This is a genomic window from Streptomyces sp. NPDC054842 (assembly GCF_053611025.1).
In genome coordinates, this window is record NZ_JBSGZN010000062.1 from 1 (window position 1) to 42687 (window position 42687).

General features: G+C 72.3%; 31 protein-coding genes. 18 read left to right on the top strand and 13 right to left on the bottom strand.

Annotated features, from left to right (window positions below; translation table 11 throughout):
- Nucleotides 1–104 precede the first annotated feature (104 nt).
- The 4 genes from ACWGIS_RS32635 to ACWGIS_RS32650 form a co-directional block, all read right to left on the bottom strand.
- Nucleotides 105–1553: a S28 family serine protease gene (locus tag ACWGIS_RS32635; RefSeq protein ID WP_453366114.1), complete on the bottom strand. Its 1449-nt coding sequence runs from the start codon at nt 1551–1553 to the stop codon at nt 105–107.
- Between the two features lie 166 nt (nt 1554–1719).
- Nucleotides 1720–2106, bottom strand: coding sequence for a hypothetical protein (locus ACWGIS_RS32640; protein WP_453366115.1), 387 nt, complete (start codon nt 2104–2106; stop codon nt 1720–1722).
- An 85-nt stretch (nt 2107–2191) separates the two neighbouring features.
- Nucleotides 2192–5929 (bottom strand): ABC transporter ATP-binding protein, encoded by a 3738-nt coding sequence (locus ACWGIS_RS32645; protein ID WP_453366116.1) that lies wholly within the window; start codon nt 5927–5929, stop codon nt 2192–2194.
- A gap of 143 nt (nt 5930–6072) precedes the next feature.
- A complete protein-coding gene (locus tag ACWGIS_RS32650) occupies nt 6073–6996 on the bottom strand; it encodes a serine hydrolase (RefSeq protein ID WP_453366117.1) in 924 nt (307 codons plus the stop codon).
- A gap of 289 nt (nt 6997–7285) precedes the next feature.
- On the opposite strand from ACWGIS_RS32650, the gene ACWGIS_RS32655 reads away from it, so the two are divergent.
- Together ACWGIS_RS32655 and ACWGIS_RS32660 are read left to right on the top strand one after the other, a co-directional pair.
- Nucleotides 7286–8089 carry an endonuclease I family protein gene (locus ACWGIS_RS32655; RefSeq protein WP_453366118.1) on the top strand — a complete coding sequence of 268 codons (804 nt, stop codon included), beginning with the start codon at nt 7286–7288 and terminating at the stop codon, nt 8087–8089.
- Nucleotides 8090–8271: 182 nt separating this feature from the next.
- Nucleotides 8272–9762, top strand: a complete 1491-nt coding sequence (locus ACWGIS_RS32660) for an FG-GAP-like repeat-containing protein (protein ID WP_453366119.1) — start codon at nt 8272–8274, stop codon at nt 9760–9762.
- Between the two features lie 85 nt (nt 9763–9847).
- Here the strand turns inward: ACWGIS_RS32660 and ACWGIS_RS32665 are convergent, their stop codons facing one another.
- From ACWGIS_RS32665 to ACWGIS_RS32675, 3 genes are read right to left on the bottom strand one after another with little or no spacing between them, the layout of a single operon-like run.
- Nucleotides 9848–11533 (bottom strand): thiamine pyrophosphate-binding protein, encoded by a 1686-nt coding sequence (locus tag ACWGIS_RS32665; RefSeq protein WP_453366120.1) that lies wholly within the window; start codon nt 11531–11533, stop codon nt 9848–9850.
- The gene (gene speB / locus ACWGIS_RS32670) at nt 11530–12501 is read right to left on the bottom strand and encodes an agmatinase (protein WP_355780768.1); all 972 of its coding nucleotides are present in this window, start codon (nt 12499–12501) and stop codon (nt 11530–11532) included. The genes ACWGIS_RS32665 and speB overlap by 4 nt, the downstream gene beginning before the upstream one ends.
- A 53-nt stretch (nt 12502–12554) precedes the next feature.
- The gene (locus ACWGIS_RS32675; RefSeq protein WP_453366121.1) at nt 12555–14018 is read right to left on the bottom strand and encodes a sodium:solute symporter; all 1464 of its coding nucleotides are present in this window, start codon (nt 14016–14018) and stop codon (nt 12555–12557) included.
- A gap of 191 nt (nt 14019–14209) precedes the next feature.
- Between ACWGIS_RS32675 and ACWGIS_RS32680 the strand changes: the two genes are divergently transcribed.
- Both ACWGIS_RS32680 and ACWGIS_RS32685 read left to right on the top strand, forming a co-directional pair.
- Nucleotides 14210–16123 carry a PucR family transcriptional regulator ligand-binding domain-containing protein gene (locus tag ACWGIS_RS32680; protein ID WP_453366122.1) on the top strand — a complete coding sequence of 638 codons (1914 nt, stop codon included), beginning with the start codon at nt 14210–14212 and terminating at the stop codon, nt 16121–16123.
- 97 nt (nt 16124–16220) lie between these two features.
- The gene (locus ACWGIS_RS32685; protein WP_453366123.1) at nt 16221–17009 is read left to right on the top strand and encodes a phosphatase; all 789 of its coding nucleotides are present in this window, start codon (nt 16221–16223) and stop codon (nt 17007–17009) included.
- 152 nt (nt 17010–17161) lie between these two features.
- On the opposite strand, the gene ACWGIS_RS32690 is transcribed toward ACWGIS_RS32685, so the two are convergent.
- The 3 genes from ACWGIS_RS32690 to ACWGIS_RS32700 form a co-directional block, all read right to left on the bottom strand.
- Nucleotides 17162–18043 carry an acyl-CoA thioesterase gene (locus ACWGIS_RS32690; RefSeq protein ID WP_453366124.1) on the bottom strand — a complete coding sequence of 294 codons (882 nt, stop codon included), beginning with the start codon at nt 18041–18043 and terminating at the stop codon, nt 17162–17164.
- 35 nt (nt 18044–18078) lie between these two features.
- A complete protein-coding gene (locus ACWGIS_RS32695; protein ID WP_453366125.1) occupies nt 18079–19236 on the bottom strand; it encodes an acyl-CoA dehydrogenase family protein in 1158 nt (385 codons plus the stop codon).
- Nucleotides 19237–19338: 102 nt separating this feature from the next.
- Nucleotides 19339–19941, bottom strand: a complete 603-nt coding sequence (locus ACWGIS_RS32700; RefSeq protein ID WP_355788934.1) for an SACE_7040 family transcriptional regulator — start codon at nt 19939–19941, stop codon at nt 19339–19341.
- Between the two features lie 86 nt (nt 19942–20027).
- Here ACWGIS_RS32700 and ACWGIS_RS32705 point away from each other — a divergent pair, with 86 nt between their 5' ends.
- The 10 genes from ACWGIS_RS32705 to ACWGIS_RS32750 all read left to right on the top strand — a co-directional run bounded on the left by ACWGIS_RS32705 (nt 20028) and on the right by ACWGIS_RS32750 (nt 33104).
- Nucleotides 20028–21644, top strand: coding sequence for a carboxyl transferase domain-containing protein (locus ACWGIS_RS32705; protein WP_453366126.1), 1617 nt, complete (start codon nt 20028–20030; stop codon nt 21642–21644).
- A gap of 14 nt (nt 21645–21658) precedes the next feature.
- A complete protein-coding gene (locus ACWGIS_RS32710; RefSeq protein ID WP_453366127.1) occupies nt 21659–23647 on the top strand; it encodes an acetyl-CoA carboxylase biotin carboxylase subunit in 1989 nt (662 codons plus the stop codon).
- Nucleotides 23644–24591: a hydroxymethylglutaryl-CoA lyase gene (locus ACWGIS_RS32715; RefSeq protein ID WP_453366128.1), complete on the top strand. Its 948-nt coding sequence runs from the start codon at nt 23644–23646 to the stop codon at nt 24589–24591. The genes ACWGIS_RS32710 and ACWGIS_RS32715 overlap by 4 nt, the downstream gene beginning before the upstream one ends.
- Nucleotides 24592–24595: 4 nt before the next feature.
- Nucleotides 24596–25756, top strand: coding sequence for an acyl-CoA dehydrogenase family protein (locus ACWGIS_RS32720; protein WP_453366129.1), 1161 nt, complete (start codon nt 24596–24598; stop codon nt 25754–25756).
- A 139-nt stretch (nt 25757–25895) separates the two neighbouring features.
- Entirely contained in the window at nt 25896–26945 is a 1050-nt protein-coding gene (locus ACWGIS_RS32725) for an ABC transporter substrate-binding protein (RefSeq protein WP_453366130.1), read from the top strand.
- A gap of 77 nt (nt 26946–27022) precedes the next feature.
- Entirely contained in the window at nt 27023–27901 is an 879-nt protein-coding gene (locus tag ACWGIS_RS32730; RefSeq protein ID WP_453366131.1) for a siderophore-interacting protein, read from the top strand.
- Nucleotides 27902–28068: 167 nt separating this feature from the next.
- Nucleotides 28069–29511: a lysine decarboxylase DesA gene (gene desA, locus ACWGIS_RS32735; RefSeq protein WP_453366132.1), complete on the top strand. Its 1443-nt coding sequence runs from the start codon at nt 28069–28071 to the stop codon at nt 29509–29511.
- Nucleotides 29495–30775, top strand: a complete 1281-nt coding sequence (locus tag ACWGIS_RS32740) for a lysine N(6)-hydroxylase/L-ornithine N(5)-oxygenase family protein (RefSeq protein ID WP_453366133.1) — start codon at nt 29495–29497, stop codon at nt 30773–30775. The genes desA and ACWGIS_RS32740 overlap by 17 nt, the downstream gene beginning before the upstream one ends.
- The gene (locus ACWGIS_RS32745; protein WP_453366134.1) at nt 30772–31335 is read left to right on the top strand and encodes a GNAT family N-acetyltransferase; all 564 of its coding nucleotides are present in this window, start codon (nt 30772–30774) and stop codon (nt 31333–31335) included. The genes ACWGIS_RS32740 and ACWGIS_RS32745 overlap by 4 nt, the downstream gene beginning before the upstream one ends.
- Nucleotides 31332–33104, top strand: coding sequence for an IucA/IucC family protein (locus ACWGIS_RS32750; RefSeq protein WP_453366135.1), 1773 nt, complete (start codon nt 31332–31334; stop codon nt 33102–33104). The genes ACWGIS_RS32745 and ACWGIS_RS32750 overlap by 4 nt, the downstream gene beginning before the upstream one ends.
- Before the next feature lie 246 nt (nt 33105–33350).
- Here the strand turns inward: ACWGIS_RS32750 and ACWGIS_RS32755 are convergent, their stop codons facing one another.
- Nucleotides 33351–34949 (bottom strand): beta-N-acetylhexosaminidase, encoded by a 1599-nt coding sequence (locus tag ACWGIS_RS32755; protein WP_453366136.1) that lies wholly within the window; start codon nt 34947–34949, stop codon nt 33351–33353.
- Nucleotides 34950–35297: 348 nt separating this feature from the next.
- On the bottom strand, nt 35298–36872 hold the full coding sequence (locus ACWGIS_RS32760; RefSeq protein ID WP_453366142.1) for a purple acid phosphatase family protein: 1575 nt from the start codon (nt 36870–36872) through the stop codon (nt 35298–35300).
- Nucleotides 36873–37036: 164 nt separating this feature from the next.
- Between ACWGIS_RS32760 and ACWGIS_RS32765 the strand changes: the two genes are divergently transcribed.
- A complete protein-coding gene (locus ACWGIS_RS32765) occupies nt 37037–37294 on the top strand; it encodes a hypothetical protein (RefSeq protein WP_453366137.1) in 258 nt (85 codons plus the stop codon).
- Between the two features lie 62 nt (nt 37295–37356).
- The gene (gene glmS / locus ACWGIS_RS32770) at nt 37357–39174 is read left to right on the top strand and encodes a glutamine--fructose-6-phosphate transaminase (isomerizing) (RefSeq protein ID WP_453366138.1); all 1818 of its coding nucleotides are present in this window, start codon (nt 37357–37359) and stop codon (nt 39172–39174) included.
- Nucleotides 39175–39536: 362 nt separating this feature from the next.
- Here the strand turns inward: glmS and ACWGIS_RS32775 are convergent, their stop codons facing one another.
- A complete protein-coding gene (locus ACWGIS_RS32775; RefSeq protein WP_453366139.1) occupies nt 39537–40064 on the bottom strand; it encodes a universal stress protein in 528 nt (175 codons plus the stop codon).
- A 305-nt stretch (nt 40065–40369) separates the two neighbouring features.
- Here ACWGIS_RS32775 and ACWGIS_RS32780 point away from each other — a divergent pair, with 305 nt between their 5' ends.
- Nucleotides 40370–40882 (top strand): hypothetical protein, encoded by a 513-nt coding sequence (locus ACWGIS_RS32780; protein WP_453366140.1) that lies wholly within the window; start codon nt 40370–40372, stop codon nt 40880–40882.
- A gap of 387 nt (nt 40883–41269) precedes the next feature.
- A complete protein-coding gene (locus ACWGIS_RS32785; RefSeq protein WP_453366141.1) occupies nt 41270–42505 on the top strand; it encodes a helix-turn-helix domain-containing protein in 1236 nt (411 codons plus the stop codon).
- The last annotated feature ends 182 nt before the right edge of the window (nt 42506–42687 follow it).

Genomic DNA, 42687 nt, shown 5'->3' on the forward strand with positions numbered 1-42687 from the left:
GAGTGACCCCCCCGGGGGGGGGGCGGTTTTTGTTTCACCCCCCCCCCCCCCCCCCCCGCGCCCCGCCCCCCCGGGGGCCCGCGGGGGCGGGCGCGGCGCGGTGGTTACGGACGCAGCGCGGGCTCGCGCTCGACGTCCCGCTTGTCCAGCCTGGCGTCGAACTTCGCCAGCGGCTTCGCGGCCGCCGGGTCCGCCTGGACGGCCGCCGAGGCGACTCCCGCCCATTCCAGGATGCGGGCGGTGGCGAACGCCTTCTCGTCGGCGACGAGTCCGGCGACGTTGGCGCCGTGGTTCAGACCGGGCGCCGTCATCACGTACGAGTCCTTCGCGCCCTTGCCGAGCCGGAAGCGCTCGGCGCCCCACGGGTCGTTCTGGCCGTAGACGAACAGCATGTGGCGCGCGTTGTGGCGCACCCAGGTGTCGACGTCGCGCATCGCCCACGGCTGGAACTTCATGGAGATGTCGCGCGGCACGAAGTTCCGCGGCGGCTGGTACCCGTAGCGGATGTACTGCTTCTCGATGTACGGGAACTCGATGGTGGGCGCTCCGAGCTGCGTACCGGCCTGGTAGTAGTACGGCGTGTACGTGGTCAGGCCCTGGTCCGTGTAGGCGGAGAAGCCGGAGATCGTGTCGACGGAGGTCCAGATCTCGTCGTCCGTGGCGTGCGCCGCGTCGGCCGGGATGTCCTCGCAGTCGGAGAGCAGGCTGTACTGCCAGAAGCCCCAGACGTAGTCCAGGACGACCGCCTCGTAGGCCCGGTCCAGGCTGCCGATGGTGGTGAAGGTGTAGCCCTGGGCGGCCGCCAGCTGCTCGTACCTCTTCTCCAGCGGCTCGCGGCGGACGAGCGCCTCGCGCTGCACCGCGTTCAGCCGGTCGCGGCACTCCTTGGTGCCGACGTTGGCGAAGAAGCGGTCGTAGGCGGAGTCCTCGTTGTTCACCACGTCGTTCGGGGCGACGTAGGCGACGACGCCGTCCATGTCACGCGGGTAGAAGCGCTCGTAGTACGTGGCGGTCATGCCGCCCTTGGAGCCGCCCGTGGAGATCCACTTCTTGCCGTAGACCGGCTTGAGCGCCGTGAAGATGCGGTGCTGGTCGCTGGCCGCCTGCCAGATGTCCAGCTTGCTCCAGTCGGCCGGGGCCGGACGGGACGGCGTGAAGTAGCGGTACTCCATGGAGACCTGGTTGCCGTCGACGATCTGGGTCGGCTCGCGGCGGCCGGGGTTGGTGGAGACGTTGTAGCCGCCGGTGTAGAAGACCGTCGGGCGCGCGGTGTCCTTGTGCAGCACGGTGACGCGCTGCTGGAACGTGCCCTTGGACGGGTTCCGGTGGTCGACGGGCTGGGTGTAGTTGAGGACGAAGAAGCGGTACCCGGTGTACGGCTTCTCCTCGATCAGACTCATGCCCGGTATCGCGAGCAGCTGGTCCTTGATGTCCGTACCGGTGGTGCCGGTGGTGCCGGTGGCCTCCGGCTGGGCGGCGGTGGCCGCCCCGGCCGTGCTCAACGTGCCGATGAGCACCGTGAGCGCCAGCAGCCATCTGAGCGCCTTGCGCATGCACCCTCCCCTGGGAAATACGCGGATGTCCGCCGGAACCTAGCGGAGCAACACCCGGTGCACCAGGGGATGTTGAGGCTACCTGCCGGAATTGTGCCCGATCGGGCGCTATCGGCCCGGCTTCGGAGCGGAAGCGGGCCGGTACGCGCACCGGTCCGGGCCCCGTTCAGCAGAGGATCCAGCCCGAACTGACCGAGCCGGAGCCGACGGACCCCTCGACGCGCACGCAGCGGCCTCCGGCGTGCACGGTCACCGGGCCGGCGTGGTGCGTGTAGCGCCCCCTGTCGACGACGGGCCGGCTGCCGCGCGCCTGCACGCTCACCGACATCGACTTGCGCGCGCCCTGCCTCTTGGGGAACGTCACCGCGCACACGTAGCCGCTGCGCTTGTAGACCTGGACGGAGCCGGTGGTGAAGGACAGGGTGCGGACCTTGCGTCCCGAGCAGTAGGAGGCGGCCTCCGCGCTGCCGGGCCCGGCGAGGGCGAGCAGCCCGGACGCGGTCAGCACGGCCGTGCCGAGGGCCAGCCTCCGGCGTATCGCACCACTGTCCACAGTCGTCCCTCCCGCGCAGCCATCAGCGTACTGGTGTACGGACGCAGGACGTACGTCGGATGGTTGCGCGGGAGGAGACGCGCCGTCAGGCGGTGGAGGGGACCGGCTCCCCGGGCTCGGGCGCGCCCACGAAGGTGCGCCACAGCTCGGCGTACCGGCCGCCGAGCCGCAGCAGTTCCTCGTGGGTGCCGTCCTCGGCGACGCGGCCGTGGTCCATGACCACCACCCGGTCGGCGCGGGCGGCCGTGGTCAGCCGGTGGGCCACCACCAGCGTCGTACGGCGGCCCGCGATCCGGTCGGTGGCCTGGTTGACCAGTGCCTCGGTGGCGAGGTCCAGGGCGGCGGTGGCCTCGTCGAGCAGCAGGATGTCCGGGTCGACGAGCTCGGCGCGGGCGAGCGCGATCAGCTGGCGCTGGCCCGCCGACAGGTTCCGGCCGCGCTCGGCGACCTCGTGCAGATAGCCGCCGTCGAGGGTGGCGATCATGTCGTGGGCGCCGACCGCGCGGGCCGCCGCCTCGACCTCGGCGTCGGTGGCGTCGGGGCGGCCGTAGGCGATGGCGTCGCGGACCGTGCCCTGGAAGAGGTACGCCTCCTGCGGGACGACGCCGAGCCGGTGGCGGTAGGAGGTGAGGTCGAGGTCGCGCAGGTCGGTGCCGTCCACGGTGACCCGCCCGCCGCTCGGGTCGTAGAACCGGGCCACCAGCTTCACCAGGGTCGACTTCCCCGCCCCGGTCTCGCCGACGAACGCGACGGTCTGCCCGGCGGGGACGGTCAACGTGACCCCGCTGAGGGCCTCCTCGTCGTCGCCGTAGGCGAAGTCGACGTCCTCGAAGGCGATCTCGCCGCGCAGGGAGAGCACGTCGAGCGGTTCGGCCGCGGACCGGGTCGACGTCGGCTCGCGCAGCAGCTCCTGGATGCGGCCCAGCGAGACGGTCGCCTGCTGGTAGCCGTCGAAGACCTGGGAGAGCTGCTGCACGGGCGCGAAGAACAGGTCGATGTAGAGGAGGTAGGCGACCAGGGCGCCGGTGGTGAGCGTGCCGGCGTCCACCCGGTGGGCGCCCACGATCAGGACGGCGGCCGCGGCCACCGAGGACAGCAGCTGCACGAAGGGGAAGTACACGGAGATCAGGCGCTGGCCGCGGATGCGGGCCTGCCGGTAGCTGTCGCTGCCCTCCGCGAAGCGCTCGCGGCCCGCCTCCTCGCGCCGGAAGGCCTGGAGGATGCGCAGCCCGGAGACGGACTCCTGGAGGTCGGCGTTGACCACCGACACGCGCTCGCGGGCCAGCTCGTACGCCTTCACGCTCGCCCGGCGGAAGAAGAAGGTGCCGACGATCAGCGGGGGCAGCGTCGCGAAGACCACCAGCGCCAGCTGCACGTCGATCACCAGCAGCGCGCCCATGATGCCGAAGAAGGTGACGACCGAGACGAACGCGGTGACCAGGCCGGTCTGGAGGAAGGTGGACAGCGCGTCCACGTCCGTCGTCATCCGGGTCATGATCCGGCCGGTCAGCTCGCGCTCGTAGTAGTCGAGTCCGAGCCGCTGGAGCTGCGCGAAGATCTTCAGCCGGAGCGAGTAGAGGACCCGCTCACCGGTGCGCCCGGTCATCCGGGTCTCGCCGATCTGCGCCGCCCACTGGACGAGCACGGTGAGCAGGGCGAGGACGGCGGCCGTCCAGACCGCGGCGCGCGAGAGCTGCGAGACGCCCTCGTCGATGCCGTGCCGGATCATCACCGGCAGCAGCAGGCCCATGCCGGCGTCGACGGCGACCAGCCCGAGGCTCACCAGCAGCGGCAGCCCGAAGCCGCGCAGCAGCCGGCGCAGCCCGTAGGACTCCTCCGGCATGACCGCGCGCGCCTCGTCGATGCCGGGGGTCTCGGTCGCCGGGGGCAGCGCCTCGACCTGCGAGAGGAGTTCCGGGGTGGCGGGCATCCCGGCGATCGCGTTGTCCTTCGGCTCGCGGTCGCCGGTCCACAGGTGCGGGGTGACACCGCGCTCGGCGTCGAACTCGGCGTCGAGTTCGTCGCGTACGGAGGTGTCCTCCCGCTCCGCGGCGGGCGCGGCGCGGCCGGGCGAGACGCCGCCCAGCTCGTCCGGGTCGGTGAGCAGCCGCCGGTACAGGGCGGAGCGTTCCTGCAGCTCCTCGTGCGTGCCGAGGTCGGCGAGCCGCCCGCCGTCGAGCACGGCGATGCGGTCGGCGAGGTTCAAGGTGGAACGGCGGTGCGCGATGAGGAGGGTCGTGCGGCCCCGCATGACCTGGGCGAGGGCCTCGTGGATCTCGTGCTCGACCCGGGCGTCCACGGCGGAGGTGGCGTCGTCCAGGACGAGCAGCCGCGGGTCGGTGAGGAGGGCGCGGGCGAGGGCCATCCGCTGGCGCTGGCCGCCGGAGAGGGTCAGTCCGTGCTCGCCGACGGCCGTGTCGTAGCCGTCGGGCAGCTCGGCGATGAAGCGGTGGGCCTGGGCGGCGCGGGCGGCGGTCTCGATCTCCTCCTGCGTGGCGTCCGGGCGGCCGTAGGCGATGTTGGCGCGGACGGTGTCGGAGAAGAGGAAGGAGTCCTCGGGGACCAGTCCGATCGCGGCGCGCAGCGACTCCTGGGTCAGTTCGCGGACGTCGTGGCCGCCGACCAGGACGGCGCCGTGGGTGACGTCGTAGAAGCGCGGCAGCAGCAGCGAGACGGTGGACTTGCCGGAGCCGGAGGAGCCGACGACCGCGAGGGTCTCGCCGGGGCGGATCTCGAAGGAGAGGCCGTCGAGGACGGGGCGGCCCTCCTCGTAGCCGAAGGAGACGTCGTCGAACTCGACGGTGGCGGGCGCGTCGGCGGGCAGCGCCTTGGTGCCGTCCTCGATGGACGGCTCGGTGTCGATCAGCTCCAGGACGCGCTCGGCGCCCGCGCGGGCCTGCTGGCCGACGGTGAGCACCACGGCGAGCATCCGCACCGGCCCGACGAGCTGGGCGAGGTAGGACGAGAAGGCGACGAAGGTGCCGAGGGTGATCTGTCCGCGCACCGCGAGCCAGCCGCCGAGGGCGAGCATCGCGACCTGGCCGAGGGCGGGCACGGCCTGGAGCGCCGGGGTGTACTTGGCGTTGAGCCTGATGGTGCGCAGCCGGCCGGCGAACAGCCTGCGCCCCACCTCCCGGAGCTTCCCGGTCTCCTGGTCCTCCTGGCCGAAGCCCTTCACGACCCGGACGCCGCTGACGGCGCCGTCGACGACCCCGGCCACGGCGGCGGCCTGCGCCTGCGCGTACCAGGTGGCGGGGTGCAGCCTGGTGCGGCTGCGCTTGGCGATGAACCAGAGGGCGGGGGCGACGGCGAGCGCGACCCCGGTGAGCGGCAGGGACAGCGAGGCCATGATCCCGAGCGAGATCAGGAAGAGCAGGACGTTGCCGATGGTCATCGGCAGCATGAAGAGCAGGCCCTGGATCAGCTGGAGGTCGCTGGTGGCCCGGCCCACGACCTGGCCGGTGGACAGCTCGTCCTGGCGGCGGCCGTCGAGGCGCGTGATCGTCGCGTACATGTCCGTGCGCAGGTCGTGCTGGACGTGCAGGGCGAGCCGTCCGCCGTAGTAGCGCCGGATGTAGGTCATGACGTAGACGAGGACGGCGGCGCCTATGAGGGCGCCGGCCCAGGGCGCCATGTCCTTGGTGTGGTTCCCCACGACGTCGTCGATGATCACCTTGGTGACGAGCGGGACCAGTGCCAGGACGGCCATGCCCCCGAGGGACGAGCCGAGCGCCAGCACGACGTCCTTGGGGTAGCGCCACGCGTACCCGGCCAGTCGCCGCACCCAGCCGGGTTCGCCCGCCGCGCCCTGTTCCGCTGCCACGCAGATGCCTTCCGTCGTTCCTGTTCCGCCGGAAGGCACCAACACGGATCGGGGCGGATTTCATCCCTCCGCACCTTTCGCCGCCCGGCGGAGGGCGCGCGGAACGGCCGGGCGGCGAACGTCGCGGCGGGGCGGGCGGGGCGTCAGCCGGCGGCCGGCACGGCCGGGAACGCCTCGCGCGGTGTGTCGGTCGGCGTGTACCGCTGGGCGGTGGGCACGCTCGGCACCAGGTCCCGGTGGATGACCTTGGCCACGGCCTGGATGGTGGCGACGCCGTAGTCCATGGTGCTGTTGCCGTGGGTGAGCACGGAGATCGTGTAGTTGTGGCCGGCCCCGTCGAAGGTGCCGACGCTGTGCACGCGCCAGCCGTTGGTGGCGCGCGACAGCCAGCCGTTCTTGACGTGCACGGCGACCGTGGAGGGCGCGCCGGCCGGGGTGCCCCAGCGCTGCGAGGAGATGACCTTGCCCATCAGCTTCAGGACGTAGGCGCGGGCGTTGTCGCTCAGCACGGTGTTCCGGGCGGTGAGCAGCGCGAGCAGCTTCTGCTCGTCACGCACGGTGATCTGGGTCAGGCCCCAGTAGCCGTCGGCGCCGGGCTTGGTCTGGGTCATGCCGGCCGCGGTGAGGAAGCCCTTGATCCTGGCGAGGCCGAGCTGGCGCCACAGGGTGCTGGTCGCGGCGTTGTCCGACCGGGTGATCATGGCGGTGGCGAGGTCGGCCTCGCGCTGCGTGAGGTAGCGGTTGTGCTTCTTCGCGTCCCACAGCAGCGTGGCGAGCACGGTCACCTTGACCACGCTGGCGGAGTCGAAGGCGCTGCCGGAGCGCAGCGTGCAGGTGGTGCCGGTCGTACGGTCGCGGAGGCCGACGGCGACGGTGCCCCGGCGGCCGGCGAGCGCGGCGGTGATGTCGCGCTGGAGCTTGTCGGCGAGGCCCGCCCGGTCCGACGTGCAGGTGACCTGCGCCGCCGTGGCCGAGGCCGGCGTCGCGGCGGCGACCAGCGGCACGAGCACGCCGACGCCGAGGCCGGCCGCGAGCACGCGGGCGCGCCCGGATATCCGGTGAGTCATGAAGGCTTCCCATCCCCTGAGGCGATAGCGAGTGCGCCCCCTGCACACTCGCCCCCCTTTGACCGGGCCGGGGCGCGAAAAGTTGTACGAGTCCCACGACGGTTTCGGCCGATTCCGGCACCCCCGACCGGGGGTCCGGCGCGGGTCGCGGGTGAAGTCTGGGGCGTCGGCGCGGACTTGCCCGCTTCCGACACACAACGGTCACATCTCGTTCACCCCCAGAAGCGCATGTCCATGTCACGCTCCCGATTGCCCGCTCAATCAACCCGCGTAGAACGGACGTCCCCACATGCCCGCCACGCACACACGCCGCTGGAAGACGCTGGCGCTGTCCGCCTCGGCCCTGCTCGTCGCGCTCGCCGTCCCGACGGTGACCGCCTCCCCCGCGAGCGCGACGACGACGGCGTACGACACCACGTACTACAAGAACGCCGTCGGCAAGACCGGGTCGAGCCTCAAGTCCTCGCTGCACACCATCATCAGCAGCCAGAGCAAGATCTCGTACTCCGCGGTCTGGAACGCCCTCATGGCCACCGACCAGGACCCGAACAACAGCAACAACGTGATCCTGCTCTACAGCGGCGTCTCGCGCGCCAAGTCCCTCAACGGCGGCGACCTCGGGGACTGGAACCGGGAGCACACCTGGGCCAAGTCCCACGGCGACTTCGGCGAGGTGACCGGCCCCGGCACGGACCTGCACCACCTGCGCCCGGCGGACGTCCAGGTGAACAGCATCCGCGGCAACAAGGACTTCGACAACGGCGGGTCCACCGTCAGCGGCGGGGGCGGCAGCCTCACCGACTCCGACTCCTTCGAGCCGCGCGACGCGGACAAGGGCGACGTGGCCCGCATGATCCTCTACATGGCGGTGCGCTACGACGGCGGCGACGGCTTCGCCGACCTCGAACCCAACGAGAGCGTCAGCAACGGCAGCAACCCCTACATGGGCCGGCTCGCCGTGCTCAAGCAGTGGAACGCCGAGGACCCGCCGAGCGCCTTCGAGGAGAAGCGCAACCAGGTCATCTACTCGACGTACCAGCACAACCGCAACCCCTTCATCGACCACCCGGAATGGGTGGAGGCGATCTGGTAGGTCCTGGTAGTCGCCTGAACTCCCCGCGTGACAACGGGAGTTCAGGCGCCGTCCGGCGTCCCCGGCCAACACCGGGTGACGAAGGAACGGCCAACGGGCGTACAACCAGTGACGCCCCGCCCGAGTCGCACTCCCTGGACGCGTCGGACCACCGCGTCCACCGGAACGACGAAAGGCACTCGATGTCCCGAGCACGACGAAGGACCCGCTCCGCGCGACTCACCGCACCCCTGGCCGCCGCCGCGATGCTGGCCGGCGGGGTCGGCACCTGGGCCCTGACCGGCGCCTCCGCCCAGGCCGCGGGGGGATCGGCGGACGCCCGGGACGACTTCAACGGGGACGGCTACGCCGACCTGGTGGTGGGGGCCCCGGGCGCGACGGTGTCCGGCCAGGCCAAGGCGGGGTACGTGGCCGTCCTGTACGGCTCCCCCGGCGGCCTCTCCACCGCGAACAAGAAGATCGTCAGCCGCTCCACCAGCGGAGTGCCCGGCGCCGCCACCGCGGGCCAGCGCTTCGGATCGGCCTTCAGCAAGGCCGACCTGGACAAGGACGGCTTCACCGACCTCGTCGTCGCCGGCGGCACGGCCGGCTCCGTCGTCCTGTGGGGCTCCGCCTCCGGCCTCACCGGCGGCACCGCCCTCGCCGGGTACGGGGCCGCGCCCCAGGCCGGTGACTTCGACGGCGACGGCACCACCGACCTCGCCCTGTTCGCCGCCCAGTCCGTCGGCGGCGACGACCCCGCGGGCGCCGCGGCCGCCCTGTGGAAGGGCCCCCTCTCCCGCACCGGCCGGCCCGCCGCCGTCCTGAACATCCTGGACACGTCCGAGTGGTGGGGCTACGACGAGGACGACGCCTCCTGCGCCACCGGCGGCGGCTGCGAGGAGGACGGCGACTCGATCACCGGCCCCGTCGTCTCCGGCCAGGTCGGCGACTTCGACGGCGACGGCCGGGACGACCTCGTCCAGTGGCGGTACGAGGGCGACGGCGTGTGGGGCAACCGCCTCCTCTACGGCGGCACTTCGGGCTTCACCAAGGGGCGTGCGCCCGGCGAGGACACCTCCCGCGAGGGCGTCGGCACCGGCGTCGGGGACATCGACCACGACGGCTACGACGACGTCGTGGTCGGCGGCGACGGCTGGAACGGCAAGGCGCGGATCGCGTTCGGCTCGGCCTCCGGCCTGTCCGGGACGCGGGTGCAGAGCTTCGACCAGGACCTGCCCGGCTTCCCCGGCGCCGAGGAGGAGGGAGACGGACTCGGCACCTCCGTCTCGGTCGCCGACGTCACGGGCGACGGCTACGCGGACATCGCGCTGGGCATCGCGGGCGAGGACGTCAAGGACATCGCCGACGCCGGCTCGGTCGCGCTGCTCCACGGCGGCCCGACCGGCGTCACGGGCGCCGGGACCCAGGTGTTCCACCAGGACACCGCGGGCGTCCCCGGGGTCGCCGAGGCGGACGACCGGTTCGGCGTGAGCACCGCGCTGCTGGACGTCGACGGCAACGGCCACCGCGACCTGGCCGCGGGCTCCACCGCCGAGAACGGCACCGACGGAGCGGTGTGGATCCTGCGCGGCACCTCGTCCGGGCTCACCACGACGTCGGCGCTCGCCTTCGGCGCCGCGAAGCTGTCCGCGCCCGCGACGGACGCGCTGTTCGGCGCTCCGCTGCGCTGACGGACCCCGCACACGCAGAAGCGCCGGGGAGCGTGCGTACACGTTCCCCGGCGCGTTCCGCTTCTCGGCCTGGGCCCCGCGCCGGTCAGCCCAGATGCGTCGGCGCGAACATCCGCAGCACCGCGGGGAGCACGACCACCGAGGGGCCGGGGGTGGAGAGCGCCTTCGCGAGGTCCGTCTCCAGCGTCTCGGGCGTCGTCCGGACCCCCGGGACCCCGAACGACTCGGCGAGCGCGACGTAGTCGGGCCGGGCCAGCTCCGTCGCCGTGGCCGCGCCGAAGGTGTCCGTCATGTACTCGCGCAGGATGCCGTAGCCGCCGTCGTCGACGATCAGCCAGGTGACGTCCAGCCCGTACTGCACGGCCGTGGCCAGCTCGGCGACGGAGTACAGCGCGCCGCCGTCGCCGGAGACCGCGAGGACGGGCCGGGTCGGGTCGGCCACGGCGGCGCCCAGGGCCGCCGGGAATCCATAGCCGAGACCGCCCGCGCCCTGGGCCGAGTGCATGAGGTTCGGGCCCTTGGCGTCGAACGCCGACCAGGCCCAGTACGCGAGGATCGTCATGTCCCAGAAGGACGGCGAGCCGGCGGGCAGGGCCCTGCGGACCGACGCCAGCACCCGCTGCTCCAGCGCGAGTTCCTGCCCGGCGATCCGGTCGGCGACCTTCGCGAGAACGGTACGGACCCGCTCGGCGGCTGTGTCGTCCCGCCTCGGCGACACCGTCTCCAGCAGCGCCTGCAAGGCCGGCCGCGCGTCGGCGTGGATGCCCAGCGCCGGGTGGTTGGCCTCCAGCTTGCCGAGGTCCGCCTCGATCTGGACGACGCGGCCCCGCGGCGCGAACGTGTGGTAGTTCGAGGACAGTTCACCGAGACCGGAGCCGACCACCAGCAGGACGTCCGCGTCCTCCAGGAAGTCCGTCGTGTGCCGGTCCTCCAGCCAGGACTGGAGCGAGAGCGGGTGCGTCCAGGGGAAGGCGCCCTTGCCGCCGAAGGTGGCGACCACCGGCGCGTTCAGCTTCTCGGCCAGCGCCCGCAGCTTCCCGGACGCGTCCGCCCGTACGACACCGCCGCCCGCGATGATCGCCGGGCGCTTCGCGCGGGACAGCAGGTCGGCGGCCAGCGCCGTCAGTTCGGGGCGCGGGACGACGTCCTCGGGCGTCGCGTCCATCGCGGTGACCACGGGCAGCCGGGCCTCGGCGAGGAGCACGTCCTGCGGGATCTCCACCCACACCGGGCCGTGCGGGGCCGTCAGCGCCGACTCCCAGGCCGCCGCGATCGCGGACGGGATCTGGGACTGCGCACGGACCGTGTGGACGGACTTCACCACACCCCGGAACGAGGCCTGCTGGTCGGGGAGTTCGTGCAGGTAGCCGTGGCGCCCGCCGCCCAGTCCCGCGGTCGGCACCTGGCTGCTGATCGCCAGGACGGGCGCCGAGGCGGCGGCCGCCTCCTGGAGCGCGGCCAGCGAGGTCAGCGCCCCGGGGCCGGTCGACAGCAGCAGCGGCGCCGCCTCACCGGTGATGCGGCCGTAGGCGTCGGCGGCGAACCCCGCGTTGTTCTCGACGCGCAGCCCGACGTACCGCAGGGGCGAGCGGCGCAGCGCGTCGAACATGCCCAGCGCGTGCTGGCCGGGCAGTCCGAACACGGTGGTCGCGCCGAGACCGGCGAGGGTCTCCACGACGAGGTCCCCGCCGTTGCGGCCGGGCGGGGGGTTGAGCGCCGCCTCCGTCTGGGCGGCGGTCGGCCGCAGGTCCAGGTCGTGGTCGTGGGTCACTTCGCGGCCTTCTCCTCGGCGATCTGGCGGGACATGATCGTCGTCAGCTCGTACGCCGTGTGGGACGCGGCGACCGCGGTGATCTCGGCGTGGTCGTAGGCGGGCGCGACCTCGACGACGTCCGCGGAGACCAGGTGGCAGGACGACAGGCCGCGCAGGATCTCCAGCAGCTCGCGGGAGGTCATGCCGCCCGCCTCGGGGGTGCCGGTGCCGGGGGCGTGCGCCGGGTCGAGGCAGTCGATGTCGATGGAGATGTACAGCGGGCGGTCGCCGATGCGCTGGCGCAGCTGGTCGGCGACCTCGTCGGCGCCCCGGCGGTAGATGTCGGCGGAGGTGACGATGCCGAAGCCCATCTTCTCGTCGTCGGTGAGGTCCTGCTTGCCGTACAGCGGGCCGCGGGTGCCGACGTGGGAGAGCGCCTCGGTGTCGAGGATGCCCTCCTCGACGGCCCGGCGGAACGGGGTGCCGTGCGTGTACTCGGCGCCGAAGTAGGTGTCCCAGGTGTCGAGGTGGGCGTCGAAGTGGAGCAGGGCGACCGGGCCGTGCTTCTTGGCGACCGAGCGCAGCAGCGGCAGCGCGATGGTGTGGTCGCCGCCGAGGGTCATCAGGCGGGCGCCGGTGCCGAGCAGCTCGTCCGCCGCCGCCTCGACGGTCTCGACGGCCTCGTTGATGTTGAACGGGTTCGCGGCGATGTCACCCGCGTCGGCGACCTGCGCGAGGGCGAAGGGGGAGGCGTCCTGCGCCGGGTTGTAGGGCCGCAGGAGCCGGGACGCCTCGCGGATCGCGTTGCCGCCGAAGCGGGCGCCCGGCCGGTACGAGACGCCCGAGTCGAACGGGACGCCGACCACGGCGACGTCGGCCGAGCCGACCTCGTCCAGGCGCGGCAGCCGGGCGAAGGTCGCGGGACCCGCGTACCGCGGGATGCGGGACGAGTCGACGGGGCCGCGGGGCGTCTCGTTGCTGCTCATGATGGGGTGCTCTCTTTCCTACGCTTCGTCGCGTATGTACGACTGGTACGACTCTACTGGTGAGCCGGGACGGGTTCGGACAAGGGTTCGGCGCCGCGGCCGGTGAGCCGCTCCCGCCAGGCGGCGAGCACGGCGGCCTCGGTCGGCCGGGTGGCCAGGGACACCACCACGTAGGCGGCCAGCGAGGAGAGCAGGCCGTAGTAGACGGGCTCGTTCGCGAGGATGCCGTAGGCCGCCATCAGGCCGACGACGGCCACGCCGCCGACCGCGACGGAGGCCAGGGCGCCGGGCGCGGTCCCCCGCTTCCACAGCAGCCCGCCGAGGATCGGGACCAGCAGGCCGCCGACGAGCAGGTTGTAGGCGACGGTGAGCGCCTCGACCACGTTGTTGAGGGCGATGGCGATGCAGATCACCGCGATGCCCATGATCAGGATGAACGCGCGGTTGCCGCGCACCTCGTCGCGTTCCCCGTCCCCGTCCCGGGTGACGGCTCCCCGGAGCCGGGACCAGATGTCGTTGTTGGCGACGGTGGCGCAGGCGATCAGCGCGCCGGAGGACGTCGACATGACGGCGGCAAGCGCGGCGGCCAGCACCAGGCCCCGCACGCCGACCGGGAGTTCGTCCTTGACGATGGTCGCGAAGGCGGCGTCGGCGCTGGGCAGCTTCGGGTAGAGGACCTTGGCCGCCGTGCCGATGACGGCGCCGGCCAGCGCGTACACCAGGCAGTAGGTGCCGGCGACGGTGCCGCCCCACTTGGCCGTGGTGTCGCTGCGGGCGGTGAAGACGCGCTGCCAGATGTCCTGCCCGATCAGCATGCCGAACGTGTAGATCAGCACGTACGTGAAGATGGTCTCGCCGCCGATGCCCAGCGGGTCGAAGTACGACGTGGGCAGCTCCGCCCTCATCTCGGCGAAGCCGCCGGCCTTGACGACGGCGATGGGCAGCAGGAGCAGCAGCACGCCGATCGTCTTCACCACGAACTGCACCATGTCGGTGAGCGTGATGGACCACATGCCGCCCAGCGTCGAGTACGCGACCACGATCGAACCGCCGAGGACGATCGCGAGGGTGCGGTTCATGTCGAAGAGGACGTCGAAGATGGTGGCGTACGCGATGGTCGAGGTCACCGCGAGCATCAGCGTGTACGCCCACATGACCACGCCGGAGATGACGCCGGCCCGGCCGCCGTAGCGCAGGTCGAGCATCTCCGAGACGGTGTAGACCTTCAGCCGGGCGATGCGGGCGGAGAAAGAGACGGAGAGGGCGAGGAGCCCGAGGCCGATGGTGAAGACCATCCAGGCGCCGGAGAGCCCGTACTGGTAGCCGAGGCCGACGCCGCCGATGGTGGAGGCGCCGCCGAGCACGATCGCCGCCATGGTGCCGGAGTACATCGCGGGCCCGAGGCGGCGGCCCGCGACGAGGAACTCGCTCTTGGACCGGGCGCGGCGCATGCCCCACCAGCCCATGGCCAGCATGCCGGCCAGATAGACGACGATCACGGTGTAGTCGACGGCCATGGGGGCCTCCTTCGCGCGCTCTCGGTGGCGTGTCGTGCGGCGGGGACGCGGCCGGCGCATGTCGCGCGGCCGGCGGTACGGCAGCTGGTCGCGGGGACATCCGCCCGTACCCGCGGCTACCGACGGCTCCGACCCTAGGTGGCCGGAAAGCGACTGCGAAGTGTACGTTTCATCCATTCACGCCGCCCCGGATGGAGGGAACGTCCACCGTGCCGGACCCGTCGGCCACGCCGGCCCAGTCAGCCCCGCCCGGCCCGCCCGTCCCGCCGACCCCGCCGGTGCCGCTGGGCGCGCTGCTGGCCCGGGACGACCTGGGGCTGCGCCAGATCGCGGGCCCGGCCGACCCCGGTACGGCGATCCACTGGGCGCACACCTCGGAGATGGCCGACCCCTACCCGTACCTGCTGGGCGGTGAGCTGCTGCTGACCGCCGGGGTGCACATCCCGGAGGCGGCGGGCTCGGGGACCTACTTCGACGACTACGTGTCCCGGATCGTCGCCGCGGGCGGGGCGGCCCTCGGCTTCGGTCTGGCGCCGGTGCACGACACGGTCCCGCGCGCGCTGGTCGCCGCCTGCGAGACGTACGCGCTCCCCCTGCTGGAGGTGCCGCCGCAGACCACGTTCTCGGGCGTCGCCCGCGCCGTCTGGCAGCTGATGGCCCAGGCCCGCCTGGCGGAGCTGCGCCGCGTCACCGAGGCCCAGCAGAGCCTCGCCGCGGCCGCCGCCCGGCCCGACCCCGTCCCGGCCGTGCTGCGCCGGCTGGCCCGGCACACCGACGGCTGGGCGGCCCTGTACGGCCCCGAGGGCCGGGAGCTCGCCACCGCGGGCCGCGTCCCACGGCCCCCGGCGCCCACCCCGGCGCCGCGCACGTCCGCGGACACCAGCGCGCGGCCCACCGCCGGGACGGCGGAGCCCGGCACGACCGACGCGGCGTCCAAAGCGCAGCCCCCGGGACCTGAAGCGGCGGCATCCGGCCCCCGCCCGGCGGATTCCGCGCCCGGGGCGGCGGAACCCGCCTCCGAAGCCGGTGTCCAGCGGTCCGGCGTGCTGGGCGCGGCGCCCGGCACGACCGAGTCGGCGTCCGGCGCGACGGCGACCGGGACACCCGCCCCGGCACCCGGCGCCGCAGCACCCCGCCCCCGTCCGGCGGGGTCCGCACCAGGCCGCCACCCGGCGGATTCCGCGCCCGCGGGGGCGGACCCCGGCTCCGGGGGTGTGGTCGTGGGGGCGTTGCGGGAGCTGGCCGGGGTGGTGCGGCCGGGCGGGCGAGCGGGGGGCGCCGTTCCGCCGGGGCCCTCGTCCGCCACCGACACCGTGGGCGGGGTCCACCTCGCCGCCTACGCCCTCGGGGCCGGCCAGGGCTTCGTCCTCGGGGTCGCCGCGGCCCGGCGCGCCCCCGGCGACCACACGATCGCCTCCGTGGCCGCCGTCCTGCTGTCGCTCCTCACCGGGGAGCACCAGAGCGGGTCGGGGGCGGCCCGCTCCGCGGCCCTGGTCCGGCTGCTGCTCGGGGCCGCCCCCGGGGAGGTGGCACCGCTGCTCGGCGCCGAGCGGGTCTTCGTGGTGCACGCCCGGCCCGCCGGCGACACCCCCGCACCGGACGCCGTCGCCGCCTCCGCGCTCGGCGCCGCACTCGGCTCCCCGCTCGTCGACGCGGGCGACGACGTCGTACGCGTCCTCGTCCCGGCCGGCCGGGAACCAGCCCCGCAGCCCGGCTGGACCTGCGGGGTCAGCGCTCCCGCCGGCCCGGACGGGTGGGCCGCCGCGGACACCCAGGCCGCCCGCGCCCTGGCCCGCGCCCGGGCCACCCGCGCGGCGCTGGTGCGGCACGGGGAGCGTCCGGCGCTCGCGGATCTCGTGCCCGCGTCCGACGCCGAGGCGCACGCGCGGGCCCTGCTCGCCCCCGTCGCCGAGCGGCCCGCCCTGACCGAGACCCTGCGCACCTGGCTGTCCCTGCACGGGAGCTGGGACCGCACGGCGGTGGCGCTGTCCGTGCACCGCAACACCGTGCGGCAGCGCATCACGCGGTGCGCGGCCCTGCTGGCGGCGGACCTCGACGACCCCGACGTACGGATGGAGCTGTGGTTCGCCCTGAGGGAGCCGTGAACGAGGGAGGCCACCGGGGTCCCCGCGCGGAGTGACGCACGTCCCAGGGCTCGGGACACCGGCGCCCCGGACGGGCCGCCCCGGCACAATGGGAGGCATGCCGATATCCGGGACTCCCAGCCGCGCCGAGCTCGTCGACCACCTCGTACGGACCCGTATCGCGGGCGACGTCGCCACGCCCCGCGAGAACAACCTCTCCCACTACCGGAAGCTGGCGAACGGCGACCGCAACTTCTGGCTCGGGCTCGAGCTCGGCGACCGCTGGAGCGACGAGCAGGACGTGCTCGCCGTGATGGCGGAGCGGTGCGGCGTGAACGACGACCCGGAGTACCGCTACGGCCAGGACACCATCGACCCGGAGCTGACCGTCGACGCCCTGGACCGGATGGCCGCCCGGCTGCGCAAGGCGGCGGCCGGCGAGGAGCGGGTGCTGTTCGCCACCGGGCACCCCGGCGGCCTGCTCGACGTGCACCGCGCGACCGCCGACGCCCTGCGCCGGGCCGGCTGCGAGATCGTCGTCATCCCGGCGGGACTCCAGACGGACGAGGGGTACGTCTTCCAGTTCGCGGACGTGGCGGTGCTGGAGCACGGAGCCTCGCTGTGGCACACCCACTCGGGCGAGCCGATGCGCGCGATCCTGGCCGGCCTGGAGCGGGACGGCCGCCCGCTGCCCGACCTGGTCGTCGCCGACCACGGCTGGGCGGGCTTCGCCGGCCAGTCCGGCATCGACTCCATGGGCTACGCCGACTGCAACGACCCGGCGCTCTTCCTCGCCGAGGCCGAGGGCACGCTCCAGGTGACGATCCCCCTCGACGACCACGTCACCAGCCCCCGCCACTACGACCCGATGACGGCGTACCTGCTGAACGCGGCGGGCCTGGAGTAGCCGGCGCCCGGGCCCCCAGAGCTCGCGAGGGCTCGTGAGGGCTGGCGGGGGCTTGCGGTGGGAGGACGGCGGACGTGCTGCCACCGCCCGGTCGCGCCGGTCCCTCGGCACGCCGGCCGGTCCCGGTCCCTCGGTACGCCGAAGGCGTGAAGTCAGCGGGGGACGCGGACGACGCCCTCCTGGATCACCGTGATGGCGAGCCGCCCGTCCTGGGTGTAGATCCGGGCCTGGCCGAGCCCGCGGCCACCGGAGGCGGACGGCGACTCCTGGTCATACAGCAGCCACTCGTCGGCGCGGAACGGCCGGTGGAACCACATCGCGTGGTCCAGCGAGGCGCCGACGACGTCCCCGATCGCCCAGCCGCCGCGCCCGTGCGGGAGCAGCACCGAGTCCAGCAGCGTCATGTCGGAGACGTAGGTCGCCAGGCAGACGTGCAGGAGGGGTTCGTCGATGGCGCCGCCGAGCTTGCCGTTGGTGCGGAACCACACCTGGGAGCGGGGCTCGCGGACCTCGCCGACGCTGCCGAAGGGCGGCGGGTCGACGTAGCGCAGGTCGACGGCCTCGCGGGCCTCGGCCAGACGCCGGGCCACGCCCGGTTCGGTGAAGACGTCGGCGTAGCGCGGCAGCATCTCGGCCGTGGTCGGCAGCGTCTCGGGGTCCGGGGCCGGCGGCATGGCGGCCTGGTGCTCCAGGCCCTCCTCGTACGTCTGGAAGGACGCGGAGAGGTGGAAGATCGGCTGCCCGTGCTGGACGGCGACGACGCGGCGGGTGGTGAAGGAGCGCCCGTCACGGATGCGGTCGACGGTGTAGACGATGGGCGCGCCCGGGTCCCCGGCGCGCAGGAAGTACGCGTGCAGGGAGTGGGCGGGCCGGTCGGCGGGGACGGTGCGGCCCGCGGCGACCAGTGCCTGCGCCGCCACCTGTCCCCCGAACACGCGGGGGACGACGGCGGAGCGGGACTGGCCGCGGAAGATGTCCTGCTCGATCCGCTCGAGGTCGAGCAGATCGAGCAGGGACTGAAGTGCCTGACTCATGGCGTCAGTTGTACCGTGAACTTTTTTCGCGGGCCTTACAGACCCATGTCCTTGGCGATGATCGTCTTCATGATCTCGCTGGTGCCGCCGTAGATGCGGTTGACGCGGTTGTCGGCGTACAGGCGGGCGATCGGGTACTCGTTCATGAAGCCGTAGCCGCCGTGCAGCTGGAGGCAGCGGTCGATCACGCGGTGCGCGACCTCGGTGCAGAACAGCTTCGCGGACGCGGCCTCGGCCGGGGTCAGCTCGCCCGCGTCGAGGGCCTCCAGGGCGCGGTCGGCGACGGCCTGGGCGGCGTCCACCTCGGCCTGGCAGGCGGCCAGCTCGAACTTGGTGTTCTGGAAGGAGGCGACGGTCTTGCCGAAGACGGTGCGCTCCTGGACGTACTGCTTGGCGAACCGGACGGCAGCGGCGGCCTGGGCGTAGGCGCCGAAGGCGATGCCCCAGCGCTCGGACGCCAGGTTGTGGCCGAGGTAGGAGAAGCCCTTGTTCTCCTCGCCGAGGAGGTCCTCGACGGGGACCTTGACGTCGACGAACGCCAGCTCGGCGGTGTCGGAGGTCTTCAGGCCCAGCTTGTCCAGCTTGCGGCCGATGGAGTAGCCCTCGGACTTGGTGTCCACGGCGAACAGGGAGATGCCGTGGCGGCGGTCCTCGGCCGTCGGCGCGGAGGTGCGGGCGCAGACGATGACGCGGTCGGCGTGGACGCCGCCGGTGATGAAGGTCTTGGAGCCGTTGAGGACGTAGTGCGTGCCGTCCTCGGAGGGCCGGGCGGTGGTCTTCATGCCCGCGAGGTCGGAGCCGGTGCCCGGCTCGGTCATCGCGAGGGCCCACATCTCCTCGCCGGAGACGAACTTCGGCAGGAAGCGCTTCTTCTGCTCGTCGGTGGCGAGCATCTTGATGTAGGGCAGGCCGAGCAGCACGTGCACGCCGGAGCCGCCGAACTGGACACCCGCGCGCGCGGTCTCCTCGTACATGACGGCTTCGAACTTGTACGAGTCGATGCCCGCGCCGCCGAACTCCTCGGGGACGCGGATGCCGAAGACACCCAGCTCGGCGAGCTTGTAGTAGAAGTCGCGCGGCGCCTGGCCCGCGGCGAACCACTCGTCGTAGACGGGTACGACCTCGGCCTCGATGAAGGCCCGGAGGGTCTCCCGGAACGCCTCGTGATCCTCGTTGAACACCGTACGGCGCACCGCCGCCACCTCCGTCTGGGGTATCTGTCTAAGCGCTTGCTCAGACCCCAGGTTACCCGTCGGTCAAGACGGTCGTCCAGAGCGCTCACCCCATGACCCTCGTCACGCCACGGGGGCCGCTCCGGCCGCCTGGAAGGCCCCGCGGGCCATGCGGTGCAGCAGCTCCGCGGTGCCCGCGCGGCCGGGCAGGGCGCCGGGCCGGCCCAGGTGGGGCGTGGAGTTGAGGAGCCCGAAGACGGAGTGCACGGCCGAGCGCGCCGCGGGCTCGGCGAGGTCCGGGTAGACCTCGCGGACGACCTCCACCCACAGCTCCACGTACTGCCGCTGGAGCTGGCGCACGAGCTTGCGGTCGCTGTCCCGGAGGCGGTCCAGCTCACGGTCGTGCAGGGTGATCAATGGGCGGTCGTCGAGCGCGAAGTCGATGTGCCCCTCGATGAGCGAGTCGAGGACCGCCTCCGAGCCGCCCCGGGCCTCCGCGACCCGGCGCCTGCCGCCCGTCAGCAGTTGGCCGCTGATGCCCACGAGCAGCTCGGCGAGCATCGCGTCCTTGCCCGCGAAGTGCCGGTACAGGCCGGGGCCGCTGATGCCGACGGCCGCTCCTATCTCGTCCACTCCTACGCCGTGGAAGCCGCGCTCGGCGAACAGCCGGGCGGCCTCCCTGAGGATCTGCTCGCGACGGGTGGGGGCGTCGGTTCTGGTGGCCATGGAAGCGATTCTAGACAGGGAGGTTAGCGGTCGTTAACCTGAAGGAAATGCGTTAACGCTCATTAACAAGGTGAGGGGACCGCAGGATGCACGAGGCACCGGAGCTGACGAGCGCGGCAGATCCCGCGTCGGAGGCCTGGAGGGCCAACGAGGCGGCGCACCACGCGCTGGGCGAGGAGTTGCGGCGCAGGCTCGCCGCGGCCCGGCTCGGCGGTGGTGAGCGGGCCAGGGAGCGGCACACCGCGCGGGGCAAGCTGCTGCCCCGCGACCGGGTGGACACGCTCCTGGACCCGGGCTCGCCCTTCCTGGAGCTGGCGCCGCTGGCGGCCGAGGACATGTACGGCGGAGCGGCACCGGCCGCCGGGGTGATCGCCGGGATCGGGCGGGTGAGCGGCCGCGAGTGCGTGGTCGTCGCCAACGACGCCACGGTCAAGGGCGGCACGTACTACCCGATGACGGTGAAGAAGCACCTGCGCGCCCAGGAGGTGGCTCTGGAGAACCGCCTCCCGTGCATCTACCTGGTCGACTCGGGCGGCGCGTTCCTGCCGATGCAGGACGAGGTCTTCCCCGACCGGGACCACTTCGGGCGGATCTTCTACAACCAGGCGCGGATGTCGGGCGCCGGCATCCCGCAGATCGCCGCGGTGCTCGGCTCCTGCACGGCGGGCGGCGCGTACGTCCCGGCGATGAGCGACGAGGCCGTGATCGTGCGCGGCCAGGGCACGATCTTCCTCGGCGGCCCGCCCCTGGTGAAGGCCGCGACCGGCGAGGTCGTCACCGCCGAGGAGCTGGGCGGCGGCGAGGTGCACGCGCGGGTGTCCGGCGTGACCGACCACCTCGCGGAGGACGACGCGCACGCACTGCGCATCGTCAGGACCATCGCCGCGACGCTCCCCGCGCGCGGGGAGCTGCCCTGGACGGTCGAGCCGGCCGTCGAGCCCAAGGTGGACCCCGCCGGGCTGTACGGCGCGGTCCCGGTGGACTCGCGCACCCCCTACGACGTGCGCGAGGTCATCGCCCGCGTGGTCGACGGTTCGCGCTTCGCCGAGTTCAAGGCGGAGTTCGGGCAGACCCTGGTGACCGGCTTCGCCCGGATCCACGGGCACCCGGTCGGCATCGTCGCGAACAACGGCATCCTCTTCTCCGAGTCCGCCCAGAAGGGCGCCCACTTCATCGAGCTGTGCGACCAGCGCGGCATCCCGCTGGTGTTCCTGCAGAACATCTCCGGGTTCATGGTGGGCCGCCAGTACGAGGCCGGCGGCATCGCCAAGCACGGCGCCAAGATGGTCACGGCCGTCGCCTGCACGCGCGTGCCGAAGCTGACCGTGGTGATCGGCGGCTCGTACGGCGCGGGCAACTACTCGATGTGCGGCCGGGCGTACTCGCCGCGCTTCCTGTGGATGTGGCCGAACGCCAAGATCTCCGTGATGGGCGGCGAGCAGGCCGCGTCCGTCCTCGCCACCGTCAAGCGGGACCAGGCGGAGGCCCGCGGGGAGTCCTGGCCGGCCGAGGAGGAGGAGGCCTTCAAGGACCCGATCCGCGCCCAGTACGAGCGGCAGGGGAACGCCTACTACGCGACGGCCAGGCTCTGGGACGACGGTGTGATCGACCCGACGGAGACCCGGCAGGTGCTGGGCCTCGCCTTGACCGCGTGCGCCAACGCCCCGCTGGGTGATCCCGGCTTCGGCGTCTTCCGGATGTGAGGGGACCCCTGACGATGTTCGACACGGTACTTGTGGCCAACCGCGGCGAGATCGCCGTCCGGGTCATCCGCACGCTCCGGGAGCTGGGCGTGCGGTCGGTGGCCGTCTTCAGCGACGCCGACGCCGACGCCCGCCATGTGCGCGAGGCGGACACGGCGGTGCGGATCGGGCCCGCGCCGGCCGCCGAGAGCTATCTGTCCGTGCCCCGGCTGCTGGAGGCCGCCGCGCGCACGGGCGCCCAGGCCGTCCACCCGGGCTACGGCTTCCTCGCGGAGAACGCCGCGTTCGCCCAGGCGTGCGCGGACGCCGGGCTGGTCTTCATCGGGCCGTCCGCCTCCGCGATCGACCTGATGGGCGACAAGATCCGCGCCAAGGAGACCGTGCGGGCGGCCGGGGTCCCCGTCGTCCCGGGTTCCTCGGGCAGTGGGCTCACCGACGGCCAACTGGCGGACGCCGCCCGCGAGATCGGCATGCCGGTGCTGCTGAAGCCGTCGGCGGGCGGCGGCGGCAAGGGCATGCGGCTGGTGCGCGAGGAGGCACTGCTCGCCGACGAGATCGCCGCCGCCCGGCGCGAGGCCCGCGCCTCCTTCGGCGACGACACCCTCCTCGTGGAGCGCTGGGTCGACCGGCCCCGGCACATCGAGATCCAGGTCCTGGCGGACGGCCACGGCCATGTGATCCACCTCGGCGAGCGCGAGTGCTCCCTCCAGCGCCGCCACCAGAAGATCATCGAGGAGGCGCCGAGCGTCCTCCTGGACGAGGCGACCCGTGCCGCGATGGGCGAGGCCGCGGTCCAGGCCGCCCGCTCGTGCGGCTACCGCGGGGCGGGCACGGTGGAGTTCATCGTCCCCGGCGGCGACCCGTCCTCCTACTACTTCATGGAGATGAACACGCGCCTCCAGGTCGAGCACCCGGTGACCGAGCTGGTCACCGGCCTGGACCTGGTCGAGTGGCAGCTGCGCGTCGCGGCGGGCGAGCGCCTGCCGTACGAGCAGAAGGACATCTCGCTCACCGGCCACGCGGTCGAGGCGCGGATCTGCGCCGAGGACCCGGCCCGCGGCTTCCTGCCCTCGGGCGGCACGGTGCTGGCCCTGCGGGAGCCGCAGGGCGACGGGGTGCGCACCGACTCGGGCCTGTCCGAGGGCACCGAGGTCGGCAGCCTGTACGACCCGATGCTGTCCAAGGTCATCGCCTACGGCCCCGACCGGGCCACGGCGCTGCGCAGGCTGCGTGCCGCGCTCGCCGGGACGGTCACGCTGGGCGTGCAGACCAACGCCGGGTTCTTGCGGCGGCTGCTGGCCCACCCGGCCGTCGTGGCGGGCGAGCTGGACACGGGGCTGGTCGAGCGGGAGGCGGACTCCCTGCTCCCCGGTGACGTGCCCGAGGAGGTGTACGAGGCCGCGGCGGCCGTCCGCCTCGACGCCCTCGCCCCGCGCGGCACCGGCTGGACCGACCCCTTCTCGGTGCCGGACGGCTGGCGCCTCGGCGGCGAACCGGCCCCGCCCGCCTTCCCGTTGCGGGTGCCGGGGCTCGAAGCGGTCACCCACCGCCCGCGCGGCGGCCGCACCGTCACCGCCGACCGGGTCTCGGTGACCCTGGACGGCGTCCGCCACACGTTCCACCGAGCGGGCGACTGGATCGGCCGCGACGGCGACGCCTGGCAGGTGCGCGACCACGACCCGGTGGCCGCGTCCCTGACCGGCGCCGGGCACGCGGGCGCCGACTCGCTCACCGCTCCCATGCCGGGCACGGTGACGGTCGTCAAGGTCGCCGTCGGCGACGAGGTGAGCGCCGGGCAGAGCCTGCTGGTGGTCGAGGCGATGAAGATGGAGCACGTCGTCTCCGCGCCGCACGCCGGCCTCGTCAGCGAGCTGGACGTGACCCCGGGCTCGACCGTCGCCATGGACCAGGTCCTGGCGGTCGTCACCCCGCTGGAGGAGGCCCCGCTGGACCCCGCGCCCGCGGCGGCCCCGGCGGCTCCGGCACTGGAGGAGACGTCATGACCACGCCCCAGCAGGGCCTTCCCATGGCCGTACCGGCGCCGGGCCTGCCCGCGCGGGTGCGCGTCCACGAGGTCGGCGCGCGCGACGGCCTGCAGAACGAGAAGGCGACCGTCCCGACCGAGGTGAAGGCCGAGTTCATCAGGCGCCTGGCCGACGCGGGCCTGACCACCGTCGAGGCCACGAGCTTCGTGCACCCCAAGTGGGTGCCCCAACTCGCCGACGCGGAGCAGCTGTTCCCCCTGATCAGCGGGCTTCCGGTGGATCTTCCCGTGCTGGTCCCGAACGAGCGCGGGCTCGACCGCGCCCTCGCGCTCGGCGCCCGCCGCGTCGCCGTCTTCGCCAGCGCGACGGAGTCCTTCGCCCGCGCCAACCTCAACCGCACGGTGGACGAGGCGCTCGCCATGTTCGCGCCGGTCGTGGAGCGGGCGCGCGCGGAGGGCGTCCACGTCCGCGGCTACCTGTCCATGTGCTTCGGCGACCCCTGGGAAGGCGCGGTGCCCGTCCCGCAGGTCGTGCGGGTCTGCCGTGCCCTGCTCGACCTCGGCTGCGACGAGCTGAGCCTCGGGGACACCATCGGGGTGGCGACCCCCGGGCACGTGCGCGCGCTGCTCTCCGCGCTCGGCGACGCGGGCGTCCCGGTGGGCGCGCTGGGCGTGCACTTCCACGACACCTACGGCCAGGCGCTCGCCAACACCCTGGCCGCCCTTCAGCACGGCGTGACGACCGTCGACGCCTCCGCGGGCGGCCTCGGCGGCTGCCCGTACGCCAAGTCCGCCACCGGCAATCTCGCCACCGAGGACCTGGTGTGGATGCTCCAGGGCCTCGGCATCGAGACCGGTGTCGACCTCGGCCGCCTCACCGCCACAAGCGTGTGGATGGCCGGACAGCTGGGCCGACCGAGCCCCTCCCGCACCGTCAAAGCCCTCTCCCACAAGGAGCAGTGACCCCATGGACCACCGCCTCTCCCCCGAGCTCGAAGAACTCCGGCGCACCGTCGAGGAGTTCGCGCACGACGTGGTCGCGCCGAAGATCGGCGACTTCTACGAGCGGCACGAGTTCCCGTACGAGATCGTGCGCGAGATGGGCCGCATGGGGCTGTTCGGCCTGCCGTTCCCCGAGGAGTACGGCGGCATGGGCGGCGACTACCTGGCGCTCGGCATCGCTCTGGAGGAACTGGCCCGGGTGGACTCCTCCGTGGCCATCACGCTGGAGGCCGGGGTCTCGCTCGGCGCGATGCCGCTGCACCTCTTCGGCACGCCCGAGCAGAAGGCCGAGTGGCTGCCGCGACTCTGCTCCGGCGAGATGCTCGGCGCCTTCGGGCTGACGGAGCCCGACGGGGGTTCGGACGCGGGCGCGACCCGGACGACGGCGCGGCTCGACGAGGACACCGACGAATGGGTGATCAACGGCACGAAGTGCTTCATCACCAACTCCGGTACGGACATCACCGGACTGGTGACGGTCACCGCGGTCACCGGCCGCAAGGCGGACGGCCGGCCGCGCATCTCCTCGATCATCGTGCCGTCCGGCACCCCGGGGTTCACGGTCGCCGCCCCGTACTCGAAGGTCGGCTGGAACGCCTCGGACACCCGTGAGCTGTCCTTCGCCGACGTCCGCGTGCCGGCGGCGAACCTGCTGGGCGAGGAGGGCCGCGGGTACGCGCAGTTCCTGCGCATCCTGGACGAGGGCCGGGTCGCCATCTCGGCGCTCGCGACGGGACTGGCGCAGGGCTGTGTGGACGAGTCGGTCAAGTACGCCAAGGAACGGCACGCGTTCGGGCGCAGCATCGGCGGTTACCAGGCGATCCAGTTCAAGATCGCCGACATGGAGATGAAGGCGCACACGGCCCGTCTCGCCTGGCGTGACGCGGCGTCCCGGCTGGTCAGCGGGGAGCCGTTCAAGAAGGAGGCCGCGCTCGCCAAGCTGTACTCGTCCACCGTCGCCGTCGACAACGCGCGCGAGGCGACGCAGATCCACGGCGGGTACGGCTTCATGAACGAGTACCCGGTGGCCCGGATGTGGCGCGACTCCAAGATCCTGGAGATCGGCGAGGGCACCAGCGAGGTGCAGCGGATGCTCATCGCGCGGGAGCTGGGCCTGGTGGGCTGACGCACCGGCACGGGCCGTCCCGCGGGGCTGCGGGACGGTGGCCGGCGCCCCGCCCTCTGGACAAGTTCTGAGGTTAGGCTAACCTACCTTCGAACTTGTCCGGCGGGCGCCCAGCCCCGTGCCGAAAGCAGCCACACTCATGCCCAAGCCCCGTGCCAACCTCCTCTCCCGCCGCGGCGTCCTGGCCGCGGGCGGCGCCCTCGGCCTCGGCGCCGCGCTCGCCGCGTGCGGCGACGACGACGCGAAAAGCGGTGGTTCGGGCAAGGCCTCGGCGTCGGCCAAGTCGGGCCCCTGGTCCTTCAAGGACGACCGCGGTGAGACCGCCAAGGCCGACAAGGTCCCGGCGAACATCGTCGCCTTCACCGGTGTCGCCGCCGCCCTGTTCGACTACGGCATCGAGGTCAAGGGCGTCTTCGGCCCGACGAAGACCAAGGACGGCAAGGCCGACGTCCAGGCCGGCGACATGGACATCAGCAAGCTGACCATCCTCGGCAACGAGTACGGCCAGTTCAACATCGAGAAGTACGCGGCCCTCGCGCCCGACGTCCTGGTCTCCACGATGTTCGACGACGCGGGCACGCTCTGGTACGTCCCGGCGGAGTCCAAGGACAAGATCGCCAAGGTCGGCGCCCCGAGCGTCGGCATCTCCGTCTACGACCGGCAGATGACCGGGCCCCTGGAGCGGATGCTGGCCCTCGCCGAGTCGCTCGGCGCCGACGTCAAGTCCGCCAAGGTCACCAAGGCCAAGAAGCGCTTCGAGGACGCGGCCGCCAAACTGCGCTCGGCCGCCAAGGCCAACCCGGACATCAAGGTCCTGATCGGCTCCGCGAGCCAGGACATCTTCTACGTCTCCGGCTCCAACCTCTCCGTGGACCTGGAGTACTTCAAGGCGCTCGGTGTGAACATCGTCGAGCCCCCGGCGAAGACGCTGAAGGCGAGCGGCGGCTGGTTCGAGAACCTGAGCTGGGAGAACGTCGACAAGTACGACGCGGACATCATCATGATGGACAACCGCTCGGCGACCATCCAGCCCGCCGACATCACCAAGGGCACCTGGAAGAAGCTCCCGGCCGTGAAGGCGGGCCAGGTGATCCCCCGGGTCACGGAGCCGATCTTCTCCTACGACAAGTGCGCCCCGATCCTGGAGGACCTCGCGGCCGCCATCGAGAAGGCCAAGAAGGTCAGCTGACCCACCGCCGGGCGGCCCGGCCCCGGCCGGGCCGCCCGGAACGACAACCGCCCCCTGACGACAACTCAGGAGCACACATGACGACGGCCGTGGCCGCCCCGTTCCGTTTCTTCTCCCTCCAGGTGGCACGGACGAGGCGGCTCGGCCCGTCGTTGCTCCGCGTCACCTTCGCGGGCTCCGACCTGCACGCCTTCCTGTCCGACGGCCGCGACCAGAGCCTGTCGCTCTTCCTGCCGCACCCGGGCCAGACCGAGCCCGCGGTCCCGGTCGAGCTCGGCGACGGCTGGTGGCAGGGGTGGCGCGAACTCCCGGACGACGTACGGGCGGTGATGCGCTCGTACACCCTGCGGGGGCTGCGCCGCGACGCGCTGGGCCGCACCACCGAGATCGACATCGACTTCGCGCTGCACGGCGTGGACCCCGGCGCCGCCTCCCCCGCCGGGCCCGCCTCGCGCTGGGCGGCCCGCGCGAGTGCCGGTGACCGCGTCCTGCTGCTCGGCCCGGCCGTCGAGGACAACAGGGCGATCCGCTTCCGTCCGCCCGAGGACACGGACCTGGTGGTCCTGTGGGCCGACGAGACGGCCGTGCCCGCCGCCTCGGCCGTCCTCGAATCACTGCCGGCCGGGACGCGCGTCCGTGCCTGGCTGGAGGTCCCCGCCGCCGGCGACATCCAGGACGTCGTGACCGACGCCGACGCCGAGATCACCTGGCTGGTGCGCGCCGAGGCTCCCCGCGCCGCCGAGGACACCTCCGCTCCCCTGGCCCTCGACCTGATCCGGGAGGCCGGTCTCCCCTCCGCACGCGCGCCGTACGCCTGGATCGCCGGCGAGTCCGGCTGCGTCAAGGCGCTGCGCCGGCACCTCGTGCGCGAGTGCGGCGTCGACCGCCGCCGGGTCACGTTCGTCGGCTACTGGCGGCGCGGGCTGACCGAGGAGCAACTGCGGGAGCAGGAGTGAGCCGCGCGCCGCACGGAGGCGCTCGCCCCTGAAAGACGCAGGTGGGGTGGGGTCGCACGATCGACTTAGGTTAGGCTAACCTAAGTTGAACGCGCGACTTCGCCCCTTTCTCTTGTCCCGCCCCCGCTCCCGTCCGGCTCGGACTCTCCCGCACGGAGGACCCCCACATGCGCTCGCACCTGCTCAATGACACGACCGCGGACCGGTACCGCCGATCCGTGATTGAAGGAGTCGAGCGGGTGGCGGCCAAACTCGCCACCACCGACCGTCCGTTCACCGGCGTCACGGTCGACGAGCTCGCGCCCCGCATCGACCGGATCGACCTGGACCGCCCGCTGCACGACACCACCGCGGTCCTCGACGAACTGGAGGAGGTCTACCTCCGGGACGCCGTCTACTTCCACCACCCCCGCTACCTCGCGCACCTCAACTGCCCGGTCGTCATCCCGGCCGTGCTCGGCGAGGCCGTCCTGTCCGCCGTCAACTCCTCGCTGGACACCTGGGACCAGTCGGCCGGCGGCACCCTCATCGAGCGCAGGCTCGTCGACTGGACCGCGCAGCGCATCGGCCTCGGCCCGGCCGCCGACGGCGTCTTCACCAGCGGCGGCACGCAGTCCAACCTCCAGGCGCTGCTGCTGGCCCGCGAGGAGGCCAAGACCGACGACCTCGGGTCCCTGCGCATCTTCGCCTCCGAGGTCAGCCACTTCAGCGTCAAGAAGTCCGCCAAACTGCTCGGCCTGAGCGCGGACAGCGTCGTCTCCGTCCCCGTCGACCACGACAAGCGGATGCAGACCGTCGCCCTCGCGCACGAGCTGGACCGCTGCAAGCGCGAGGGCCTCGTCCCCATGGCGGTCGTCGCCACCGCCGGCAGCACCGACTTCGGCTCCATCGACCCGCTCCCCGAGATCGCGGAGCTGTGCGCCCAGTTCGGCGCCTGGATGCACGTGGACGCGGCCTACGGCTGCGGACTGCTCACCTCGCTGAAGAACCGGGACCGCCTCGACGGCATCGAGCGCGCCGACTCGGTCACCGTCGACTACCACAAGTCCTTCTTCCAGCCGGTGAGTTCCTCCGCGGTGCTGGTGCGCGACGCCTCCACCCTGCGCCACGCGACCTACCACGCGGAGTACCTCAACCCCCGCCGCATGGTGCAGGAGCGCATCCCCAACCAGGTCGACAAGTCCCTGCAGACCACGCGCCGCTTCGACGCCCTCAAGCTGTGGATGACCCTGCGCATGATGGGCGCCGACGGCATCGGGCAGCTCTTCGACGAGGTCTGCGACCTGGCCGCCGAGGGCTGGGAACTCCTCGCCGCCGACCCGCGCTTCGACGTGGTCGTCCGGCCGTCGCTGTCCACCCTCGTCTTCCGCTACATCCCGGCCGCGGTCACCGACCCGGCCGAGATCGACCGCGCCAATCTGTACGCCCGCAAGGCCCTGTTCGCCTCCGGCGACGCCGTCGTCGCGGGCACCAAGGTCGGCGGCCGCCACTACCTCAAGTTCACGTTGCTCAATCCCGAGACCACGGCCGACGACATCGCCGCCGTACTCGGTCTGATCGCCGGCCACGCCGAGCAGTACCTGGGAGAGTCCCTTGACCGCGCTTCCTGAATCCACCCGCGTGCACGACTTCGTGGGGATCGGGCTGGGCCCCTTCAACCTCGGCCTCGCCTGCCTCACCGAGCCGATCGCCGAACTGGACGGCGTCTTCCTGGAGTCCAAGCCGGACTTCGAGTGGCACTCCGGCATGTTCCTGGAGGGCGCCCACCTCCAGACGCCCTTCATGTCGGACCTGGTCACCCTCGCCGACCCGACCTCCCCGTACTCCTTCCTCAGCTACCTGAAGGAGTCGGGCCGCCTCTACGCGTTCTACATCCGGGAGAACTTCTACCCGCTGCGCGTCGAGTACGACGACTACTGCCGCTGGGCCGCCTCGAAGCTGAGCAGCGTCCGCTTCGGCACGACGGTGGCGGAGGTGACCTACGACGAGGGCGCCGAGGTGTACGCGGTGCGCACCGAGGGCGGCGAGACGTACCGCGCCCGCCATCTGGTCCTCGGCACCGGCACTCCCCCGTACATCCCGGAGGCGTGCGCCGGTCTCGGCGGGGACTTCATCCACAACTCCCGCTACATGCAGCACAAGGACGAGCTCCAGCGGAAGGAGTCGATCACACTGGTCGGCAGCGGCCAGTCCGCCGCGGAGATCTACTACGACCTGCTGAGCGAGATCGACGTCCACGGCTACCGGCTGAACTGGGTGACGCGCTCCCCGCGCTTCTTCCCGCTCGAATACACCAAGCTGACGCTGGAGATGACCTCCCCGGAGTACGTCGACTACTTCCACGCGCTGCCCGAGCCGACCCGCTACCGCCTCCAGTCCGAGCAGAAGGGCCTGTTCAAGGGCATCGACGGCGAGCTGATCGACGCGATCTTCGACCTGCTCTACCAGAAGAACGTCGGCGGCCCGGTCCCCACCCGGCTGCTCACCAACTCCTCGCTGGACAGAGCGGAGTACCGGGACGGCACGTACACGCTCGGACTGCGCCAGCAGGAGCAGCAGAAGGACTACGAGCTGACCTCCCAGGGCCTGATCCTGGCCACCGGCTACAAGTACGCCGAGCCGGAGTTCCTGAAGCCGGTGAGGCACCGGCTGCGGTACGACTCCCGGAACAACTTCGACGTGGCCCGCAACTACGCCGTCGACGTCACCGGCCGCGGGATCTTCCTGCAGAACGCCGGCGTGCACACCCACAGCATCACGAGCCCCGACCTGGGCATGGGCGCGTACCGCAACGCGTACATCATCCGGGAGCTGCTCGGCACCGAGTACTACCCCGTCGAGAAGACGATCGCGTTCCAGGAGTTCGCCGTATGAGCACCCGTTTCACCTTCCGCCCGCTCGACCCTCTGAAGGACGCCGGGCTGCTGCACGGCTGGGTCACGCATCCCAAGGCGGCCTTCTGGATGATGCAGGACGCGAAGCTCCAGGACGTGGAGCGCGAGTACATGGCGATCGCCGCGCACGAGCACCACGACGCGTTCCTCGGGCTGCGGGACGGCGAGCCCGCGTTCCTGATGGAGCGCTACGACCCCAGGTACGTCGAGCTCGTCGGCCTGTACGAGCCCGAGCCGGGCGACGTCGGCATGCACTTCCTGGTGCCGCCGACGGACACCCCCGAGCACGGGTTCACCCGCGCGGTGATCACCGCGGTGATGGACGAGCTGTTCGCCGACCCGCGCACCCGGCGGGTCGTGGTGGAGCCCGACGTGGCCAACAAGGCGGTGCACGCGCTGAACGCGGCCGTCGGCTTCGTCCCCGACCGCGAGATCGACAAGCCGGAGAAGCGGGCGCTGCTGAGTTTCTGCACCCGGAAGCAGTACCTGGCGGCCCGAGAGGCGGCGGTCCTCGCCGCCGTCCGAGGAGTGGCGATATGACCCTGTCCGACGCCGTGGCCCACCTCTCCCCCGAGCGCTGGGCCGAGGCCAACCGCCTGCTGATCCGCAAGGCCCTCGCCGAGTTCGCCCACGAGCGGCTGATCACACCGCAGCCGCAGGGCGGCGACCGCTACACCGTCCACAGCGACGACGGGCTCACCCGCTACGGCTTCACCGCCCGCCGCCGCGCGCTGGACCACTGGGAGGTGGACGCCGCGTCCGTCACCCGCCACCGCGACGGCCGCGAACTCCCGCTGGCCGCGCTGGACTTCGTCATCGAGCTGCGGTCGTCGCTGGGCCTGAGCGACGAGGTCCTGCCGGTCTACCTGGAGGAAATCTCCTCGACCCTCTCCGGCACCTGCTTCAAACTCACCAAGCCGCGGATCAGCTCCGCCGACCTGGCGGGAAGCGGCTTCCAGGCCATCGAGACCGGGATGACCGAGGGCCACCCCTGCTTCGTCGCGAACAACGGCCGGCTCGGCTTCGGCGTGCACGAGTACCTCTCGTACGCGCCCGAGACCGCGAGCCCGGTCCGGCTGGTGTGGCTGGCCGCGCACCGCTCGCGGGCCGCCTTCACGGCGGGCGTCGGCATCGAGTACGAGTCCTTCGTGCGCGAGGAGCTGGGCGAGGACACCGTGCGGCGCTTCCACGCCACGCTCACCGCCGAGGGACTCGACCCGGCCGACTACCTGTTCATCCCCGTCCACCCCTGGCAGTGGTGGAACAAGCTCACCGTGACCTTCGCCGCCGAGGTCGCCCGGCGCCACCTGGTCTGCCTCGGCGAGGGCGACGACGAGTACCTGGCCCAGCAGTCGATCCGGACGTTCTTCAACACCAGCGCGCCGGAGAAGCACTACGTGAAGACCGCGCTGTCGGTCCTCAACATGGGCTTCATGCGCGGGCTTTCGGCCGCCTACATGGAGGCGACCCCGGCCATCAACGACTGGCTCGCGCAGCTCGTCGACAACGACCCGGTACTCAAGTCCACCGGCCTGTCGATCATCCGCGAGCGGGCGGCCGTCGGCTACCGCCACCTGGAGTACGAGGCCGCCACCGACCGCTACTCCCCGTACCGCAAGATGCTCGCCGCGCTGTGGCGCGAGAGCCCGGTGCCCTCGCTGCGGGAGGGCGAGTCGCTGGCGACGATGGCCTCGCTCGTCCACGTCGACCACGAGGGGGCGTCCTTCGCGGGCGCGCTGATCGAGCGGTCGGGCCTCGGCCCCGTGGAGTGGCTGCGCGGCTATCTGCGGGCCTACTTCACGCCGTTGCTGCACAGCTTCTACGCCTACGACCTCGTCTACATGCCGCACGGCGAGAACGTGATCCTGGTCCTGGAGGACGGCGCCGTACGGCGGGCGATCTACAAGGACATCGCCGAGGAGATCGCGGTCATGGACCCGGACGCGGTGCTGCCGCCGGCGGTCGAGCGGATCCGCGTGGAGGTGCCCGAGGACACGAAACTGCTGTCGATCTTCACGGACGTCTTCGACTGCTTCTTCCGCTTCCTCGCGGCGAACCTCGCCTCCGAGGGCATCCTCGACGAGGACGCCTTCTGGCGGACGGTCGCCGAGTGCGTGCGCGAGTACCAGGACGCGACGCCCGAACTCGCGGACAAGTTCAGCCAGTACGACCTGTTCGCGCCCGAGTTCGCGCTGTCCTGCCTCAACCGCCTTCAACTGCGCGACAACCGGCAGATGGTGGACCTGGCCGACCCGTCCGGCGCGCTCCAGCTCGTCGGCACCCTGAAGAACCCCCTCGCGGGCCTCTGAAGCCGGGTGGGGCCCGGGAGACGGTCCTCCCGGGCCCCGGCCCCACCTCCGTCCGGCGGACTAGGGTCTGTCGTTTGGATCAGGCCGGCCTTGACGGACGGTTCGTCTTGGCCGACCCGAGCGGGGTCTGGTGCGTGCAGCTGCAAGGCGGAGGAGGGAGTCGAAGCGGAGCTTCGGCGACCGACGACAACGCCGCAGATGTGCGTGCCAGACCCCGCGACGCCGGCATGATCCAGACGACAGGCCCTAGCCGGCCGGCCAGGGCACCTGGGGCGAGCGGTAGTAGTCGATCCCCAGCGCCTCCCAGCGCGGCGCCTGCGCGGCGAGCCGCACCTTGTACGTGTCCCAGTCGTGGGCCGGGGCGGGCGACCAGCCCAGCTCGGCCACGCCGGGCAGACGCGGGAACGCCATGTACTCGATGTGGTCCGAGTTCTCGATCGTCTCGGTCCACAGCGGCGCCTCGACACCCCGGACGGCCGACGCGGGGGCGCCGGGCAGATAGGCGCCCGGATCCCAGTCGTAGGACCGCCGCACCTCGACGAGACCCGCCCAGTCGAGGCCGAGCGGGGTGTCCGCGGTGTACTTCATGTCGAGGTAGACGCGGTCGGCCGGGGAGAGGATCAGCCCGGTCCCGTTCCGCGCGGCCTCGGCGACCCGGGCCTTCTCGGCGGCGCTCGTGCCGTCCAGTCCCCAGTACTGGGCCAGCGCGCCCTTGGCCGGGGTGGCGCCGGTCAGCTGGTGCCAGCCGATCACCGTCTTGCCGTACCGGGCGACCACGGGCTGCACCCGCTCCATGAAGGCCACGTAGTCGGCGTGGCTGGTGGAGTGCGCCTCGTCGCCGCCGATGTGCAGGTAGCGGCCCGGCGTGAGCGCGGCCAGCTCCCGGATCACGTCGTCCACGAAGTCGTACGTCACCGGCTTGTCGACGCACAGCGAACTGAAGCCGACCTCCGTGCCGGTGTAGAGCTTTGGGGCCACGCCGTCGCAGTTCAGCTCGGCGTAGGAGGCGAGGGCCGCGTTGGTGTGGCCCGGCATGTCGATCTCCGGGACGACCTCCAGGTGGCGTGCGGCCGCGTACCGCACGAGCTGCCGGTACTGGTCCTTCGTGTAGTACCCGCCCGGTCCGCCGCCGACCTGGGTCGAGCCGCCGTGGGTGGCCAGGCGCGGCCAGGAGTCGACGGCGATGCGCCAGCCCTGGTCGTCGGAGAGGTGCAGATGCAGCTTGTTGATCTTGTAGAGGGCCAGCTGGTCGATGTAGCGCTCGACCTGGGCGACCGTGAAGAAGTGCCGGGACACGTCGAGCATCGCGCCGCGGTAGCCGTAGCGCGGGGCGTCCTTGATGGTGCCGCCCGCGACGAGCCAGGGGCCCGGCTGCGGGGACCTCTTCTCGACCGCGGCCGGCAGGAGCTGGCGCAGCGTCTGGACGCCGTGGAAGAGCCCGGCGGCCTTGCGGGCGGTGATGGTGACGCCGGACCTGCCGCTGTCGAGGCGGTAGCCCTCGTCCCCGAGCGCCCGCGCGGAGCCGTTGCCGAGGCGGAGCCGGATGCCGTCCCCGCCGCGCGAGGTGACGGGCAGCCGGTAGCCGGTGGAGGGCCGCAGCACGTCCGCGAGGTACTCGCCTACGCGGCGGGCCTGCGGTGAGTCGTCGACGCGGATGCGGGTGTCGCCGGTGATGCGGTACGGCGCCCCCTTCGCCTCGGCCGAGACGGGGGCCGGGACGACCCGGTCCAGCGGGACGGGGACGGTGCCGGCCGCGGCAGGAGCCGCGCCGACGGCGGAGATACCGGCAGCCACCACGAGCAGCAGCGTACCGAGCAGGCGGGGCGTTCTGTGGTGCTGTCTCACATGCGCTCCCTTCCATGGAGCTCCACGAGCTCCGGCGGGGTCCCCTGGCGCGGACCCGGATCGGTATAGACCACTCTCCCGCACCGCCGGTGGAACGATCCCCCTCATGGCGGAAATCATCCAGCGGGACGGCACCTGGAGCTTCGAGGGCGACGCCCTGCCCCTGACCCCGGGCCGCGACAAGAACGTCGGCCTGCCGCGCCGGACACCGGGTGAACCGGCCGTCCCGCTGGAGGCCTTGGCGGAATCCCCTTCGAGCGGGGAAGCAGGCAGGGCTGACGGACGAGGAGTTCGCGCCGGCCGAGCAGGCGGCCCCCAGGAGGACGTGAGGACCGCCGCCCCGGTGGTTCAGACCCGGCGGGCCACCGTGAACCGGTCGACCTCCTCGCCCGTCTCGGCGATCCCGCGCACCGTCAGCGTGGCGGTGCGGCCCTTCGGCGCGGGCGTCACGTCGACCCGCAGGAACGAGTAGTCGAGGTAGCGCACCCGCGACCAGGCGACCGTCTCGTCCTGCCTGCCGCCGTCGACGCAAACGAACGACGACACCGACTCGAGGTCCTTCTCGTGGCCCTGGTAGGACTCGGTGGCGCTGAACGCGTACAGGCTGCGCCCGGCGGCGCCCGCCGTCACGTACACCACGCCGTCCGTCTCGGGGTACGCGGTGCCGCCGATCGGCAGTTCCCTGGCGACCTTGCCGCCCTTGACGACGTCGGTGCGCTCGTAGACGTGGTTGTGGCCGTTGATCACGAGGTCGACGGTGTACTTCTCGAAGAGCGGCACCCACTCGTCGCGCACCCCGCCCTCGGAGGCGTGGGCGGTGGAGGTGCAGTACGCGCAGTGGTGGAAGAAGACGACGACGAAGTCGATGTCCTTCGCGGCCCGGTACTTCTGGAGCTGCGCCTCCAGCCACTTCGTCTGGGTGCCGCCGGAGATGCCGAGGTTGGCCGGGATCTCGAAGGAGATGTCGTTGGCGTCCAGCGAGATCACGGCGGTGTTGCCGTGCGTGAAGGAGTAGACGCCGGGCAGGTTCGCCCGGTCCGGGCCGTTCTCCGGCAGCTGCCAGCGCGCCTCCTCGCCGCCGTAGCCGTTGGGCGAGTACCAGGCTTCCATGTCGTGATTGCCGTAACTGACCATCCACGGCACCTGCTTGGCGACCGACTCGGTCTGCGCGAGGAACTGGTCCCAGGTGCGCGAGTCGAAGCCGGTGTCGCCGCTCCTGCCCTGGCCCGCGGGGTCGGCGTAGGCGATGTCGCCCGCGTGCAGGTGGAAGGCGGGGTTCTGGGCGAGGATCAGGCTGTCGTTGGCCAGGCCGTGATAGCTGACGCCCTGGTCGCCGAAGGCCGTGAAGGTGAACGGCCGCGCGTGCGCGGGGGCGGTGGTGAAGGTGCCGAGGGTGCCGGCGAGGTGGGCGGACGCCGGGTCGAATCCGTCGTGGCCGACGCCGTAGTAGTAGGTCCTCCCCGGGCGCAGCCGGGTGAGGCGGGCGTGCAGGTAGTACTGGGTGTGGTCGCCGCTCGCGCCGACGCCGGCCGGCGTGAACAGCTCCCGGACCTCCGCCTCGATCTTGCGGGAGAGGTCCCAGGGGTGGGCGCCGATCCGGATGTAGGGCCTGCGGACGGCGACCGGGACCTGCCAGGAGACGGTCATCTCGGTGCGCGGGTCGGCACCGTAGGCGAGGTGGCGGCCGAAGGGGGCGACCAGGGCGCCGTCCACCTTCTCGGTCTTCCCGGCCTGTCCGGTGCTCGCCGCCCGGGCGGGCGACGCGGCCCGCGCGCTCGCGCCCGGTACGAAGACGCCGCCGCCGACGGCGCCGAGGGTGACGGCGCCGCCGCGCATCATCGTGCGCCGCGAGAAGCGCGTCCGGAGGTATTCGTGCTGCTCGGCCATGCTCATCCGGTCGGCGAGCCGCTCCGGTACGCCCATGCGTGGTATGTCCATGTGGCCAGAAGTTGCTCCAGGCAAGCAACGCTGCGCGGGACGCGGGGTGGACGGCTCGCGAACAGCCGTCCATAAGAGTTTCAACAGCCCTCTGCCCGATATCGGGCAGGATTCTTGCGAATCACCTTCTCGTACTCCAGGATCATCGGGTGCACGACGAACTTGTTGATCATCTGACGCGCTCCACCCCCCTGAACCGGGGCGAGGCACTGCGGGTGGTCCAGGACGTGCTCGCCTACTTCGACGAGACGACCGAGGAGTACGTCCGTCGCCGCCACCGCGAGCTCCAGGCCCAGGGCCTGGTGAACACGTCGATCTTCGAACGGATCGAGGCGGACCTGAAGTACCGCGCGGTCGCGCCGCCCGAGCTCACGCTCCGGCAGCTGCGCCGCATCGTCTACGGCTGACCGCCCGACGGCGGACCCGAAAGACACAGCGAACAGAACGACAGAGGGGAACCTGAAGACGTATGTGCGGAATCGTCGGTTACATCGGCAGGCGTGACGTGGCGCCACTGCTCCTGGAGGGCCTGCAGCGCCTGGAGTACCGGGGCTACGACTCGGCGGGCATCGTCGTCACCACCCCCAAGGCGGCCGGCCTGAAGATGGTGAAGGCCAAGGGCCGGGTCCGCGACCTGGAGGCGAAGGTCCCCGCCCGCTTCAAGGGCACCACCGGCATCGCGCACACCCGCTGGGCCACCCACGGCGCCCCCTCCGACGTGAACGCGCACCCGCACCTCTCGCACGACGGCAAGGTCGCCGTCGTCCACAACGGCATCATCGACAACGCCGGCGACCTGCGGAGGAAGCTGGAGGCCGACGGCGTCGAGTTCCTCTCCGAGACCGACACCGAGGTCCTCACCCACCTCATCGCCCGCTCGGGCGCCGAGAAGCTGGAGGACAAGGTCCGCGACGCGCTGCGCGTCATCGAGGGCACCTACGGCATCGCGGTGCTGCACGCCGACTTCCCCGAGCGCATCGTGGTGGCCCGCAACGGCTCCCCCGTGGTCCTCGGGATAGGCGAGAAGGAGATGTTCGTCGCCTCGGACGTCGCCGCGCTCGTCACCCACACCCGCCAGATCGTCACCCTCGACGACGGCGAGATGGCCACCCTCAAGGCCGACGACTTCCGCACGTACACCACCGAGGGCACCCGCACCACGGCCGAGCCGACCACCGTGGAGTGGGAGGCCGAGTCGTACGACATGGGCGGCCACGACACGTACATGCACAAGGAGATCCACGAGCAGGCCGACGCCGTGGACCGCGTGCTGCGCGGCCGCATCGACGACCGCTTCTCCACCGTGCACCTCGGCGGCCTGAACCTGGACGCCCGCGAGGCCCGCGCGGTGCGCCGGGTCAAGATCCTCGGCTGCGGCACCTCGTACCACGCGGGCATGATCGGCGCCCAGATGATCGAGGAGCTGGCCCGCATCCCCGCGGACGCCGAGCCCGCCTCCGAGTTCCGCTACCGCAACGCGGTCGTCGACCCGGACACCCTCTACGTCGCCGTCTCCCAGTCGGGTGAGACCTACGACGTGCTGGCGGCGGTCCAGGAGCTGAAGCGCAAGGGCGCCCGGGTCCTCGGCGTGGTCAACGTCGTCGGTTCGGCGATCGCCCGCGAGGCCGACGGCGGCATGTACGTGCACGCGGGACCCGAGGTCTGCGTCGTCTCCACCAAGTGCTTCACCAACACCACGGTGGCCTTCGCGCTGCTCGCGCTGCACCTGGGCCGCACCCGCGACCTGTCGGTGCGCGACGGCAAGCGGATCATCGAGGGACTGCGCAGGCTGCCCGGCCAGATCTCGGAGATCCTCGCGCAGGAGGACGAGATCAAGAAGCTGGCCGAGAGCTACGCCGACGCCCGCTCGATGCTCTTCATCGGCCGGGTGCGCGGCTACCCGGTGGCCCGCGAGGCCTCGCTGAAGCTGAAGGAGGTCTCGTACATCCACGCCGAGGCCTACCCCGCCTCCGAGCTGAAGCACGGCCCGCTCGCGCTCATCGAGCCCGCCCTGCCGACCGTCGCGATCGTCCCGGACGACGACCTGCTGGAGAAGAACCGCGCCGCCCTGGAGGAGATCAAGGCCCGCAGCGGCAAGATCCTCGCCGTCGCCCACCGGGAGCAGGAGAAGGCCGACCAGACCATCGTCGTCCCGAAGAACGAGGACGAGCTCGACCCGATCCTCATGGGCATCCCGCTCCAGCTCCTCGCCTACCACACGGCGCTGGCCCTGGGCCGGGACATCGACAAGCCGCGCAACCTGGCCAAGTCGGTGACGGTGGAGTAATCCGCCTGCCGGAGACGGGACTTGAGTCCCTCCGAGCGTGAACGACCCCCTGCGTGTGCCACCTTCGCGCAGGGGGTCGCTCTGTCAGGGCCGGGGCCGCCCATTGCCCCGGCCCGCGCCTGCTTCAGCCGGTGGCCGTCACCCCCCGGCCGGCGGCGCGTCCCTGAAAGGGCGAGGACCGGCGACCGGTATATGCCCTTCACAAAGGCACAAACACCTCTACGCGCGAGTAGATTCGGGCTGTCGGCAAGGGAGTTGGCCGGTCCGCGCCTCATGCCGCCCTGTTCGGCCGGGAGTTGCGCGTCGGAGGTGCGCGGAGCGGGCGGTGCGCGGAACGTGCAGTGCGCGGAACGTGCAGTGCGCTACGGGATGACGATGACGGGGCGCTTGGCGCGCTTGGCGAGCCGTCCGGCCACCGAGCCGAAGAGGCGCCCCACGATGCCGTGCGTGGAGCCGACGACGATCGCGTCCGCCTCGTACTCCTGCCCCACCTCTTCGAGCTCGTGGCAGATGTCGCCCCCGCGCTCGACGAGGATCCAGGGGACCTCGGACAGGTACTCCGCGCAGGCGAGCTCAAGACCGAGCACCTCGGTGCGGTGGTCCGGCACGTCCACGAAGACGGGGGGCTCGCAGCCCGCCCAGACGGTGGTCGGCAGCCGGTTGGCCACGTGCACGATGATCAGGCCCGAACCGGAACGGTGGGCCATGCCGATCGCGTACGCGAGCGCGCGCTCGCTGGACATGGAGCCGTCGAAGCCGACGACGACGCCGTGCTTGAACGCGGGGTCGCAGGAACGACGTGGCTCATCCGCCGCCAAGGGCTCGGCCGCCGTGGGATCGGCGAGCGGGCGCTTGCGGTCCGCTGGATCGAAGAATTCGTGACCGGCCATGAGTGTCTCGGCGTGTGGATCCTCGTGGGTGGGACGACAGAGAGCGGCGGAGCTGTCCGGGAATCACCTTCCCAACCCCATACCCCCAAGGGTACGGCGGCACGCCTCCTCTGCCCATATCCCGCACCTGCTGCGCGGGGTTCCAGGGAGCATGCATGAGCGGGCGCCCGTAACGCAATGGTTGCTGCCCCGTACAGGCGGTTTGCGCAGGGTTCACCGGGGCGTCCACCCGGCGGGCGGCTCAGGCCCCGGCCGGTCTCCGGTGCCCGGGCAGTGACCGGCCGCTCGAACACGCGTTGAACCGGGTGAGCCACGACCTCGGGAAGCACTGGAGCACCAGGGAGCACACCGTGCCCGTACCGGAGACCGCGTCCCAGCCCGCCCCCGCGGCGCGTCCGCCCGCGCCACCGCCGCAGGACACGGCGAGCGACGTGGTGCGCTGGGCGGCCTTCAGCTGCGTCCTGGTCCCCGTGGTGCTCGTCCTGTACGGCACCTCGCTCGCCGGGGCGGCCGGTACGGCGCTGGGGCTCGGAGCGGTGACCGCCGCCTGCCGGATGCTGCTGAGGCAGTCCGAACGGGGCGCCGCCCGGCTGCGCGCGGAGGAGGAGCCGCAGTACCGCGGGCGGCACGGCCGGACCGGTCCGCCCCCGGGCGAGGGCCCCGGCAGGGGCGAGCGCGGACGGGGCGGCGCGCACGCGATGGCCGGCGGCCACGGCGGGCGGGGAGGTTTCCACGGGGCCGCCGGGGCACACGGGAGGAACGGTCCCGGGGCGCACAGGGGTGGTCGCCGGGCAGCGGAAGATACGCCGGTCGACTGACCGGTTTGTGCGCACGCCCCCGCTTCTTTTCAGCCAACTTCACTGACCGGCGCATGGCTTGGTCGAACGACCCCCCAACCCCCGTTCCACCTGCACGGAAAGGGTCGCCGGGGACATGCGCACCCTATGGGGACCGGCCACTGGCACAAGGCGCACTTCCCTGCACGGCCCACGAGTGCAACGCTTCGTGATCGAATGCTTCACGCCAAGTTGCCATGTCGACAATGTGCCGGATGGTGAACTGGTCACGCCGGCACCACACGACACAGTAGATTCGATCATGACTGTCTTACGGCGGGGGACTCGTGCAGGACCGAGGGGAAACGTGTTGGAGCGACAGACCCGAAAGGTTAAGGGTGCCGCGACCACCGAGGGGGGCTTAGCAGTATGAGCCACGACTCCGCTGCCGCGCCGGAAGCCGCGGCCCGGAAACTCTCCGGGCGACGCCGCAAGGAGATCGTCGCGGTGCTGCTGTTCAGCGGCGGCCCCATCTTCGAGAGCTCCATACCGCTGTCGGTGTTCGGCATCGACCGCCAGGACGCGGGCGTACCGCGCTACCGCCTCCTGGTGAGCGCGGGTGAGGAAGGCCCACTGCGGACCACAGGGGGCCTCGAACTCACCGCGCCGCACGGGCTGGAGGCGATCTCACGGGCGGGCACCGTCGTCGTGCCGGCCTGGCGGTCGATCACCTCACCGCCACCGGAGGAGGCGCTCGACGCGCTGCGCCGGGCGCACGAGGAGGGCGCCCGCATCGTCGGGCTGTGCACCGGCGCCTTCGTGCTCGCCGCCGCCGGACTGCTGGACGGACGGCCGGCCACCACCCACTGGATGTACGCGCCGACGCTGGCCAAGCGCTACCCGTCGGTGCACGTCGACCCACGCGAGCTGTTCGTGGACGACGGGGACGTACTGACCTCGGCCGGCACCGCGGCCGGAATCGATCTCTGTCTGCACATCGTGCGGACGGACCACGGCAACGAGGCGGCCGGCGCGCTGGCCCGCCGCCTGGTGGTCCCTCCGCGCCGGAGCGGCGGTCAGGAGCGCTACCTCGACCGCTCTTTACCCGAGGAGATCGGCGCCGACCCGCTCGCCGAGGTCGTCGCCTGGGCGCTGGAGCACCTCCACGAGCAGTTCGACGTGGAGACCCTGGCCGCGCGCGCCTACATGAGCCGGCGGACCTTCGACCGCCGCTTCCGCAGTCTCACCGGCAGCGCACCCCTGCAGTGGCTGATCACCCAGCGGGTGCTCCAGGCGCAGCGGCTGCTGGAGACGTCGGACTACTCGGTGGACGAGGTCGCGGGCCGCTGCGGCTTCCGCTCGCCGGTGGCGCTGCGCGGGCACTTCCGCCGCCAGCTCGGCTCGTCGCCCGCCGCGTACCGCGCCGCCTACCGGGCACGCCGTCCGCAGGGCGACCGGCCCTCCGACATGGACGGCTCCGCGGGGCCGCCCGGGCCGCCTCCCGCGCTGCACCAGGAGAGCCCGGTGCCGCTGCAGACCCGGCGTACGGCGGCCGCCGGCGCGGTCGGCCCGTCCACCTCGCTGTCCACGGACCCGGCCAAGCACGGCCAGGACTTCTACGCGGCGGGCCGCCCGAGCCTGCCGGGGCAGCGCAGCGCGCCGTAGCGCCGTCCGGGCGGGGGCCCACTGGCTCCCGCCCGGCCCCCGTGCGCCCCGGGCGGTATCGTGCTTCGGCTTCGGCTCCGACGCCCGGATGCCCGAACTGTCGGCGCTGGCCGGGCTGGCCGGCGGTCACGCGACGTTCGTCACCCGGCCCGAGCAGGTGGGCACGGACCTGCTCGCCGACC

What these genes read in the sequence shown, in the direction of transcription:
- ACWGIS_RS32635 (WP_453366114.1), bottom strand. Translation starts at nt 1,553, where the DNA reads ATGCGCAAGGCGCTCAGATGGCTGCTGGCGCTCACGGTGCTCATCGGC.
- ACWGIS_RS32650 (WP_453366117.1), bottom strand. Translation starts at nt 6,996, where the DNA reads ATGACTCACCGGATATCCGGGCGCGCCCGCGTGCTCGCGGCCGGCCTC.
- ACWGIS_RS32655 (WP_453366118.1), top strand. Translation starts at nt 7,286, where the DNA reads ATGCCCGCCACGCACACACGCCGCTGGAAGACGCTGGCGCTGTCCGCC.
- ACWGIS_RS32660 (WP_453366119.1), top strand. Translation starts at nt 8,272, where the DNA reads ATGTCCCGAGCACGACGAAGGACCCGCTCCGCGCGACTCACCGCACCC.
- speB (WP_355780768.1), bottom strand. Translation starts at nt 12,501, where the DNA reads ATGAGCAGCAACGAGACGCCCCGCGGCCCCGTCGACTCGTCCCGCATC.
- ACWGIS_RS32675 (WP_453366121.1), bottom strand. Translation starts at nt 14,018, where the DNA reads ATGGCCGTCGACTACACCGTGATCGTCGTCTATCTGGCCGGCATGCTG.
- ACWGIS_RS32680 (WP_453366122.1), top strand. Translation starts at nt 14,210, where the DNA reads ATGGAGGGAACGTCCACCGTGCCGGACCCGTCGGCCACGCCGGCCCAG.
- ACWGIS_RS32685 (WP_453366123.1), top strand. Translation starts at nt 16,221, where the DNA reads ATGCCGATATCCGGGACTCCCAGCCGCGCCGAGCTCGTCGACCACCTC.
- ACWGIS_RS32690 (WP_453366124.1), bottom strand. Translation starts at nt 18,043, where the DNA reads ATGAGTCAGGCACTTCAGTCCCTGCTCGATCTGCTCGACCTCGAGCGG.
- ACWGIS_RS32700 (WP_355788934.1), bottom strand. Translation starts at nt 19,941, where the DNA reads ATGGCCACCAGAACCGACGCCCCCACCCGTCGCGAGCAGATCCTCAGG.
- ACWGIS_RS32705 (WP_453366126.1), top strand. Translation starts at nt 20,028, where the DNA reads ATGCACGAGGCACCGGAGCTGACGAGCGCGGCAGATCCCGCGTCGGAG.
- ACWGIS_RS32710 (WP_453366127.1), top strand. Translation starts at nt 21,659, where the DNA reads ATGTTCGACACGGTACTTGTGGCCAACCGCGGCGAGATCGCCGTCCGG.
- ACWGIS_RS32715 (WP_453366128.1), top strand. Translation starts at nt 23,644, where the DNA reads ATGACCACGCCCCAGCAGGGCCTTCCCATGGCCGTACCGGCGCCGGGC.
- ACWGIS_RS32720 (WP_453366129.1), top strand. Translation starts at nt 24,596, where the DNA reads ATGGACCACCGCCTCTCCCCCGAGCTCGAAGAACTCCGGCGCACCGTC.
- ACWGIS_RS32725 (WP_453366130.1), top strand. Translation starts at nt 25,896, where the DNA reads ATGCCCAAGCCCCGTGCCAACCTCCTCTCCCGCCGCGGCGTCCTGGCC.
- ACWGIS_RS32730 (WP_453366131.1), top strand. Translation starts at nt 27,023, where the DNA reads ATGACGACGGCCGTGGCCGCCCCGTTCCGTTTCTTCTCCCTCCAGGTG.
- desA (WP_453366132.1), top strand. Translation starts at nt 28,069, where the DNA reads ATGCGCTCGCACCTGCTCAATGACACGACCGCGGACCGGTACCGCCGA.
- ACWGIS_RS32745 (WP_453366134.1), top strand. Translation starts at nt 30,772, where the DNA reads ATGAGCACCCGTTTCACCTTCCGCCCGCTCGACCCTCTGAAGGACGCC.
- ACWGIS_RS32750 (WP_453366135.1), top strand. Translation starts at nt 31,332, where the DNA reads ATGACCCTGTCCGACGCCGTGGCCCACCTCTCCCCCGAGCGCTGGGCC.
- ACWGIS_RS32760 (WP_453366142.1), bottom strand. Translation starts at nt 36,872, where the DNA reads ATGGGCGTACCGGAGCGGCTCGCCGACCGGATGAGCATGGCCGAGCAG.
- glmS (WP_453366138.1), top strand. Translation starts at nt 37,357, where the DNA reads ATGTGCGGAATCGTCGGTTACATCGGCAGGCGTGACGTGGCGCCACTG.
- ACWGIS_RS32775 (WP_453366139.1), bottom strand. Translation starts at nt 40,064, where the DNA reads ATGGCCGGTCACGAATTCTTCGATCCAGCGGACCGCAAGCGCCCGCTC.
- ACWGIS_RS32785 (WP_453366141.1), top strand. Translation starts at nt 41,270, where the DNA reads ATGAGCCACGACTCCGCTGCCGCGCCGGAAGCCGCGGCCCGGAAACTC.